Source organism: Vibrio misgurnus, assembly GCF_029635775.1.
Taxonomy (GTDB): Bacteria; Pseudomonadota; Gammaproteobacteria; order Enterobacterales; family Vibrionaceae; genus Vibrio; species Vibrio chanodichtyis.
The window spans coordinates 865,074-922,744 of sequence record NZ_CP113241.1; the positions used below are offsets into that span (position 1 = coordinate 865,074).

Genomic DNA, 57,671 nt, shown 5'->3' on the forward strand with positions numbered 1-57,671 from the left:
GCAATTCCAGTGAACTGAGTGCGGATTTTAACTCGGTACGCTCATCACCTTCAATGCGACGAGAAATACCGCCCGCACGAGGGTTATTCGGCATCAGTACCAGATAGCTACCTGCCAGCGAAATAAAGGTGGTCAGAGCTGCGCCTTTACTACCGCGCTCCTCTTTTTCGATCTGTACGATCACTTCTTGGCCTTCGTTCAAAACATCTTTGATGTTAGGACGACCTTGGTAGCTATAACCGCTAGGGAAGTATTCACGCGCAATTTCTTTAAGAGGGAGGAAACCGTGTCGTTCAGCACCGTAGTCAACAAATGCAGCTTCAAGACTGGGTTCAATACGGGTAATGCGGCCTTTGTAGATATTGGCTTTTTTCGATTCGTGTCCTGGGCTTTCAATATCCAGATCGAACAGACGTTGGCCATCAACCAACGCGACACGCAACTCTTCTTTTTGAGTTGCGTTAATTAGCATTCTCTTCATTTAAAAATCTCATGTTCTTATATAGTTTTGATTCTTGTTTTTGTTGCTGTGTTTCGTTTTCACGGTGCCAGATCCCATGGCTTTTTCGATACAGCCTCCCGGCTGGAGGGGATGCTCTAGGGCACATCAGTATTCACAAGCTAGTAATAGCCTGTAAACCGCAATAAAGGCGGAAAGTACTCAACATGAAAGGCGACGAGTAGAGCAACAAAAAGTCTCAAATTCGGTGTCTTACGCCATGTGCTGCACTCAATTTTTCAACTCACTACTCACTAACTTGCTAGAAATTGAACAGTAAATAACAAAATGCTACCAGTTCAGCTCTTGCAGCTGTGAACTATAGCAGTGACAGCTAAAGTCAGCAATCAGCTTTCCAAGCTAGTGTGAATTATTTGCGGGAGATTAAAAAAGAGTAGGGAATAACCTATTGTCCAATGCTGGAAATAAGCGTGAAAAATGACTTATCACTATCTCTACCAGTAATTTAACGCGCAATAGTTGTGCTAATTTATTGAAGTGGTGCTGCCATCGCGTGAAGATCTAATGAAAATAATTTTTTGTTGCTAAGAAAATGTGATTTTAGCGTGATTCCAGATAGAATAACGCCATGAATGAAATTAGAACTCAAGTCCAGCTCATCGATATTGATGAAGATATGGCAGGTCAGCGCATTGATAATTTTTTGCGCAACCAATTAAAAAGCATCCCTAAAAGCGTAGTTTATCGCATTCTGCGTAAGGGTGAGGTGCGCGTGAATAAAAAGCGCGTTAAAGCGGAATACAAACTGGCCGCCGGCGATGTGGTGCGCGTGCCACCTGTCACGCTAGAAGTGAAAGAGAATCAGCCCACAGCGCCGAATACCAAACTCAATAAAGTGGCAGAATTAGAACACTGCATTGTCTATGAAGATGAACATTTGTTGATCCTCAATAAGCCTTCGGGGACCGCGGTACACGGTGGCAGCGGTTTACATTTTGGTGCGATTGAAGCATTACGTGCTTTACGTCCGCAAGCGCGTTTTCTTGAGCTGGTGCACCGGATTGACCGAGATACCTCGGGAATTTTGCTGGTGGCCAAAAAGCGTTCCGCACTGCGTCATTTACAAGCTCAGTTTCGCGAAAAAACGGTGCAGAAATACTACTATGCACTAGTGATGGGGCGCTGGGATCCGGAGTGCCGGGTCGTAAATGCGCCGTTACTAAAAAATGAAGTCAACAGTATCGTGCGTGTCAATCCAAACGGTAAACCTTCGGAAACGCGATTTCGCATTGTTGAGCAGTTTAGTGAAGCGACCTTAGTGCAAGCGAGTCCCGTAACTGGGCGCACGCACCAAATCCGTGTCCATACCCAATATATGGGGCATCCAATTGCGTGGGATGATCGCTATGGCGATCGCCGTTTTGATGCTTACACGGCCAAGTTTGGGATTGAACGGCTGTTCTTGCATGCGGCGAACATTCAGTTTGTTCATCCAGCCAGCGAGCAGAAGCTAGATATTCACGCGCCATTAACGGCAAACCTTGAGCAAGCGCTAAACCAACTGCGCCAAGCTCAATCATCGCAAGAGCTGTAAGGAATAACCCTAACTCATAAATTGATGCGCGGTATTCACGTGGACTCACAGGGCGATTTATCGCGCTGTGAGTCATCCACGGTTTAAATCACATTAACCCCTTCTTTTTCAAGCAGATTAATCAATTTAATCAGCGGCAGACCAATCAGCGAATTGGGGTCATCACCTTCTAATCGCTCAAACAGGGCAATGCCTAGTCCTTCACTCTTAAAACTGCCAGCACACTCCAGTGGTCGCTCGACCACCACATAGTTGCGGATCATTGATTCAGACAAGGTTCGAAAATGAACCGTAAACGTATCGTAAACCACCTGAATTTTCTGGGTTTGGTTATTAAAAAGGGCGAGTCCAGTATAAAAGGTGATCGCTTTGCCACTTTGTCGTGACAGTTGCTCCACCGCCTTTTCCATGGTTAAGGGTTTGCCGATGATTTGACCGTCAATCACGCACACCTGATCGGAGCCAATCACTAAACTCGGTTCAGGCAAAAAACAGCTGCGTGCTTTGTGTTCGGCTAAACGCATCACCAATTGGATTGGGCTTTCACCGATTAAAGGAGTTTCATTACAATCGGGTTTCGCACTAACAAAAGGTAGCTTGAGTTTGGTCAGAATTTGTTGGCGAAATGGTGAGGTGGAAGCTAAAACTAGTTGGTAATTTTGCATTTTACTTTACAATCATCGCGTGTTTGACAGCAGCATAACGTATCCTAATGCGCTGTTCATAATGCTCTCTGTGGAAAGGGAAAAAAAACTAAGTTTTTTGCCTTTTTCTTTGACTAAACCTGTTTTGGAAGATAATATTCGCGCCCTATGCAAAAGGTAAAAATACCGCGAACGGTTGATCCAGCTAAAGCGGCTCAGAAGAGATTAGATTTTGATGGCATCATCCAAATCAGTCTGTTCAAGCGCTTAGAGGAGTCAGTCGCAGGCGTTAAACGCGACGCTGAAGTTTCATTGTCATTTGAGATTGATGAACAGCAACTCGTTGTTATCTCTGGTAAAGCTAACATCGAAGTTGATTTAGAGTGTCAGCGCTGTAACGAGGTTTTCGCACATGAGTGTGAAGTTGACTTTACTTATACCCCTTATTTAGGGCGTAAAAGTGAAGAAGACGCCCCAGACGAGTATGATTTGGTAGATCTAAACGAGTTTGGTGAGGTTAACCTAGTTCAGTTAGTTGAAGACGAGTTCATCTTAAATTTGCCTCAAGTTGCAATGCATGACGAAGCGGATTGTAGCGTTGATTCAGACAATTTGGTGTTTGGTGAACTTCCAGAAGAAGTTTTGGAAGAGAAACCGAATCCATTCGATGTTTTAAAAAGCTTGAAGAAGTAATTCGCTAAGCATTCTTAACATAGGAGTAGGGTCAATGGCCGTACAACAAAACCGTAAAACACGTTCAAGACGTGGTATGCGTCGTTCACACGATGCGCTAACTGCTGCAGCGCTATCTGTAGACGCAACTTCAGGTGAAACTCACCTACGCCACAATGTAACTGCTGAAGGTTACTACCGTGGTAAAAAGGTTATCAACAAGTAAGGTTGACCTTTGCAAAATTTAACCGTTGCACTTGATGCAATGGGCGGGGACTTCGGTCCACGCGTTACAGTGCCTGCCGCCGTGCAGGCACTGTCACATTTCCCAGAGCTAAAAGTGATCTTAGTGGGTGATCAACATCAGATCGCTCAACAACTCTCCCTACTTGGTTATTCTGCCAATGCTCGTTTAAGTATTGTGCACAGTGACCGAGTTATCTCTAACTCTGAAAAACCTTCGTTGGCATTACGCAATAGTGCTGGTAGTTCCATGGGTATGGCGATTGATCTGGTTGCCGATAACCAGGCGGATGCTTGTGTCAGTGGTGGTAACACCGGTGCCCTGATGGCGCTATCCCGTTTTCGTCTTAAACTGTTACCTGGTATTGATCGTCCGGCGTTGGTTTCTGCTTTACCTACGGTATCCGGCGGTAAAACTTGGATGCTGGATCTCGGTGCCAATGTGTCGAGTGATGCGGATTCTTTGTTCCAATTTGCGGTGATGGGAGCGGCGCTAGCTGAGCAACATTTACGCCACGCACCTAGAGTTGCCATTTTAAATATCGGCGCAGAAGAGATTAAAGGTAATGACCTGGTTAAGCGCTGCGCGGAGATGCTGACCCAAACCCAAGAGATCAATTTCATTGGTTATATTGAGGGCAATCAGCTATTAACCAATAGCGCAGATGTGATAGTGTGCGATGGCTTTGTGGGAAATGTCTGCCTTAAAGCGTGTGAAGGAACAGCGCAACTCTTTATCGATAAGTTAAAAAAATCGCTTTTAGCCTCATCCATAAAGGGTTGGATTGCAAGAAAACTGTTTTCTGAGCTCTTTACTGAATTAAAAACCCTGAACCCCGACCAGTATAACGGCGCAAGTTTGCTAGGATTGCGCGGCATTGTCATTAAGAGTCATGGAAGTGCTGATGTATCCGCTGTTGTCAATGCAATTTGTGAGGCGGTGCATGAGGTGAAACGACAAGTACCCAGCCGTATAAGCGATCGTTTGGAAGCGGTTTTACTCGAGAGGCATTATTAGTCTTCATGTATAGCAAAATTTTAGGTACTGGCAGCTACTTGCCATCTCAGGTGCGTACTAACGCAGATTTAGAGAAAATGGTAGAGACCAGTGATGAGTGGATTGTTGCTCGTACTGGTATCCGCGAACGTCGCATTGCCGCTGACAATGAAACGGTGGCCGATATGGCTTTCTATGCGGCACAAAATGCGATAGCAATGGCCGGTATCGATAAAAATGATATTGATATGATTATCGTTGCCACCACCAGCGCGAGTCACGCTTTCCCCTCCGCTGCTTGTCAAGTGCAAGGTAAGCTGGATATTAAAGGTTGCCCTGCATTTGATTTGGCGGCCGCTTGCTCTGGTTTTATGTACGCGCTCTCGATTGCCGATCAACAGGTTAAATCTGGGGCATGTAAAAATATTTTGGTGATCGGTGCGGATGCACTGTCCAAAACTTGTGATCCGACCGATCGCTCCACGGTTATTTTGTTTGGTGATGGCGCAGGTGCCGTAGTGGTTGGAGCCAGCAATGAGCCAGGTATTCTTTCAACGCATATCCACGCCGATGGTCAATTTGGTGATTTATTGAGCCTTGAAGTGCCTGAACGTGGTGGCAGCAGTGATAAATGGCTGCACATGGCGGGTAACGAAGTATTCAAAGTGGCAGTGACACAACTGTCTAAATTGGTGGTCGATACGCTGCAAGCCAATAACATGGATAAATCAGAGCTGGATTGGTTGGTTCCCCATCAGGCTAACTATCGGATTATCTCGGCGACAGCGAAAAAACTGGCTATGTCATTAGATCAAGTGGTGGTCACGTTAGACCGCCACGGCAATACGTCGGCAGCGACAGTGCCAACGGCATTGGATGAAGCGGTACGTGATGGGCGTATTCAGCGCGGGCAAACTCTATTGCTCGAAGCGTTTGGTGGCGGTTTCACTTGGGGCTCGGCGCTGGTGAAATTCTAAATCCACAATCAATGTTGATTTTAAGGAGTCGTAAGGCTCCTTATCCATTATGAGATAAAGGAAAGAGTTATGAGTAAGTTTGCTATCGTATTCCCAGGTCAGGGCTCGCAAGCGGTTGGGATGCTGGCTGATCTTGCACAGCAATATGAGGTGGTAAAACAGACTTTCGCACAAGCGTCTGAAGTGTTGGGTTACGATCTATGGGCTCTGGTGCAAGATGGACCGATCGAAGATCTCAACCAAACTTTTCACACTCAGCCAGCTCTGCTCGCGGCTTCGGTGGCGATTTGGCGTGTATGGCAACAACTAGAATTACCACAACCGGCGGTATTGGCTGGTCACAGTTTAGGTGAATATTCGGCATTAGTCTGTGCGGGAGTGATCGATTTTAAACAAGCGATCAAGCTGGTTGAGCTGCGTGGACAATTGATGCAACAAGCGGTGCCTGCTGGTACCGGTGCGATGTATGCAATTATTGGCTTAGATGATCAAGCCATTGCCAAAGCTTGTGCTGATGCAGCGCAAGGTGAAGTGGTTTCTCCGGTCAACTTTAACTCACCAGGCCAAGTGGTGATCGCTGGTCAAAAAGATGCGGTAGAGCGTGCCGGTGCTCTGTGTAAAGAAGCGGGTGCTAAGCGTGCGTTGCCACTGCCGGTTTCTGTGCCATCACATTGTGCGCTGATGAAGCCTGCTGCCGATGAATTGGCAAAAACTTTAACAGAGCTTGAATTCAATGCGCCACAAATTCCCGTCATCAATAACGTGGATGTGATTGCCGAAACCGATCCGGCTAAGATTAAGTTGGCACTGGTTCGCCAGCTCTACAGCCCAGTACGTTGGACCGAGTGTGTGGAACAAATCAGCGCTCAGGGTGTCGAAAAACTGCTTGAGATGGGACCAGGTAAGGTATTGACTGGTCTGACTAAACGTATTGTCAAAACCCTTGAAGGAGCTGCGGTGAACGATGTGGCTTCTTTGGATGCGTTAAAATAATAACAGGAATAAAACATGACTCAATTCATGAGCTTAGAAGGCAAGGTCGCCCTAGTAACCGGCGCGAGCCGCGGTATTGGTAAAGCGATTGCTGAATTGTTGGTTGAGCGCGGTGCGCGAGTGATTGGTACTGCGACGAGCGAAAGTGGCGCGCAAGCGATTAGCGACTACTTAGGTGATAATGGCAAAGGCATGGCACTGAACGTGACCAATCTTGAGTCAATCGAAGCGGTAGTGAAAACCATCGCAGATGAGTTTGGTGGCATCGATATTTTGGTTAACAACGCTGGTATCACCCGTGATAACCTGTTAATGCGTATGAAAGAAGAAGAGTGGTCAGACATTATTGATACCAATCTGACTTCGATTTTCCGTCTATCTAAAGCCGTATTGCGTGGCATGATGAAAAAACGCCAAGGCCGCATTATCAATGTCGGTTCGGTTGTGGGTACGATGGGCAACGCAGGTCAAACAAACTATGCTGCAGCGAAAGCGGGTGTGATTGGTTTTACTAAATCGATGGCACGTGAAGTGGCATCGCGTGGCGTAACAGTGAACACTGTGGCTCCGGGGTTTATTGAAACGGATATGACCAAAGCGCTGAATGATGAGCAACGTGCAGCAACCTTAACCCAAGTTCCAGCTGGGCGTTTGGGCGATCCGCGTGAAATAGCATCAGCGGTGGCTTTCTTAGCCTCACCAGAAGCAGCTTACATCACCGGTGAAACACTGCATGTTAACGGTGGCATGTACATGATCTAAACGGCTTGCTTCATGATCCGGTACTGAACTGTCGAGTTGTGAGGCGAATTTAGATGAAAAGTGTCGATAACATGCACGATGTTTATGCATGACTTATATCAAATATGGTGTGAATTTCGGTTAAAGTCGGCTAATTTGTGGTTAGACCAGAAACCTCACACTTGCAACTTTCCCTAGTTCGAATAAACTACGGAATCATCGCATTAGGCGAAATCTGTAAAGGAAAAGAAAAAATGAGCAACATCGAAGAACGCGTAAAGAAAATCATCGTTGAACAGCTAGGTGTAGACGAAGCAGAAGTGAAGCATGAATCTTCTTTCGTTGATGATCTGGGTGCAGATTCTCTTGACACTGTTGAGCTAGTAATGGCTCTGGAAGAGGAATTCGATACTGAAATTCCTGATGAAGAAGCAGAGAAGATCACGACTGTTCAAGCTGCGATCGATTACGTGACCAACAACGCTCAGTAATCTCTCCCCAGGCGGCCTACTGGCCGCCTGAATTTTTATTAGTTCTCAACACCCTCTCATTTCAATTTCAATTCCGGAGAATATGATCGTGTCCAAGCGTCGCGTTGTTGTCACTGGCATGGGTATGTTGTCACCGGTAGGCAACACGGTAGAGTCATCTTGGCAAGCTTTGTTAAACGGCCAAAGCGGTATCGTCAACATTGAGCATTTCGACACTACCAATTTTTCTACTCGTTTCGCAGGGTTAGTCAAAGGCTTTGACTGCGAACAGTACATGTCAAAAAAAGATGCCCGCAAAATGGATTTGTTTATCCAGTATGGTATTGCGGCGGGTATCCAAGCTCTACAAGATTCGGGTTTAGTCGTCACGGAACAAAATGCGACACGCATTGGTGTTGCGATTGGTTCTGGGATCGGTGGTCTTGAACTTATCGAAACGGGTCACCAAGCATTAATTGATAAAGGCCCACGTAAGGTTAGCCCTTTCTTTGTGCCATCGACCATTGTCAACATGATTGCTGGTAATTTGTCGATCATGCGCGGTTTACGTGGCCCTAATATTGCTATTTCAACCGCTTGTACCACTGGCCTACATAATATTGGCCATGCAGCACGCATGATTGCTTACGGCGATGCGGATGCGATGGTCGCAGGTGGCGCTGAAAAAGCCTCTACACCTCTGGGTATGGCTGGTTTCGGTGCAGCAAAAGCACTTTCAACTCGTAACGATGAACCGCAAAAAGCTTCTCGTCCTTGGGACCAAGATCGTGATGGTTTCGTGTTGGGTGACGGTGCGGGTGTGATGGTGCTCGAAGAGTATCAACACGCGAAAGCGCGCGGTGCGAAAATTTACGCCGAAGTGGTTGGTTTTGGGATGTCTGGTGATGCTTATCACATGACTTCACCAAGTGAAGACGGCTCTGGTGGCGCATTGGCGATGGAAGCTGCAATGCGTGATGCGGGTGTGACTGGCGAACAAATTGGCTATGTCAATGCGCACGGTACTTCCACACCGGCAGGCGATGTTGCTGAAGTGAAAGGCATTAAGCGTGCTTTAGGTGAAGCGGGCAGCAAACAAGTGCTGATTTCTTCCACCAAATCGATGACGGGTCATTTGCTTGGGGCGGCTGGTTCTGCTGAAGCAATCATCACAGTAATGTCATTAGTTGATCAAATCGTCCCTCCAACCATCAATCTGGATAATCCAGAGCCTGGTTTGGATGTCGATTTGGTACCGCATGTGGCGCGTAAAGTCGAGAATATGGAATACGCGATGTGTAATTCATTTGGCTTTGGTGGCACTAACGGTAGCTTGATTTTCAAACGCATGTAAAAACTTCACCACTCTTTACTTGAGTTCACACGGCTTGATGCATAGCATTGAGCCGTTTCTTTTTATGGAGTCCGAGCATGTACTGGGTGAATGGAAAGCGAGGTAATGAGCGACCGATTGATGATCGTTCTTTTCAATATGGCGATGGTTGCTTTACCACTCTACTAACTCAGCACGGTCAAGCGCTGCTTTGGCCGCAGCATCAAGCCCGCTTACAAGCTTGCCTTAAAGCGCTACATATTACCGAGCCCGATTGGTCAGCGGTGTGGCAAGGTGTGCAGGCGATGATACGCAGTGATGCGCAAGCAGGGATAAAAATTCATATTAGCCGAGGTACCGGCGGACGTGGTTACAGTCCTACTCAAGTTAGCGAATCCAGTGTTACTATTAGCGCGTTTGCTTTTCCTAGCCATTATGAGCAGTGGCGTAACGCGGGTGTGTCATTAGGCATTTGCCAGCAGCGAATGGGGTTAAATCCGCTGCTGGCTGGACATAAACATAATAATCGTTTGGAGCAGATTTTACTCAAACGTGAAATGGATGTGGCGGGTTGGGATGATGGTGTTTGTTTAGACATCGATGACCAAGTGATTGAAACTACTGCTGCCAATTTATTCTGGTGTAAAGATGGCCAGCTTTATACCCCTAGTTTACACCATGCCGGCGTTGCCGGTGTTGCACGAGGTCAGATACTCAAACTTGCCCAGCAGTTATCGATTCCGCTAGTGATTGACCGGTTTGGTATCGAAAGCTTGTTGGCGGCAGATGAAGTGTTCATTACCAATGCGTTACTGGTGATTGCGCCAGTGACACAGATAGGTGAACACTCGCTGGATATAGGTAGTATGACGCGACGTTTTCAGGAGAGTAGTAATTCGTGATTAAAAAGCTAGTATTGATTTTTGTCGTTCTGATCTGCGCTGCCGTAGGCAGTTATGCTTATTTTGTCAAACAAATGAATAACTATCTTGCGCAGCCTTTGCTGATAGAGCAAGCCCAGTTGGTGACCATAGCTCCTGGGACAAGTTTGAATCGAGAGCTGACAGTGCTCACCGAACAAGCGTGGATCAATGCCAGTTTTGTTGCCGATTGGGTGCGTCGCTTTCATCCTGAGTTATCGCAAATTAAAGCCGGGACATATCAATTACAACCTAACATGAGTCTACAGCAAGCTTTGGCTTTGTTGGTGGCCGGTAAAGAGCATCAATTTGCGGTGACCTTTGTTGAGGGTAGCCGTTTCCAAGAATGGCGTACTATCTTGGCCAATAATCCTTATATTACCCAGCAATTAACGGGGCTTTCGGAGGCGGAAATTGCCAAGGCCTTGGGGTTGCAACATGAAAAATTAGAAGGCTTATTTTTGGCTGAAACTTACCATTTTATTAAAGGTACTAGCGATTTAGACATTCTCAAACGTGCTAATCAAAAGTTAGAGCAGTTTTTGCAGGTGACTTGGGAGCATCGCCAAAAAGGCTTACCGATTCAAACCGCTTATGAAGCTTTGATTTTGGCTTCCATTATCGAAAAAGAGACCTCGATTGCTGATGAACGTGAGCGAATTGCCGCCGTGTTTATCAATCGGCTTAATAAGCGCATGCGGTTACAGACCGATCCTACGGTGATCTACGGTATGGGAGAAGCTTATGATGGCAATATTCGCAAGAAAGATTTACGAGAACGCACTCCATATAATACCTATGTGATCAATGGATTACCGCCAACTCCGATCGCCATGCCCGGTGAGGCTTCGATTTATGCGGCATTAAATCCGGAACAAAGTGATTACCTTTACTTTGTGGCGAGCGGTGAGGGCGGACATAATTTCTCGAAAACACTCGCTGACCATAATCGTGCGGTACGTAATTATCTTAAAAAACTTAGAAAAAAAACATGAACGCAAAATTTATCGTAATCGAAGGGCTTGAGGGCGCTGGAAAGAGTACCGCGATCCAAATGGTAGTGGAAACCTTACAGCAACATGGTATTCAGTCAATCGCCTGCACTCGTGAGCCGGGCGGGACCGTATTAGCCGAAAAGTTACGCGCCTTAGTCAAAGAAGAGCATCCGGGAGAAGTGTTGCAAGACATCACCGAATTGCTGCTCGTGTACGCTGCGCGGGTACAACTGGTGGAAAATGTGATTAAGCCGGCTTTAGCCCAAGGAACTTGGGTGGTTGGCGATCGGCATGATATGTCTTCACAAGCTTATCAAGGTGGTGGACGGCAGATTGCGGCTGCGACAATGCACAGTTTAAAGCAAACCGCACTAGGGGATTTTAAACCCGACTTAACCTTATATCTGGATATTGATCCGAAACTGGGTTTGCAGCGAGCTCGTGGCCGTGGTGAGCTGGATCGGATTGAAAAGATGGATATCGGTTTTTTTGAACGTGCTCGTCAGCGTTATCTTGAACTGGCCGACAGTGATGAGACGGTGGTATTGATTAATGCGGCTCAATCGATTGAACAGGTGACGACCGATATTCGCGTCGCGGTTGAAGCCTGGTTAAGTCAGATTAATCATGTCTAGTCTTACGCCTCTTTACCCTTGGCTTAGCCCTGTGTATCAGTCATGGCATACAACATTGGCAAGCGGACAGTTGGCGAGTGCGACCCTCGTCCAAGCGGCGGAAGGATTAGGTGCAGAAAGCTTGGTTGAGTCTATGGCTCGCAGCATCATTTGCGCCAGTCGTGACTCGCAGCCGTGTGGCTTTTGCCATAGCTGTGCTTTACTGCAGGCGGGTCATCATCCGGATCTGCATTATGTGCGACCTGAAAAGCCGGGTAAGGCGATTTCGGTTGATCAAATCCGGCATATTAATCGGATTGCTCAAGAATCATCGCAGCTCGCGGGTTATCGTTTGATTGTGATCGATCCAGCGGATGCGATGAACGAATCGGCTGCGAATGCGTTGCTGAAAACATTAGAAGAGCCACCTTTACACTGTTTGTTTATCTTAGTCACGTCCCGGATCCAGCAACTGCTACCGACCATTATCAGCCGTTGTCAACGCTGGGTGATCCCAAGCCCTACGCCTGATGTCGTGCAGGAGTGGTTACAAGCTCAGGCGATTGATGCGCCAGGCTATGCGTTGCATCTTTGTTCGGATTCACCACTGAAAACTCAAGCGTTTATGCAGCAAGGCGGGATCGCCAAGTATCGCGAGCTTGAAGCTCTGTTTATTGCGGCCGTTAACGGTGATGTTAATGCCCAATTAAAGTTTATTTCATTGATTAATAATGATTTAAACCAAGGACTTTATTGGGTTTGGTGCTGGCTAACGGATGCGCAAAAAATTCAGTTTGGGGTGCAGCAAAGCGATGCAACGCCACTTAGCGCCGAATTAGCCAACCGCCTGACTTATCATCAGCTTTATACCCAGACCGCGGCATTGCAAGCTCTCATCGATCAGCTGCGCCAATTTACTGGGTTGAATAGTGAACTATTGCTCCTGCAATGGTTTTATCAATGGATTAATGAGGAAATATGTTTGTAGATTCACACTGTCATCTCGACAAATTGGATTACCAAGATTTGCACACGGATGTGAATGATGTGATTACCAAAGCTCGACAAGCCAAAGTTGAGCACTTACTTACGGTAGGCGTTACGCTCGATGCTTTTCCGAATATGTTGGCCATGATTGAGCCCTTTGCTCAAGTATATGCTTCCTGTGGTGTGCATCCTTTAGATGTAGAGAGTGAGTTTTCGCTTGCCACATTCCTGCAGTATGCGCAACACCAGAAAGTGGTGGCGATTGGCGAAACGGGGTTAGATTATCATTATCAGCCACAAACCGCAGAGTTACAGAAATTACGCTTTCGGCAGCAGATCGATGTTGCGGTTGAGCTGAATAAGCCATTGATCATTCATACACGTGATGCCCAACAAGATACGTTACAACTGCTAAAGGCAGGGCGGGCGGAGCGCTGTGGTGGGGTGATCCACTGTTTTACTGAAGATTTGCCGTTTGCTGAAGCGGCGATTGATCTCGGTTTTTATATTTCGATTTCTGGGATTGTCACTTTTCGGCAAGCAACGGCGCTTAAAGAAGTGGTAAAAGCATTGCCTTTAGAACGGCTCTTGATTGAGACCGATTCACCGTATTTATCACCAGTCCCACATCGTGGCAAACAAAATCAGCCAGCGTATGTCGTCGAGGTCGCGGCGTATATCGCTCAGCTTAAAGGGATTTCACTTACCGAAGTCGCTGCAAAAACCAGCGAAAACTTCAGAAATCTTTTTTTGCGATGAGAACTATTGTTGCGTAAAAAATAAACGGTAAATGATTTTTTATCGGTTAAACATTATAACAAATTAAAAAATAGCGAACATTTAGGCTGATTGATGGAAAATGGAGCAAAAATCATCAAATTGTAAATTTGTTGCAAAAAATAACATACAAGGCGATTTTATTTATCCTGTGAAATTAATGCTTTTTTATTTTTTGTTATTAAAAACAATGACATGACTTGTGTTGGTGGTGTTTGGGTGTGAGCGGGTGACTGTGATCCGCCTATTACTTTGAAACTAAATTTCATTCCAAACTAGAAAAATTAACGGCCATCAATATATATTTAGAGCCGGAAAATATAATGCATGAGTGTTACATTTTTCATTCAGTACTGGCATTAAGGCTACGGGGGGCCGTCAGAACTGAACCATTCTAATAACTTTATCAGGAGCATAAATACATGAAAGCTTTCTTTAGTAAACTTTCACAATCAATTATGTTACCCATCGCACTGCTGCCTGCAGCGGGTATTATGTTGGGTATCGGGGGGAGTTTTACCAACCCTACCATGATCGAAGCGTACCAAATCGGTGTGCTGCAAGACGGAACCGTTCTAAATAGTTTCCTACAAGTTATGACTGCGGCGGGTGGTATTGTATTTGCTAACTTGCCAGTCATGTTCGCTTTGGCGATCGCGGTAGGTTTTGCTCGTGCCGAGAAAGGTGCAGCAGCACTGGCGGCGCTGATCTCTTACCTGGTAATGAACGTTGCGATTGCTAAGACTTTGGTTGTGGCCAACATGATCAACTTAGATACCAACACTGTGGTACTGATGGGTAGCGAATATCCAGGGGTACTGGCTGATATGCTGGGTATTTCTAATACACTAAGTATGGGTGTGTTTGGTGGTCTGATCGCTGGTGCGGTAACTGTGGTATTGCACAATAAATACCATGATGCCAAATTACCAGATTACCTAGGTTTCTTCGGTGGTGCTCGTTTCGTACCTATCATCAGCGCATTTGCTGCGCTGTTCTACGGTATTGTTCTGACTTTCATTTGGCCATTCTTTGGTGCTGCATTCGGTGCCATCGGTGCTGCGCTAGGTGAAATGACTGCATCAGGTCACGGTTACATTGCTTCTTTGATCTTCGGTATCATTGAACGTTCTCTGATCCCTGTTGGTCTGCATCACGTTTTCTACTTGCCTCTATGGCAGACTGAGATTGGTGGTACTGCTCAGATCGCTGGTGAGTTGATCAAAGGTACACAGAACATCTTCTTTGCTTCTCTGGCAACCGGTGATTTCTCTCAATTTACTTCAACTAACTTTATGACTGGTAAATTCCCGTTCATGATGTTTGGTCTACCTGCAGCTGCTTATGCAATGTATACCCTAGCAGATGACAACAACAAGAAAGCCGCTGGTGGTCTGTTGTTCTCAGTTGCTCTGACTGCATTCCTGACTGGTATTACTGAGCCAATTGAATTCACTTTCTTGTTCCTAGCTCCAGCGCTGTACTATGCGATCCACGTTCCTCTAGCGGGTCTGTCATTCATGCTGATGGATATGCTGAACGTTAAAGTGGGTATGACTTTCAGTGGCGGTTTCATCGACTTCAGCTTGTTTGGTATTTTGCCAGGTGTAACTGGTGCTGAAAACAACTGGTACTTTATCCCTGTAGTGGGTATTGCTTACGCATTCGTTTACTTCTTTGTCTTCCGCTGGTTCATCGTTAAATTTGATGTGAAAACCCCAGGTCGCAAAGGTAGTGCCGTAGCAGTAGTGTCTAAGCAAGATTACCATGCAGCAAAAGATGGCGCGGCTGGCAGCAATCAAAAAGCGCAAGACATGATTGAAGCTCTGGGTGGTGCAGAAAACATCGTTGATGTTGATGCATGTATCACTCGTCTGCGCATCACAGTAAAAGATGGTGCTCAAGTGAAAGATAACGATTTCTGGACTCAACAGCTTGGTGCTCGTGGTCTGGTTAAAGTTGGTGACACTGGCATTCAAGCCATCTATGGCGCTGAAGCTGCAGGTTACAAAGCTCAAATCAACGCTTTGCTTGGTAAGTAATGAGTATTGGTGACAAATTTAGAAGAACCGGAGCCTTTATCATCGACGTCATGGTGGCGAAGATGTTCACTCAGGTGGTGGTAACGGTTCTGATGGCGATGGTGACAGGGCTCTTTAGTGATAAAACTTCAGGGCTATCGTTAAACGATGCGATGGCTCTGCCAGTTTTGTTATTGATGATGCTGTTAATGTTATTACTGTTTATCGGTGTATATCTTGGTTTCGGTGCGATTTGCTTTAAGCAGATTGGCAAGTCACTGGGTAAATATCTGCTTCGAGTGGACAGTGGTGATTGGATCAAGCCGAAAGATTTGTCGTTATACTTAGCTCGCGAAAAAGAGAAGATAGTGTTTTTCTGCGCCACATTAGGATTGTATGCCGTTTATTCGGCAATTCAGTTCTACATGTATGGTGTTGAACCACTGCATGATACAAGAGCAAAGAAAAACGCTTGAACAATTGATACCCCGAAAGCCCGCAAAAAATGCGGGCTTTTTGTCGTTATCCCTAAACTAGCGTTTTTCGTGGTAGTGATAGGTGATAGCCTATTATCGGTAAATCATCCCCTTAATTATAAGAAGCTTGGTTTGGTGGCTGAACAAAGTTTGCGTGGTATCAAGAGATCTTGAGATCTGGAAAAATATAATGGTTACATTTTTGCTGGCTCCTAATCGTTAGGTTGTCAGGGCATGCCGTTGGCCTTGCTAGTAATTTGATCAGGAGGATAAACATGTTTAAGCACGCTTTTGCAAATTTGCAAAAGGTTGGTAAAGCTCTGATGTTACCCGTATCAGTATTGCCGATTGCTGGTATCTTGTTAGGGGTTGGGGCGGCTAATTTTAGTTGGTTACCAGAGGTGATTTCTCATCTGATGGAACAAGCTGGGGGCTCGGTATTTGGTCAAATGGCACTGTTGTTTGCGGTTGGCGTCGCACTTGGTTTTACTAATAATGATGGTGTGTCCGGTCTGTCAGCGATGGTTGGCTACAGCATCATGGTCGCGACCCTGAATGTGATGGCGACGGCCATGGGGGTTGATAAAATAGACACGGGTGTGTTGGGCGGTATCCTCGCTGGCGGTGTGGCAGCATGGTCTTTCAACCACTTCTATAAAATTCAGTTGCCAGAATACTTAGGTTTTTTTGCTGGTAAACGTGCGGTACCGATCATTACTGGCTTTATCTCAATTGCACTCGGTGTGATGTTGTCATTGATTTGGCCTCCGATTGGGGTGGTGATTGGTTCATTTTCTGATTGGGCGGCTAACCAAAATCCGGTGACCGCATTTGGTCTCTATGGCCTCGTTGAGCGTGCATTGATCCCATTTGGCTTGCATCATATTTGGAACGTACCATTTTTCTATCAAGCGGGTTCTTGTGTTAACGGTGTTGGTGACACGGTCAGTGGGATCATGACTTGTTTCTTGACCGCAGATGAGGCCTCACGTACGGCAGGTAATGGTTTTGGTCAGTTAGCTGGCGGCTATTTGTTTAAAATGTTTGGTCTACCCGCAGCCGCTTTTGCCATTGCCCATTCGGCTAAACCAGAAAATCGTGCCAAAGTTATGGGCATCATGGCCTCTGCTGCGCTGACGTCATTTTTAACCGGGATTACCGAACCGATTGAATTTTCGTTCTTGTTTGTTGCGCCTATCCTGTATGCGATCCATGCGGTATTAGCGGGTTTAGCTTATGTACTAACCAACGCATTCGATGTGGTGCATGGTCATGCGTTCTCGAATGGTTTCATTGATCTGGTTGTGCAATCGCCACGCGCAGATAACGTATGGCTACTCGTTGGGTTAGGTATGGGTTATGCGCTACTGTACTACCTAGTTTTCACATCAGTGATCCGGATATTGAACCTAAAAACGCCAGGGCGTGAAGATGAAAATGTCGACATCGTGATGTCTAGTAGCAATCAACTGGCGGGTGAGCTCGTGGCAGCATTTGGTGGTAAATCCAATATCAGCAGTTTAGATGCGTGTATTACTCGCTTGCGTGTCACTGTGGTCGATACCGCGTTGGTTGATCAAGACCAATTGAAGCAGCTAGGGGCGGCAGGGGTGGTTATGGTGTCTGGTGGTGTACAAGCGATTTTCGGTACTAAGTCGGATAACTTAAAAACGGAAATGGATGATTGGATCCGTACTCACGGCTAATATCATGCTTACTGTAATGAGAAAGGAGACCTTCGGTCTCCTTTGTATTGTGTGATAGTCGGTTCAGTTAGTGAATGTAACCGCAAGCCATAGTGGATCTTGTCTCCCGATTGGTGATGGGAGCCGTTTGGCCAATTTACGATGATTGTTTATCCATCGCTTTTTTGATACAGATGGCAGCCCCACCCCATGTGATGCCGAGACCAAGTATCATCATGATAATTGCACTGAATGTCATTAGTGAACCTCCTTTTGTGATCCTGCATTGATAAGAATTCCGGTCATAAATAGGGCGGCGATAATCGCCCAGCCGAGGGTTAAATCGTAACCGCCATAGCCCTCAGTCAAGAGCTCTTGCAGTTTGGTTGCGACAATAATTGCCAAAATAACCGGTGAAATGAAACGCAAACAGAGATCAAACCAAATTCCCACTTTGAAATCAGAAATACTATTAGCATATTTGCGTACATCGGAAATTTTTAGCAACCAGCTCATTAGGAGCAGCTCGACTAAACAGCTGGCCATGATCCCAACGTTGTTGGCAAAATGGTCAACCAGATCCAGCAGCAACAAACCGCCATTGGTGGCAAATGCCATGGAAACGAGTACTCCGCTACCAATCACGATATTGGCGGCCTTTTTGCGGCTCCAACCGAGTTTGTCAATAATCGCTGAGGTGACCGCTTCCATAATCGAAATATGCGAACTGAGGCCTGCAACCACTAAGGCGAGGAAGAATAAAGGCCCTAGAATATAAGGGATCGGCAGTAAATTGATCGCGGCGGGTAAGGTAACAAAAGCGAGACCAACGCCAGAGGAAACCACCTCGGTGAGCGGTTTGCCTTGCTCTTGCGCCATATAGCCGAGTACCGAAAAGATCATGATACCGGCTAGGATCGAGAAGCCACAGTTGATCAGCACGGTCATAAACGCGTTATTGGTGATATCGGATTTCTCGGGCAGATAACTCGAGTAGGCTAACATAATCGCGAAACCGATACTCAAAGTGAAAAATATCTGCCCGTAAGCCGCCGCCCACACCTTCACATCCCAAATTTTGCTGAAGTCAGGTTGGAACATGTAGTTCACACCATCCAATGCACCGGGTAGGAAAATCATCCGCGCGATGAGCAGCAGTACCATGATAAATAACACCGGCATCATGATTTTAGACGCTCGTTCAATGCCTTTTTTCACACCACCGACAATAGCGGCGTAAGTGATGCTCCAAGCGAGCAGCATAGCAAAGGCTATTTGCCACTGAATACCGCCTAATTGGGTTGGTGAATTATCACCCAGTTTGAGATATTCACTGAAGAAGAAGGCATTGGTATCGGTGCCCCAACTTTGGGTAAATGACATCCCAAAATAGGAAATAGCCCAGCCAATTACCGCAACATAATACACGGCAATCAGTGCCGCAATACCGACTTGAAACCAACCTAGCCACTCAAATTTAGTATGAATTTTGGCGAGGGTTTTCGGTGCAGAACCACGATTTTTTTGTCCCATGCTGAACTCGAGGATCATAAACGGGATCCCCGCAGTGATCATCGCGAAAAGATAAGGAATGAAGAATGCGCCTCCACCATTTTCGTAAGCCATATAAGGGAAACGCCAGATGTTTCCCAGGCCAATCGCTGACCCTACGGCAGCTAACACGAATCCTACTCGGGATCCCCATTGTTCTCGTTTCATAAACAACTCCTTGTCATATCCTAGGGGATGAAACTATTCGTCAGCACTTGCTGAATCTGAGAATGGCAACACCTAAGTCACCGGTACGGTGTTTGTCCGATAAACTTTTGTGCTATCATCCATGATTCCGCAAAAAGTTAGTTATATATATCGATTGCTGAGTGAAAACCTAGAATTTTATTCTTATTTATGCGCTGTGTGTTTGCGAAAACTGAAATAATCAGCTAGGCAATCGTTTGAGACTACCGTGTTATTGATTGAGTGGCAATACAATCGGTTGGTTGGATTTATGTTAAAACAAGGTTGTATTTGTTTTGTATGTCAACTTATAGCGAGCAATATCGGGCAACTTAGTGACGAATCTAGTGAATATGACTGAAGTATCGGCTCATCATCAATACAATTGTCTAAGATTAAACAAAGCGTATTTGTCCAAAAAAACACCACACTCTAGAAGGTATATCCCGTTTTGTGAGTCTGTTAAAACTTGCTTTATAGGCGGATAGTCAGCCCAATTTGCACCGAAGCTTGATTGAGCCAATCGGACTTAAATTTTATGACACAGTTTTCTGAAGATGGCAGAGTACAGTTTGCGCTTGAATCATTGTCAACCATCGAGCCTAGCCAGCGAAGTTGTGCATTGAGCGCAATGTGTGTCGCGATTCTATATTCCAACCCACCAAAGGCACTCGCGGAGAAGCCGTATTTATTATCGGCCCAGCTTACGTCGGTGTAGGTACCGCCAATGCCTAAGCCAAGGAAAGAGGAGAGCTGTGGTGACATCGGGTAGTAAATGCTACTTTGAAAATGCAGCGAATGCAGATGCGCATCTTGATTAGGCAGGGTTTCAACTTGAGTGGGTTGGGCGGAATAAAATAAGCCGACTCGCCCTTTTTCATAGGGCATTTCAAGCGCTATAGCATAGTGAGTCGAACTATCCAGATTATATTTATTACTATTTTGGTCAATAACTTTACCGCCTAATGAATAGCCAATCGAAGGGGTCAACATCCACTCAGCATTGACCAATGATGAAAAAATTAAAAGTAACGCATTGAAAATAAATAAAAATATTTTACGCATATCTAAACCCTAGCCAAGTTTTTGACGATGCTTTTATTGTGATAGTAATGGCAGAATTATGCACAAAAAAACCACAATTCTTGAAGATACTTCACACCGATGCTATTACTTTGCTGGATGATCAAGGAGGTGTTATGGAACAAGATCTGAAATATGCATTAGCAATAGTCGTGATCATTTTTGGCATTTTACTGGGATTTGGAGCAATTACCCTTATCCACTAGCCTAGGTATTTATCGATGAATATCTTGCCGCTAAATTGTGGAGGCGTGGTTTCTGATGCTGGGCCGAAGCTCAACACGCAGCATTTTGCAAAATACATCGGTGGTAAACAGGCTTTGGTTGCTCAAGGTGGTGGCCAGAGAGGAATATTTACCGCTGGTGTATTAGATGCGTTTCTTCTTGCTAATTTTGATCCTTTCCATGAGTTTTATGGCACTTCGGCGGGTGCTATGAATTTGTGCGCCTTTTTATCCGGTCAAGTGGGGTTAAGCAAAGCGTTTATCTTAGAGTTGACCACTCGTAGCGAGTTTTTCCATTTATTGAGCTACGTACGGCGTAGGCAATATATCAATATGCAGTGGGCATTAGATCGGGTGTGTGAATCTCCTTATGGTCTAAATTTGGAGCTTGCTCGTCAAACGTTAGGTCAACGCAAGGCTTATGCCGCCGTGACTGAAGTTGATAACCTAAAAGATGCTTATTTGCCAATGTTGGGCAGCGATTGGCAGCAAGTGCTACTGGCGACTTGTGCGATACCGGGTTTGTACCCAGAACCGGTTACGTTTGCGGGTAAGAGCTACATTGATGGCGGTGTTTCAGCGTCGATTCCGGTGCAAGAAGCTTGGCGTAAACAAGCTCGTTGTATTACCGTGATCCGCACTGAATTTATCCCCGAGCATGATCATACCGCTGTGCCATCTGTGGTTGCTCTCCCAGAGTGGTGGCCCGAGCAGTTGAATTATTTACAACAACGATTACAGCATAAATGGTCAGGATGGCGTCAAGAGTGGCGTGATTTTCTACACCAGCAAAGGCTAAGAGCGAAGCTGCAGCAGGGCGAAAAACATTTCCCTGCACTCAATGGTGGGCGTTGGCTATTCGGTGCCGATGATATTTATCGGTTCAGCCACTTATTTGGCAGTCAATTTGATGCTGGGTTGGCCGATTTATTGATGGTGCATTATCAGACTTATGCATTGACCTGTGAATTTCTTAATCTGCAGCATAATGACACTTTTATTGTTCAAATTATGCCAAGTGAACCGCTGCACGCCAACTCGCTGCTCAGTTCATCACAAGCCTTACTGCATGATTATCAACTGGGTCTTAAAGCTGGCGAGCAATTCTTGACCACATATCATCAGGCAAGCGAATTATGTCGTTGATGGTTTGAATTGTCATTTAGATATTCACTCCGTGTAGTTGCCCCACTAAGGCATATCTTCTACGTCGATTATTGTCGGAATATAAAGCCCAATAATTGGATATAAAACACAAACTTCTAGAGATGTGCGTGATACTTGTCACGCCTATTTGACAAATAGCTTCACAATTACTTCGCAAAGTAAAAAAATTAGTTTGTTGTTGAATTTCGGAGCGCCGCATGTACATGGCTCAACCCGGCCATATTGATCATATCAAGCAGATCAATGCTGGCCGCGTATATAAACTGATCGACCAAAAAGGGCCAATCTCTCGTATTGATTTATCAAAGGAGAGTGAGCTTGCGCCAGCCAGTATCACCAAAATTACCCGCGAATTGATTGATGCCCATTTAATTCATGAAACGACAGTACAAGAAGCCACCAGTCGAGGGCGTCCTGCGGTTGGTTTGCAAACCAATAATTTCGGGTGGCAATTTCTTTCGATGCGTCTTGGCCGAGGCTATTTGACCATTGCGTTGCACGAACTGGGTGGTGAAGTACTGATCGATACCAAAATTGATATTCATGAAATTGATCAAGATGATGTACTTTCCCGTTTATTGTTTGAAATTGAAGAGTTTTTCCAAACTTATGCCACTCAGTTAGATCGGGTAACCAGCATTGCGATTACCCTGCCAGGTTTAGTGAATTCTGAACAAGGCATTGTGCTACAAATGCCGCATTACAATGTGAAAAACTTAGCGTTAGGACCGGCAATTTATAAAGCGACAGGGCTACCGGTGTTTGTTGCCAATGATACCCGGGCTTGGGCGTTAGCTGAGAAATTGTTTGGTCATGCTCAAGATGTTGATAATTCAATATTAATTTCTATTCATCATGGGTTAGGTGCTGGCATTGTGTTGGATGGGCGAGTGTTGCAAGGCCGACATGGCAATATTGGTGATTTAGGGCATATTCAAATTGACCCTAAAGGTAAACCATGTCATTGCGGAAATTATGGCTGCTTAGAAACGGTGGCATCTTCACAAGCGATTCGCGATCAAGTCACAACCCGTATTATGGAAGGGGAAGCGAGTTGCCTGGCTGCCAGTGAAGAAATTTCGATTGAGGATATTTGTGCCGCTGCGGCGGACGGTGACTCACTGGCTGTCGATGTCATTCAACAACTGGGCCGTTATTTAGGCGCTGCGATTGCGATTGTGATTAACCTATTTAACCCAGAAAAAATCTTGATTGGTGGTGTGATTAATCAAGCGAAAGCGATTTTATACCCTTCGATTGAGCAGTGTATTCGTGAGCAGAGTTTGCCGGTTTATCATCAAGATTTGCCATTGGTGGAGTCACGTTTTTATAAACAGGCGACCATGCCTGGTGCGGCATTGATCAAGCAGGCGTTGTATGACGGCCTGTTATTAATGAAAGTGGTAGAAGGTTAACTTAATGATTTTCTTGGTGAGAATATCAGTCTTACTTGGATTTTAAGCGTAAGCTAGCGGTATACTGTTAGCGAACTCTTTATTGAACGGAATTTTGTATGTCAAGCATTTTGAACACGGTCGATCAACGTACGAATCTGGTCGGTGAAAATCGATTGGAGCTGTTACTGTTTAGCCTCAATAGTCGTCAAATCTTTGCGATCAACGTGTTTAAAGTGAAAGAAGTCATCAAAGTTCCACGTTTGACTCGCATGCCTGGATCGCACCCACACATCACCGGAGTTGCCTCACTGCGTGGTGAGCCGGTACCGGTGATCGATTTACGTTCAGCGATTGGTTTTCCTCCCTCTCGAGATCCTGCGGCGGAACAAAACCTGATCATTACCGAATATAACCGTAGTGTGCAGGGTTTTCTGGTTGGGCAGGTGCGCAACATTATTAATACCGCGTGGACTGAAATCCAACCACCGCCCAAATCGGCCGGTAAAGCTAATTATTTGACTGCGATAACTCATATTAAAGAGCACAATCAAATCGTCGAGATTATTGATGTTGAGAAAGTGCTGGCTGAAATTGTGCATTATGATGCCTCGATCTCGGCACAAGTGTTGGATCATGCTTTGCTCGATAATATGGTAGGACGTACGGTGTTAATCGTTGACGACTCTTCAACTGCACGCAATCAAGTAAAAGATACCCTTTCACAGCTTGGTTTGAACATCATCGAATGTCGTGACGGTTTAGAAGCGCTGCATCTTTTGCAAACCTGGTGCGACCAAGGTAAGAATATTTATCAAGAGTTACTGTTGATGATCACCGATGCCGAAATGCCAGGCATGGATGGCTATAAGCTGACCAATGAAGTGCGCAATGATCCGCGCATGCAAGATCTTTATATCACACTGAATACTTCGCTCAGTGGCAGCTTTAATGAAGCGATGGTGCAGAAAGTGGGTTGTAACCGTTTTATTTCTAAATTCCAACCTGATTTGCTGGTACAAGTGGTTCAAGAGCGGCTGAGAGAAGTGTTGGCTTAATATTTTGACTTGTTCTAGACGCAAGGCTCTCACCTGAGCCTTGTGTAAACCGCGATGAATTACCATCATAGTGTTATCACAACCACAGCTGAGCTGTGATGGGTCATAATAAGGCGAGTACAATACCACCTATGGTTGCCGCTGCGGAAAGATATTGCCCTGCGGAGTAGGAGGAGTCCTCGACTTTTTTCATGTTATCTGGGTGATCCATACCTAATGCCCCATAGGTGAAAGATTCCACCTTATCTCCTACCGTCTTATCTTTACTGGTGGGAACGGTACTGCCTCGTTCAAGCTCCTGTAATGCCGCCAACAAGGCTCGACCTTCTTCTGATAAAGTCACTCGGTTCGATTCGACTGATAACGGTGTCGTTGTCGAGTCTGGCTTAATTGGGGCCTGAGAAATTAGATTGGGGTGGGATGGCCGTGTTTGTACGGTTCCTGCGCCTACTGGGTTCATTTCTCTCTCCTAACTCATCACTCAGATAATGTATCGGCGGCAATCGAAAAAACTTGTGCGCTTTTTGTTCGTTACCGATAAAAATAGGCAAGCAAATGCTGTGCCTATTTTTAGACCTGTAGTGATAGAGCCGAGTATTATTGGCAGATGAGATCAGTATTGCGATTTTTCAGCGCTTGGATTGCAGCCGCTTGATGGGCTTTTTGCACATAGCGCACTGGTGGCGTTAGCACCTGCAGTTGATAATCAAGGCTAGTATGGGTGACATCACCGACCGGGGTAATGATCACCACGTTGAGCTCTGGGTTACGACGTAGAATCGAGGCCGCGGTTCCTAATCCCTGTTGAGTATGGAACATACCGGCAATGTGCAATACTTGGCGTTCTGGATGGGCGGCAAGATAGGTAACAATACTTTCGGCCATGGTTTCATCCCAAGTCACTTGCGCAGCATACTGATTTTCGTTTTGAGCCGGATTGCCATGATGCATGGAAGCCATAAAGGTGCGTTTATAAGGCGAATCTTGAGTGTTGATTTCAGCTGCTAGCCACTGGCGCTGCTCTGGGGTTAGCCGCTCAATATACTCAATGCCGATTTGACCAATACAGCGCACGATGGGCTTCGGGGCATTAGCGGCTAGAATGGGCAGTTGTTGGCTTTTGGCCAGTTCGACTAAAGGGCGGTAGTCACTTTCATAATTTGGCCAAGCATTGCTTTGTTGGATCAGGTACTGCTCACCAATTTTACCCGCTAAATACTCATTGAGCACTGGTTGGGCATCACGGGTAAATTGCTCCATCGAAAGTGTCATCGCGTGACCCTGTTCGGCTAATTGTTTAAGCAGATCAGTCTGGAAGCGATGGATACCAGCGTGGGTATGCCATTCTCCTATCAAGATAACATCGGCATTTTTAATCTCAGACGGAAGTTGGTGAATAGAGATCCATTCACCTTGTGGTGTCGCCAGCTGATAATCGTAGAATGTATTGATTGGTGAGGGGGCTGTTGAGCAGCCGGTCAGACTAATAGCAAGAAACAGTGCAGCAATCATGCGCATAAAATGGCCTCCATAAAATGAAGCTTATGGTACTGGAGGCCTCTCATATACGCAATCAATGAGAATTATTATCAGTTATTTTCGTAAATAAACTCGCAGCATAAAATCCGCTTCACACATAAAAGTTTCGCTGTTGCCGACTTGCTGTTTAAATGTCTCACTGGCTCGCCATGCGAAAGGGGTCATTTGCAAAAGATCGGCCGCTTCTGAGCCATTGAGTGTCATTGGGTAGTGCAGTTGGCACTCTTCAACCAGTTCAAACCCATCTAAGGTCTCTGCTTGCTCTGGATGCAAGCGTACTTGGTCATAAATGCCTTGTTTAAATTGGTAGAGATGACGTGCAGCAGGAGTGACGGTGATCACCACGCCACCTTGTTGTACACAGCGCTGTAATTCACTCTCTTTGCAAGGGGCATAGATGCGGATCACAGCTGCAAGGCTTTGATCGGCAAATGGCAGTCGGTGGCTAGAGGCGACGGTAAATTGGCAATCTGGGTAGCGTTTTGCCGCGTAACGGATCGCGACTTTAGAGATATCTAACCCCACCGTTTGCGCCAAATCATCTTGTTGGCGCACAGCATTAGCAAAAAAATCGGTGTAGTAGCCTTCGCCACAACCAATATCCAGCAGGGTTTGTTGATGGCCGGTGAGGTATTTTTGGCACAGCTGCGCGACTTTTTCACGCATCGGCGCGTAGTGGCCGGTTTGTAAAAAACGTCGACGAGCTTGGGTCATCTCTTGGTTATCGCCGGGATCTTTGGAGCGTTTGTGCTGGACGGGCATCAAGTTGACATAGCCCTCTTTCGCGACATCAAACTGATGGCGATTAACACAAGAATAGGCGTTGTGATTTAGCACGAGTGGATGCTCGCAAAGGGGGCATAAAAAGGTCATGGTGGTCTCAAACAACGAAATTGACGGCTAAGTTTAGCGATAGTGGCATCAAATAAAAAGTGACACGCTGGTTTTAGCGCTGCTCAACTTTTACTGACTCGCTGAGGCTCGTAATTAAATCACGGCCTCAGCGAGTCAGTTGACTGGTTAGAAGTTAAAGGCGATCCCGGTTGAGAGGAAAGTGGATTTTTGATCAAAAAAGTTGATCACGTCATTGGTTTCTCGGATACCAGCCATGGCGTTCAGTGATACGTTTTTCCAGCCAAATGGTGCGCGATAAGCGTACAGTGCAAATGCACTCCAGCGTTGAGCATCGCGTGTTGCGGAAAAAATCGGGTGTTCGGTCTGGTAGTCTTCTTGGCCATAGCTGAGAGTCATAAATAATGCTTGCTGGCCGAAAAAATGATTGAGACTGAGTTGGTAATCTAGTGCATTAAAATCAAATGCATCTCCTTCGGCATCGCGTTTGGTATAGCTGACCTGCGGGACTAAAGACCAAGCTCGACTGATTGGTAGCGATACTTCGGCTGACATTTGTTGGTAGATACTGTTGCGATTGAGTAATCCTCTGTCTATAGCGCTCCATTTATCTTCGCTAGCACTCTGCTCTTTATCCACTTGGTAATCTAGATAGGCGTAGCGCAGCGTGAGCGGTAGTGCAAAAGGTGCGGTATAGGCGATACGCCCACCTTGGGCGGTGATATCGGTGGTCGATCTTGCCGCTTGTGTTAGATAAGGATCACGCCAGGTTTCATTAACTCCTGGCAGGGCAGGAAAATATGCCAAGGTGATTTGGCCAAGCTGATCAAATTTATGCGTAATTCCGAGTTCAGCTTGCAGTTGCCCTTCAATCACCTGATCGGAGCTTTGACCAGCAAAAAATTGAGTTTTTCCGGAAGCAAAAGTGTATTGCACATTACCTAAAGGCATGAATCGCATTTTAGATGTGGTGTGTCCCGATTGCTGTAAATTGGGGGTGAGCGCATTATCATCATTGGTATTCATCTGTGATTGAGTGCGTGCGTAAAAGCTATTAAGACTCAATGTGAAGTCCCAGCCTGGCTGATTTCTATCGGAAGAGGCTTGGGCGGTCAGTGACAGAGATAATAAAGGCAGCACACTAAGGTAGGTATAGAGGGGTTTCATTAGATTTCCAAATGATGCGGTACATAATCATTAATTATACCTTGAGCTATGCTAAGCGCTATGTTGAAAACGTAAATTAACGTGTAGGGCTACAACCGAAAAAGGTAACTGATTGAAAGAAAAGCAGTGTACGCGCTTTGGAAGGTTAAGTTCGTTTACAATAGCGTTAATTGCACTGCTTTTTAGGCGTTAGGCGAGTTTTTATTGTGCTGAAATGTGCGTGATTAATTGATAGCTTTGCCCCGGTTGTAAAGTTTTACCTGCGCTTAATGAGGGGGCGTGTAGGGTTGATTCAACACATAAGAAATGTCGATATCCTTCATCGTTCATATCGGCCATTGCTTGTGCACCTTGTAACCAAGGATTCCACACCACAGCACTATTATGGCCTTGATTTTCGATCATCACCTTGCGATTCAGTTGCGAGTCTTGAATAGTGACTAGTGCTTCAGGCTGGGTATAAACGCGATCTATCGCATCAGAGAGAGTCAGTGGCGCATGGCTAGAACAAATCAGGTTGTTTTGCAGGCTATCCATGTAAGTTGGGCCAATACCCGTGGTCTCGGTCTGTTGAATATCACCCACTTGAAGGTAGGAGTGCAGAGCGCCTGAAAATGTCCACGCTTGGTGATCGGTATTGGTAATATGCAGTGTTACTTTGAGGCTTGCTCCGATCTCAACTTGTAGACGCAGCTCAAATTGGTAGGGCCACAGTGCCAAGCTTTCACTCGTCACCGGTAATCCGAGCATTACTATCACACCTTGTTCATTTTCTCTATGCTCGATCAGTTGCCACTCTTGACTGCGGGCAAAACCATGTGCAGGGGCTGCAATGCGGCCAAACCAAGGCCAACAAATTGGGATACCACCGCGTAGCGCAGTTTTGCCATCAAAAATTGCTTGTGGGCTCATCCACAGCAGATCCGCTTGGCCTTGAGGTTGGAAGGAAATCACCTGTCCACCGTGTAACGAAATCGCCGCACTGGCTTTATCGTGCATAATCCGCACAATTTTTATTTGGTCTAGTTCTGCAATCGTAACGCAATCAGAGAGTACCGCAACGGTATTCAAAGCATGTAAATCCATCTTAATTTCCTTAAATCTGCATTTCAGCCGGATCTGAGATTGATATCGCCTTCCTACTTGAAGCGGCAGCGGTGTTCGTTCACTCCAATCACATAGTTTACCCATGCTCATGGGGACTTACTCACTTGTCGCCTAACTGCAACTCCAAGTTGTTGGGGTATAACATCAAGAGGTTCCAATATTGAATGACCAAATCCCAGATACCAAAAAGGCGACCCGAGAGTCGCCTTTTTGTCTAACGAATTTCTTCGCTAATCACCACATTACTTAGAGATGTGTGCGATCAGGTCAAGAACTTTGTTTGAGTAACCGATTTCGTTGTCGTACCAAGATACAACTTTAACGAAGTTATCAGTTAGCGCGATACCTGCTTTAGCATCGAATACAGAAGTTTGAACTTCACCGATGAAGTCTTGAGATACTACTGCATCTTCAGTGTAGCCTAGAACGCCTTTCAGTTCGCCTTCAGAAGCTGCTTTCATTGCTGCACAGATAGCTTCGTAAGATGCACCGTTCTTAAGGTTAACGGTTAGGTCAACTACAGAAACGTTGGCAGTTGGTACGCGGAAAGCCATACCAGTCAGTTTGCCGTTCAGTTCTGGAAGAACAACGCCTACTGCTTTCGCTGCGCCAGTTGAAGATGGGATGATGTTTTGAGAAGCACCACGACCACCGCGCCAGTCTTTCGCTGAAGGACCGTCAACAGTTTTTTGAGTTGCAGTTGTTGCGTGAACTGTAGTCATCAGGCCTGATACGATACCGAAGTTGTCGTTCAGTACTTTAGCGATAGGAGCTAGACAGTTAGTAGTACAAGAAGCGTTAGAAACGATATCTTGACCAGCGTAAGAAGCGTGGTTAACGCCCATTACGAACATTGGAGTCTTGTCTTTTGAAGGACCAGTCAGAACAACTTTCTTCGCACCAGCGGTGATGTGTTTACGAGCTGTTGCGTCGTCTAGGAATAGACCAGTTGCTTCAGCTACTACGTCAACACCGATTGCATCCCATTTCAGATCTTCTGGGTTACGTTCAGCAGTTACACGTACAGTTTTACCGTTAACGATCAGGTTACCGTCTTTAACTTCAACAGTACCGTTGAAACGGCCGTGAGTTGAGTCATATTTCAGCATGTACGCCATGTAATCTACGTCGATCAGGTCGTTAATACCTACAACTTCGATGTCATTGCGCTCTTGCGCTGCACGAAAAACGAAACGACCGATACGGCCAAAACCGTTAATACCAACTTTGATAGTCATTATAGTTGCTCCACAACTTAATTTCTGATTAAAGATAACTGGTAGTAAAATTACAGAATCCAGTTAAAAGCTGCAACAGATAATCGGGCTTAACTTGTTCAAAGTCAAAAAAAGCGCGGCTTTTTTTCACAATTGTTTGCAACTGATGAACTTTTAAACTTAGACCTGCGGGTTATGCCTACCAATTGGTGTTGCGTGTGGCGATATCTCCGTTCACACACATAACAAAATTGTACTTAAAAAGTGTAAAAAGTATGTGCTACATTGCTTGGCTTAGGCAAGTTATTTCACCAAGAAATGGTGATCTAAACGATAAATAATAAGGAAATCAACAGCGTGAAATTTACCTCAGAAAATCAGTGCAAGCCTGATGAATACTGGCGTGAGCAGTTAACCGAGCAGCAGTACCATATCTGCCGTCAGCAGGGAACAGAAGCGCCATTTTCCGGAATTTTGCTGCACAATAAAGAGACCGGTTTTTACCACTGTACTTGTTGTCAGACCGCACTGTTCAGTTCGGAAAATAAGTACGATTCAGGTTGTGGCTGGCCGAGTTTTGATGCACCGCTCAATCCACAAGCGATTCGTTATTTAAAGGATCTTACTCACGCTATGGTACGCACCGAAATCCGCTGTGCTGCCTGTGATAGCCACCTTGGTCATGTGTTTGAAGATGGCCCGAATACGACGGGGTTACGCTTTTGTGTTAATTCGGTGTCGTTAGTTTTCAACAAAAAGTGAATAAAGCGGTGAGTTTAGCACCGCTGATGTTGGTTTTTCCGACAATTCACAGCTCGGCAATGAGCGATTGTTTGTAGCTGCCATTACGCAGCGCTTTGGTGATGGTGTTAGCGATGCGATCCAGTTCAGCAAATTGCTGTGGATTAAACGGGTAGAGCCGTTTCATTTCTGCCGCTGAGGCAACCGCGACTCCAAACTCTTTGCTCACCATTGCCCACACATACGCCTGTTTTGGATTATGCAATGCATGATAATTACTGGCTAACGCTTGCAAGATCTCCACATTACGTGGTTTGCCATTACCCAGTTCTAGCGATCGATGCAACAGTTGCACTGTTTTGGCTTTGTCGCGATCGGTATAAAACGTAGCCAGTGCGTATTGCATTTCGGCGGTTTCGAGCGCGGGTTGGCCTTCGAGCTGCAAAAATGCCCGGCGAGCATGGTTATCACCAATTTGACTCCATAAAAAATAGAGTGCTGCGGGCGAATTGGATTGTCTGAGTTTGGCGACAATCCGCTCTTGATCTTGGGTCGCATTGATCAACGCATTAAAGCGATTCTCTTTGAGTTTGGCTTGGTCAATTACTTGGATCTGCGAAGCGAGCTCAAGGCATTGTTGATAGGTGCTGACCAATTGATATTCTTTGATGATCTTATCATCACTTGGTGATTTCAAAATTTCAAAACGATGCCAAATCAGGTCAGTGCGCGGAATACGGCATTGTCCATCACCGAGATTAAGCTGCTCACAGCGCAGGTTGGGGTTATCAGTACACAGTTTTTCGGTATTGTTACGATTCTCGAAACAGCCATTGAGCAGAGTTAGGCTAGCGACGAGCAGTAGCGGTTTAGTCAAATTCATGATATCGACCTGTGATCAAATACACTGATTTATTGGGTTATGGTTGACGAAACTAAAGCGTCATCTCACCACGCAGTACCTGTTGCATCCGAGTTTTCACCTCTTGATAAGACAGATTTTGGCTGAGCAGATAGTGCAGTTTGGCCAGTGCCGCTTCTGGCGTCATATCATAACCGCTGATCACCCCGGCATCGGCCAGCGCACAACCGGTGGCATAACCACCCATGTTCACTTTGCCTGCGAGACACTGGGTCAGATTGACCACCAATACCCCACGCTCTGAAGCCGCTTTCAACTGAGCCAGCAGTTGTGGGTTTTGTGGTGCATTACCTACGCCAAAGGTGAGTAGAATCATGGCATTCACCGGTTGGAGCAAAGTATTGCGGATCACCTCATGAGAAATACCTGGGTACATGGTGATCACTCCAATCGGTTGTGGCGTGATGGCGTTGACTTTAAATGCGCCGCTGGGTTTTTCATCCACTTTGACATTGGCACTGAGCTCAATATTGATCCCTGCTTCAAGCAATGGTGGCAGGTTTGGTGAACTAAACGCGCTAAAGCCATCGGCGTGTGATTTACGGCTCCGGTTGCCACGCATGAGACGATTGTTAAAAAATAGCGTGACTTCATTGATCGGGTAGTTGGCGGCAATATGCAATGCATTCAGTAGGTTAGCTTGGCCATCAGATCGCAGATCTGCAAGGGGGATCTGTGAGCCTGTTACAATTACTGGCTTCGCTAAATTTTCAAACATAAATGACAGGGCTGAGGCGGTGTAAGCCATGGTATCCGTACCGTGCAGGATCACAAAACCATCATAGTTGTCGTAGTTGGCGGCAATATCGTCGGCGATAATTTGCCAATCGGTCGGGGTCATGTCCGAAGAGTCGATTAACGGATCATACTCATGGATAGTAAACAGTGGCATTTCGGGGCGGTGAAATTCCGGCATCCCAGCGAGCTGTTTTTCCATAAATCCTGCTACAGGTACGTAGCCGTGGTCGGATTTTTTCATGCCAATGGTGCCGCCAGTATAGGCGATATAAATATGTTTTCTGGCCATTGCGAGAAATCACTCAGTGTAGGGAACAGTGCGGCGATTATAGCGAAAACTCTTGCAATAAAAAGAGGCGCTTCGAGTAAAGCGCCTCGCTAGATCAAGGGATGTGACCGAATAGACTATTCAACTTGGCAGGGCAAACAGAACGCATACTGCCCTTTAGGATCATTCAGTTGATTAAGTAAGTGGGTTTGTTGTTGCCACTCACCGAGCAAAGGTTGCAGTGATTTAGGCCACAGAGCGGCAATATCCAAACCCGCATTAATCCGTACTTGACCAAGTAGGTCTTGTAAAAATTGCTGGATAGGGCTCAATGGCTCTTCCACCCAATACAGGTTGTATTGCTCAAGCTTGGCCAGATCGGCGGCGAGGCGCACCGCGTCGTCAAAATCGCCCAACTGATCGATCAAGCCGAGATTTAGCGCATCTTGTGCGGTCCACACTCGGCCTTGAGCAATCTCATCCACGGCTTGGATGCTCAGTCCACGCTTTTCGGCCACCAGCGAAATAAAGCGTTGATAACCATGCTCAATACCCAGTTGAATTGCCTCTTTCGCCCCTTGGGTTAACCCTGTGGTTAAGCCTTGTCCTGCAAATGGCGTTGTACCCACTCCATCGGTATAGATACCAAGCTGGTTAAGCCCTTTTTCAAAGGTGGTGATCACGCTAAAAATACCAATCGAACCGGTAAGGGTAGTGGGTTGGGCGACGATTTTATCGGCGCTCATCGAAATCCAGTACCCGCCTGAGGCGGCAAGGCTTGACATGGAAACCACCACGGGTTTGCCTGCGGCTTGTAGCGCTTCCATCTCATTGCGGATCACTTCGGAGGCAAAAGCACTGCCTCCCGGGCTATCAACGCGTAATACGACCGCTTTGATCTTGTTGTCGTTGCGCGCTTCACGCAGCAATCCAGCGACGGTATCGCCGCCGATGCTGCCACGCGGTTGTGAACCATCCATAATCGCGCCACTGGCGACTACCACGGCGATATCGTTAGCAGCATTATTCTGAGCTGGCTTGATGCTCGCTTGGTATTCGTAGTAGCTGATCGCGTTATAGCTGTCTTTGCCATCACTGCCAAAAGTTTGGCTTAACGCTTGGCGCATTTGCTGACGGGTTGCCAATTCATCGACTAAGCCAACTTGTTGTGACAGCGCGGCTAAATCACCGCCGACCGCTTTCAACTGTGCAACAAACTCATCCATGCTTGGGGTTAGCGCAGTGATCTCAATTTGGCGATTGGTTGCCACGTCATCGAGATAGGCGCTCCATAGCTGAGTTAACCAACGTGAGGCCGATTGACGCGCTTCATCGGACATATCATCACGGATAAAAGGCTCAATCGCGGATTTGTAAGTGCCGACTCGGAAGACATGCGTGGAGACCTCTAATTTCTCCAGCAAGGTTTTGTAATACATCGAGTAAGCACTGTAGCCTTTGAGCAGCACAGCACCATCTGGCGCGAGGTAAATTTTGTCGGCATAGCTGGCGAGGTAATATTGGCTCTGATTGTAAAAATCGCCTACCGCATAGACCGGTTTGCCGGACGATTTAAACTCGTTGATCGCTTTGGCGATGTAGCGCAGTTTGGTCAAATTGGTTTCTGGCATATCGGCCAGTGCCAACACTAATCCTGTGATTTTGGTGTCATTTTTGGCATGGCGTAGGGTTTCAACAATATCAAATAACACGTTTTCACGTGGTAATTCATCGCCAAACGCGCTGCCGGCAAAAGAATCCATCGCTTTAAATTGTGAATTTTGCTCCACAATCGGCCCAGAGAGATTGAGCACTAAAGCGGAGGATTGATTGAGGCTGGGTAGCGGAGCATCGGCTTGGGTATAAATAAAATAAATGATGCCAATGGTCAGTAGGAAAAAAAGATTAGTCAGTGCCAGCCTGATAAAGGTAAGGGTTTTCCAGATCCCTTTTAACAACAAACCAACAAAACGAAATAGTGATTTCATGGTGTCTCCAGACCAATAGAGTGCCCAGCACTCCAAGCTTCAGATGTATAATGCCTATTCACACAATGCAGCACATCCTACGTTATCTGATCAGGGCAAACAACCGTAACCTTACTCGTTGTTTCATTAATGTAAAAATATTTACCCACCACCAAGAGCGAATAGCATTGTCCGGTGATGGGGAGGCGCTTATTGATAAGCTACTACAAAATCACGGTTTTATTACCATGCACAAAGACATGGTCGTTGAGCACTTTATTGAGTGCTTTGCTCAGCACATTTTTCTCAACATCATGCCCAGCTTGCGCCATATCTTCGGCATTGAATGTGTGGTCAACCGGGATCACATCTTGCTTAATGATTGGTCCTTCATCGAGATCATTGGTAACAAAGTGGGCGGTAGCACCAATGATTTTCACTCCGCGCTGGTAAGCTTGCTGATACGGTTTAGCGCCAATGAATGCAGGTAAAAAACTGTGGTGTATATTGATGATTTTATGGTGAAATTGTTCCACAAAAGCTGGGGTGAGTACGCGCATGTACTTAGCGAGCACCAGATAATCCGGTTGATATTGGTTAATCACCGCTAATAATTGCTGCTCGTGCTGCTCTCGAGATAACCCCTCATGGGACACACAGTGATAAGGGATCTCAAAGCGCTCGGTTAAACGCTGTAAGCTATCGTAATTGCCGATCACTGCGGCAATCTCAACATCTAAACTGCCATCGTAGTTTTTGATCAGAATATCGCCCAGACAATGCGCTTCTTTGGTCACCAGAATGACCACTCGCTTACGTGTCGAGTCGATCAGAGTACGTTTAGCGCCTTCTGGCAGTGCGTGATCGAGGTCAGCCAGCAGCGTTGTATCGTTGAAATAACCTTCCAACTCGGTACGCATGAAAAAATGACTGCTGGCATTGTCGACAAATTCATTGTTATGAATGATATTGAGTTGATGCTTGTAACAAATATTGGTGATCTTAGCGATCAGTCCCGGCGCATCAGGGCAATGCGTCAGCAAGGTTTTTCTTTCCATTAATAACTACTTCCATGCAAAAATAAATATCCCCTAGTTACGACTAGAAGCCACATGATGACTTAGCGCAATCTCCTAATGGGGTAGTGCAAATCTTTGATTGTAAAAAACCAATCGGTGCTAGCTGAATGGTGATGCAGCCCGCAATCGCGTACCTATAATTAATCTATTATCAAAATAGATTCAATCGGTTTAGCCAAGCAATACACAGGTTTATCAGCGATTGCATCGTGATTTTCTTATTATTAAGAGTAGTAAGGTGGTGGTATGGATAAAGAACTTCTTGCACGTAAGTTGTATGTTGAGCGAGTTGAAGCGCTGCTTGGCGCTCAGTCACTGAATGAGAATATGTTAGAAGAAATGTGGCAGCATCGTACCTCTCCAGGGGATGCCGCTAAAGCGCTGACCAATAGCCCCATTTCTGCTGGTGAGCGACCCGCTTGGTTGGCTCGTTATCTGCATCGCAACTAATACTTACTGTGTGGTGCGCGTGAGATTGTCATTCGCACCACTGTCAAAAACCTGCCATAATCGCGCCATTTCCGTTGCACACTGAACTGGCATGATTGAAAAAACCTTCTCTCAGCAAGGCGCATTAGGCCAAGCGATCCCTGGCTTTCAACCGCGACAACCACAAGTCGATATGGCCAAAGCAGTGGCCAGCGCGATTGCTCACCAAACTCAATTAGTGGTGGAAGCGGGTACCGGCACCGGTAAAACCTTCGCCTATCTGGTTCCTGCTTTGTTGAGTGGCAAAAAGGTGATCATCAGTACCGGTTCAAAAAACCTGCAAGAGCAACTTTTTCACCGCGATTTACCCTTGATGGTCAGTGCATTAGGCTTTTTTGGCCAAGTGGCGCTGCTGAAAGGGCGAGCCAACTATCTATGTCTTGACCGTTTAAGTCGGCAAATGATCGAAAGTCATACTCCCGAAGCTGATCCGGCACTACTCACTCAGTTGGTCAAAGTGCGCAGTTGGGCATCGAGTACCCAAAGTGGCGATTTAGGTGAATGCGATGATTTGGCCGAAGATAGCCCTGTGATTGCGACGATTACCTCAACCAATGACAATTGTTTAGGTAAAGAGTGTCCGAGTTATCAAGAGTGTTTTGTGTCCAAAGCGCGGCGGCGCGCTATGGAGGCCGATGTAGTGGTGGTTAATCATCACCTCTTTTTGGCCGATCTGGCGATCAAAGAAACCGGATTTGGTGAGTTAATTCCCGAAGCAGAAGTGTTTATTTTCGACGAAGCCCATCAATTGCCGGATATTGCCAGCCAATATTTTGGTCAATCGGTATCGAGTCGCCAAGTGCAAGAACTGGCGAAAGATATTGAACTGGGTTATCGCAGCGAAGCGAAAGATATGCGTCAACTGCAAAAAGTCGCCGATAAGCTGCGCCAAGCGGCGATGGATTTGCGGATCATGCTCGGTGAATCCGGTTTTCGCGGTAACTGGCGTGAAGTGCTGCAAACCCCCAGTGTGGCCAGAGAAATTGCCCGGCTCAATGAAGCGCTGCAATTTGCGTTGGATGTACTCAAATTGGCGTTAGGACGCAGTCAACTGCTTGATACTGCCTTTGAGCGCGCGACACTGATCTTAGGCCGCATTCGCCGCGTGTGCGATGTGTCGATTACCGGATATTCTTACTGGTATGACACTACGCCCCGCCATTTTAGCTTACATATTACCCCGCTTTCGGTAGCAGATAAGTTTCGTGAGCAGATGGCCCTCAAAGCAGGGGCTTGGATATTTACCTCCGCTACGCTGGCGGTTAACGACGATTTTAGCCATTTTACTCAACGCTTAGGATTAACGCCCAGCGCGCACTTTTCACTAGTCAGCCCGTTTGATTATCAAACACAAGCGGTGCTTTGTGTGCCACGTTATCTGCCGGAGCCCAATAGCCCGGGGCTGGCGGATAAACTGGTGCGCATGTTGGCCCCAGTGATTGAACATAACCAAGGACGCTGTTTCTTTTTGTGCACCTCGCACAGCATGATGCGTGAGTTAGGTGAGCGTTTTCGATCTCGTTTAAGCTTGCCAGTGTTAATGCAGGGGGAAACCAGTAAGCAAAAAACCTTGGCTGAATTTATGGACTTGGGTAATGCACTGTTGGTGGCTACGGGCGCGTTCTGGGAAGGGATCGACGTGCGAGGCGATGCGCTCAGTTGTGTTATCATCGACAAACTGCCGTTTACTGCTCCTGATGATCCACTGTTGAAAGCGCGGATTGAAGATTGTCGTTTGCGTGGTGGTGATCCATTTGCGGAGGTACAACTGCCGGAAGCTGTGATCACCCTTAAACAGGGGGTTGGACGTTTGATCCGCGATCAACATGATAAAGGGGCGTTGATCATCTGTGATAATCGGCTGGTGACCCGTGATTATGGTGGGGTGTTCCTCGCCAGTTTACCGCCGATCCCTCGCACACGGGATCTGGACATAGTCACCACTTTTCTACAACAATGAGCGGTGGCTAGCCTTAGCGGTGCATCATCCTTTATCATTCAATCATCAATTTGCTGCTAGGCTAATTCATTACTGCTGCCATTGATGAACCACAACATTAGTCATCACTGCAATTATTTAGAGAGATTCATGAGCGTAAAAATTCTCGCCTTAGATACCGCCACCGAGCGATGTTCTGTTGCCTTATTAGTCGGTAATACGGTTTATTCACGCAGCGAAATCGCGCCACGTGATCACACCAAAAAAGTATTGCCAATGGTGGATGAAGTCCTTAAAGAAGCCGGCATCACACTTGCCGAATTGGATGCTTTGGCGTTTGGTCGTGGTCCAGGTAGCTTTACTGGAGTACGGATCGGCATTGGTATCGCGCAAGGCTTGGCCTTTGGTGCGGATCTGCCGATGATTGGTATTTCAACTTTAGCGGCCATGGCGCAAGCGGCGTATCGCTTACAGGGCATGACTCATGTTGCCAGCGCGATTGATGCGCGGATGGAAGAAGTGTACTGGGGGCGCTATGTGCGTCAAGCCGATGGTAATTGGCAAGGGGTGGAAGCGGAGTGCGTGATTGCTCCAGCGCAGTTAGCCACCACACTGCTACCAGATGAGCAAGTCGTTAACGATGAGCCGATGTGGGGGCAAGCGGGTACGGGTTGGGCCGCTTACCCAATGCTGGAAAGCTTGCCGCTGCAAATGCAAGCTTGTGATGTGCTCTACCCAGATGCGCAAGACATGGTGTATTTGGCTCAGTTTGAATTAGCGCAAGGCAATACGTTCAGTGTTGAACAAGCGAGCCCAGTTTATTTGCGTGATACGGTGGCATGGAAAAAATTGCCTGGCCGCGAATCATTGTAGCATCGTAGCGAGGCACACTGATTGAGTGTTGCTACACTCAGTCAGTGAGCGATAGGAACAGTATGGTTGCAATTAATGGATTACCTTTGCCGCGTTTGCCTAGTACTAACAAAACGGGCAAGGTCGGCAAAAAGGGTCAGGTTAGCCAAAGTGAGAGTGGTAGCCGCGTAGCTTCGACCAGTAAAGTGGCTAACGCGGTGGCAGAGTCGCTCCGCTATGTCGATCCGCTGCAGATTGATCGTGCGCAAGTGCACTATGATTTGCCAGCAGGGCAGGCGAGAAAAGCGCTGGAAGAGTATCTGGATGTGATGAACCAAGCGCGTAAAGAGGAACTTGCTCAGTTACTTGGGGTCGATATTTACATCTAACCATAGGATAAAATCGATGCAAAGAGATGTTATAAAACCACTGATACTGCTCGGCGCACTATTGCTTAGCGCCTGTGTTAGCTTGTCGCCAGAGCTTGGTGATTCCGATGATAAAAGTATTGTGACCCAATATTCGGTTTGGTTGGATCTCGATCCGGCGATGCAGTCTACCGTGCGAATGGGCGGTGTGATCGCGAGTATCAGCAATCAACAAGATCGTACTCGAGTCGAATTGGTCAATCTGCCGATCGATAGCTCAGGCCGACCAGATCTGCAGCAAGATCCACAAGGTCGCTTTGTCGCTTATGTCGCCGGGTTTTTAGACCCGATCACGTTTGCGGAAGGGCGGCTCATGACAGTGTACGGCACCACGGCGGAGCCTGAGCAAGGTAAAGTCGGTGACTATGAGCAGCGTTATCCGGTGATCAGCGTGCAGGGCTATCGCTTGTGGCGGGTTGAAGAGCGAGTACAACTGGATGAGTTTGGCTCTTATATGTTCCCGTGTCGTGGCTTTTATTGTGGGCCGCGTTCGATGCAAGAACGCGAAGGTAAGATCATTCAACAAGTCAAATAAAGCGGGTTGCTCGAACTAAGCGGTCGAATTGGGCTTGTTGATCGAGGTTTGGCCAATGTTTCGGCTGACAAGATGGCCTCTGCTTTCGCTATTTGCTCAACTTATCACCAAAAAACCAAGCGGATTGGTCATTCGCTTGGTGCTTTTATCGCAAATTGTTATAGTGCCGCCTTTCTTGAGTGGGCGGTCAAATCTGGGCCGCGCGCTCTGAACTGGTCAGATCGAGTGCTACATATCGGTAGCAATCTTTATGCGCTCAGCTTTGTGAGTTGATTCTCGCCACTGCACCAGTACCCAATATACGCTAAGTCATTGATCTTCGACCTATGAGGCGCGGCATAGATGATTGGCTTAGTTAACAAAATTTAAACCCGTGCTTGAGGCTTCCGTGCTCAACCACTGCGGCTATGCTGTAATAGCGAAGCATGTTTATGTGACCGCTGTATGACCAATCATAAAAATAGCGTCAGCCAATAACGAGGAGTATTACCGTGGATAAACCCTGGCTTTCATGTTATCCGAAAGACGTTCCGGAAACCATCAACCCTGATCAGTACCTCTCTCTGGTCGAAATGTTTGAGCAATCAGTACAGAAGTACGCCGATCAGCCTGCATTTATGAATATGGGCGCGGTGATGACGTTTCGTAAACTGGAAGAACGCAGCCGAGCTTTTGCCGCCTATTTGCAAAATGAACTGAAGCTCAAACAGGGTGATCGGGTTGCACTGATGATGCCGAACCTGCTGCAGTATCCGGTGGCACTGTTGGGTATTTTACGTGCAGGTATGATCGCGGTGAACGTCAACCCACTGTATACGCCACGTGAGTTAGAGCATCAATTAAATGATGCCGATGCGCGCGCTATCGTGATCGTCTCCAATTTTGCCAATACCTTAGAGCAGATTGTCGCCAAGACCAAGGTTAAGCATGTCGTGTTAACCAGTTTGGGACAAATGCTGCCACGCGCCAAAGGCACGCTAGTTGATTTTGTGGTTAAGTATGTAAAAGGAATGGTGCCGAAATACGATCTGCCTGGTGCGATTTCTATGCGTAAAGCGCTGTATAAAGGCCGTCGCTTACAGTACGTCAAACCGATGATGTCGGGGGATGATATTGCGTTTCTTCAATATACCGGTGGTACAACCGGAGTGGCGAAAGGTGCGGTACTGACTCATCGCAACATGGTCGCTAACGTGCTGCAAGCCAAAGGTGCCTATGGCCCTGTATTGCAAGAAGGGCGCGAGTTGGTGGTGACGGCGCTGCCGCTTTACCATGTATTTGCTCTCACCGTAAACTGTTTGCTGTTTATTGAAATGGGCGGACGCAACTTACTGATCACCAACCCACGTGATATTCCGGGCTTTGTCAAAGAGCTGCAAAAATACCCATTTACCGCAATTACTGGGGTCAATACTCTGTTTAATGCGCTGGTCAATAATGAAGACTTCCACGAGCTGGATTTCAAACACATGAAGCTGGCTGTGGGCGGAGGCATGGCGGTACAGCGTGCTGTTGCGGAACGTTGGAAAAAGACTACCGGTGTTCATTTGCTCGAAGGTTATGGCTTAACTGAGTGTTCACCACTGGTCACCGGTAATCCGTACAATTTGAGTGATTATACTGGCGCGATTGGTTTACCGGTGCCTTCTACTGAAGTACGAATTGTGGATGATGAAGGCAACGTGCTGGCCAACGATCAAGTGGGTGAGCTGCAAGTACGCGGACCACAAGTGATGCAAGGCTACTGGCAACGTCCCGAAGCGACTAAAGAGGTACTCAGTGAGGACGGTTGGTTAGCGACCGGTGATATTGTTAAATTTGATGAGCAAGGCTTGCTCTACTTGGTTGACCGTAAAAAAGACATGATTCTGGTCTCTGGATTTAACGTTTATCCGAATGAAATTGAAGATGTGGTTGCGCTGCACGGCAAAGTGTTGGAAGTCGCCGCGATTGGTCAACCAAATGATGTGGCGGGAGAACTGGTCAAAATTTATGTGGTTAAACGCGATCCTAGCCTGAGCAAAGATGAGTTAATTAGTCATTGCCGCCAATATTTGACCGGTTATAAAGTGCCTAAACAGGTCGAATTCCGCGATGAACTGCCAAAAACTAACGTCGGTAAAATTCTGCGTCGGGTGCTGCGTGAAGAAAATGACGCACAATTATCGGCACAAGCACAGCAAAACGCATAAGCTTGATTGATCCGGTGTGTTTCTAATATCAGAATGCCGGCGGTGATTGCCGGCATTCTGCTTTCAAAAGAGGATGCACTTCTTTTGCACAACAACAGCGAGTTATCTGTGAATTATCAAATTATTACCCAACTTAGCGATTTACAACGCGTTTGCCTTGCCGCGCGTGATGCGGATGTGGTGATGCTGGATACCGAATTTGTCCGCACCCGCACTTTCTTCCCGCAATTGGGGCTGATCCAGATGTTCGATGGCGAAAATTTATCGCTGATTGATCCGCTGGCGATCGCTGAGATGACCCCATTGGTCGAGCTATTACAAGACACTTCGGTGTTAAAAGTGCTGCACGCCTGTGGTGAAGATTTGGAAGTGTTTCAAAATGCGTTTGGTTGCACACCATTCCCGATGGTGGATACCCAAATTATGGCGGCATTTTTAGGTTATGGACTATCGACAGGATTTGCCGCGTTAGTGCAAGATCAACTGCAAGTCGAACTAGATAAAAGTGAATCACGCACCGATTGGTTAGCGCGGCCATTGAGCGAAAAACAGCTGGCTTACGCCGCGGCGGACGTTTTTTATCTATTACCGATGTACGAGCAGTTAGTGGCGCGAGTCACCCAAGCCGGTTGGTGGGATGCTGCATTGCAAGAGAGTGAACAGCAAGTCGCCAAGCGGATAAAAGTCAGCAATCCGGAGCTGGCATATCTAGACATTAAAGCGGCGTGGCAGCTTAAACCGAAAGAGCTCGCTATTCTTAAACCACTCGCCACTTGGCGTTATCAGGAAGCGGTCAAACGTGATTTGGCGCTTAACTTCGTGATTAAAGAAGCCGATTTATTAACTATCGCTCGTTTGGCATTACGCAGCCCGAAACTGATGGAAGAGCAAGGGGTGGATCCTCATGCTATCCGCCGCCATAGCAGCAAAATTATTGCCATGGTTAAAGCTGCGCGTGAGACACCGGCAGAGGCCTATCCGCCAGAAATTGTGCCGATTATGGAATACCCAGGCTACAAGCAACTGTTCAAACGTTTGAAAGATGAAGTGAAAAATGTGTCGCACAGCAGTGGATTAGCCAGCGAATTTTTGGCTTCCAAAAAGCAGCTTAATCAACTGTTGAGCTGGGTATGGAAGCACGATCGCGATCCAGAACGTTTACCCGATTTGATGCAAGGTTGGCGGTTACCGCTGCTTGGTGAAAAACTGAATCAATTGGTGTAATTGACGTTTACCGCGCGCAACATGGTAGCCACTCAGCGCTAAGCCGCTGACTAAACCGGCCAGATGTGCCTCAGTAGCAACTTGCGCGCCAATCAATTCAGTGGTGCTGGCTGAGGCACCAAACCCTAACTCCCAAGCTACTTTTGCGATCACGCCGATCACCAACCATCGACTGCTGGAGCGGCCTGCGAACACTTCGTTAAGTGCGTAGTAGGCAAATAAACCATGCAAGGTGCCAGATAGTCCGACATACCAGTGAATGTTAGACAGCAAGATCAGCGTACCGACAGCGAGGCTGATCAGGGTCATTGGAATAAGCAGTTGGCGGACACAGGGTTTAAATAGTCCGCAGATCAGCCACAACGCAGCAAGGTTCATTGCCCAGTGTGCAAAGTTGGTGTGGGCGAAATTTCCTGTTAGGATGCGCCACCATTGACCTTGTTGAATCGCGCTTAACTGCCACTGGGTCAGCTCATGCAGTGGTGGCCATTGCAGAGTTAAACTTAATAGGCTGATAGCCAATAGCAGCAGGTAAAGATTCACAGCATGTCCCGTTATTGTTCCGAGTGTGGTAAAGCGCGTAAAGCGTGTTTGTGTTCATCGATTGTCGCCTTAGACAGTGCGGTCGAGCTTATCATTCTTCAACATCCTACGGAACAAAAGCGACCACTGGGTAGCGCGCGGATCTTAAGTTTATCGTTGGCGAACTGTCGGCTGTGGGTGGGCGAGGATTTTCGCCAGCATGCAGAGCTAAACCAATTGCTGGCGGAGCCAGAAGTAGATCATTTTGTGCTGTACCCTAGCCATAAGGCGCAAGATTGCACTTTGCTGACGCGAGATCCGCAGCGCAAACAGCGCGTGATCCTACTCGATGGCACTTGGAAAAAAGCCTACAAAATGTGGCAGATAAATACCCAGTTACACCAGTTAGCCAGCTTACGTTTACCTACTGAGTTGATTGGCCAGTATCGGATCCGCAAAGCGCCAAGCGCAACCGCACTCTCCACCGTCGAAGCGGGTTATTATCTGCTGCAGCACTGGGAGCCGGAGCGAGATTTTTCACCGCTACTGAGTGCGTTTCAGCACATGATCCAATATCAGATTGAGCAGATACCCGCAGAGATCTTCGCGCAAAATTATCGCTCGTGACGCTGATGACCAGTGATGACGATGGTGAGTTTCTATTATCGCCCGTTGCCATTTTCTATCGCTCGTTACTGACGGTCCGTTACTGAGCGGGGGCGTCGCGCGTTCAATAATGGCTGTGGGCTGAGAATAATTGCTGATGCAGTCGCTGCGCGTAGGCATCGGTCATCGCGGCGATATAATCGCAGATCACGCGCATGCCTTGCTGCTGTGATTGGGCATGCCGCCATTTTTCTCCGGTGGCTTGTGGTAACAAACGTTCAGGATCGGCACTCAAAGCCTCAAACAGATCCATGATCAGCTGCTGACCTTTGTATTCAAAGCGCTGCACTTGTGGAATTTGGATCACGAATTGGCTGACAAAGTGTTTCAGCACTTCCAGTGCGCTGGCCATGTGTGGCTCAATATAAGCATTAAATGCCAACAGCTCATTATGAAATGGTGCCTCAACCGGCTTGACGCTAATACTGGTTAGCAGCGCATTGACAATCCCGCCAATCGCATCTTTGCGTACATAATGTTTGCCGCAAAACAGCATATCACTGAGCTTGGCAATGTGTGCTTCAAACCAAGCATCACCACATTCCGCTAACTGAGCGGCCGCTGCTTCTTGCCACTGGCTGCGGGTTACCATGCCAAGGACAATCGCATCTTCCAGATCATGTACCCCATAAGCGATGTCATCCGCCAGTTCCATAATCGAACAATCGAGCGATTTAAAGCGGGTTTTACGATGTTGATTCGCCGCGTTTGGCTGATCGCGCATCTGGCCGATCCGTTGGCGATCGCTTGCGGTTAACGGGGCAAATACCCAATCCAAACTTGGCTGATCACACTCATAAATGCCTTTCGCTGGAGCCCAATCTTTAGCTTTCAATTGACGTTGGTGGGCCACTGCGGCCGGAGAGGTTACGGCACGAGTGGCACTCAGTAGCGCAGGATATTTTAGCAGCCCAAGCAGGGTGCGGCGTGAAAGGTTCATGCCGTGGTGTTCGGTATAAGGCTCTAAGCTAGTGACGATGCGAAACGTTTGGGCATTGCCTTCAAAGCCGCCGTGATCACGCATCATATAATTAAGGGCGATTTCACCGCCATGCCCATACGGTGGATGACCAATATCGTGGGCGAGACACAGTGAATCAATCAAGCTGTCAGAGGGAAGTAGCTCGGCAAACTCTGGTTGCTTTAGCTGGATCTGCGCAACAATACCGGTACCGATTTGTGCGGCCTCCAAGGAATGGGTGAGGCGAGTGCGATGGAAGTCATTGAGGTTAGTGCCGTGTACTTGAGTTTTAGCTTGTAAGCGCCGAAAAGCCGCCGAATGCAGAATGCGCGCTCGATCGCGTTGATAAGGCGTGCGGTGATCATCACGGCGAATTTTGTGCTCATCGTTATTACGGGCTAACCATTCTGGGCTCAGGGATACTTGCATCGCATTACTCCTTGCACGAACTTTCTTTTACTTACAATACCTTAACTGACTACGATTTAACTTAGCGTGGCTTAACTGATTTCGTCCAGCGTTAATTCAAAACTCGGTGCGAAGGTGTGTAAAAAGTAAGCCATTTCAGGGCTATGCCGTTCACGTAACGTTACATCGAGACGCTTTTTGGCTTGGGCATATTCATGGTTGCCGGCGCTGAGTTCTTCAAGGCATTTTAAATAAGCACAAATGGCATCCGCTTGTTTGACGATCGCGCTCTCTTGCGGATCCGCGGCATTAGAGATCAGAAATGGCCGAAACTCTGGCTGCAACTCCTCGGGCAGCATGCCTAATAAGCGCTGTTCGGCGGCAGCCTCGATTTTTTTGTATTCTTTAGCAATATCGGGGTTGTAGTACTTAATTGGGGTGGGGAGATCGCCGGTCAGCACTTCGCTGGTATCGTGATACATCGCCAGCAGAGCAATCCGTTCGGGGTTGAGTGATCCGGCAAATTTCTGGTTTTTGATCACCGCCAGTGCATGCGCCACAAACGCGACTTGCAAGCTGTGCTCTGAGATATTTTCACGGGAGATCGAACGCATTAACGGCCAGCGTTGGATCAGTTTCATCCGTGCGAGGTGGGCAAAAAAATGGCTTTCTGGCATAGCGAACACTTCCTTAGTGATGACAAGAGTATGGTAACAAAAACACAGGCTCTGTTCAGTGTACTGATACAGAGCCTGTTTTGCCTACCTAAAACCGAAAGCGCTTAAGTTATCTGCTTGCGGTGGCAACATCGCTTATTGGTGATAGTTGGTAATAAAGCGCTCGAAACGGCCAATCGCAATTTCGAGATCTTCAACGTGTGGCAGGGTGACGATCCTGAAGTGGTCTGGTCGTGGCCAGTTAAAGCCGGAGCCTTGTACCAACAGTACTTTTTCTTGTATTAAGAAATCGAGCACCATTTTTTGATCATCTTTAATCGGGTACATCTTTAGATCAATTTTCGGGAACAGATACATTGCACCTTTTGGCTTAACGCAAGAGATACCCGGGATTTGGTTGATCAGTTCCCAAGCGCGATCGCGCTGTTCTAGCAAACGGCCACCGGGCAATATCAGCTCATTGATACTCTGATAGCCGCCGAGCGCGGTTTGAATCGCGTGTTGCATTGGCACATTGGCACATAACCGCATCGACGACAGCATATCTAAGCCGGCAATGTAGCCTTGCGCGTGCTGTTTGGGGCCGGTCAGAAACATCCAGCCGCCACGAAAACCACATACCCGATACGCTTTTGAGAGTCCATTGAAGGTCACGACCATCACATCGTCGGTTAAGGTTGCCACCGAGGTGTGTACCGCGCCGTCATACAGCACTTTGTCGTAAATTTCATCGGCAAAAATCATCAGCTTATGTTGGCGAGCAATCTCAATGATCTCCAACAGGAAATCACGGCTATACACGGCACCGGTTGGGTTATTGGGGTTGATCAGCACAATGCCGCGAGTTTTTTTGGTGATTTTGCTGCGAATATCATCCAGATCCGGATACCAATCCGCCTGCTCGTCACAGATATAGTGTACGGCGGTACCGCCAGACAAAGCCACTGCCGCAGTCCATAATGGGTAATCTGGTGCCGGGACCAGCATTTCGTCGCCATTATTGAGCAAAGCTTGCATCGCCATCACGATCAGCTCAGAAGCGCCGTTGCCGATGTAGACATCTTCGACATCCAAACTGCGGATGCCTTTCTTCTGGTAGTACTGCACTACGGCTTTACGGGCGGAATAAATGCCCTTTGAATCACAGTAACCTTGTGAAGTGGGTAAGTTGCGGATCACATCGACCAGGATTTCGTCTGGGGCATCGAAACCAAATGGGGCTGGGTTGCCGATATTCAATTTCAGTATTTTCTGCCCCTCTTCTTCCATGCGCTTAGCATGTTTAAGTACTGGTCCCCGAATGTCATAGCAGACATTATCGAGTTTTGACGACATCCCGATATTTTGCATTGTGATTTTCCTGAAAATAATCTGTTCTCTTGTCCAAACTACACTAACTTGCCATTTTTTAGAATAAAAATCTAAGTAGGTCACAATTTAACACGCAACACTAGGTTGACCGGATCACTTGCGCTAGGAAAAGATACCCCATAACCTTGATTTCATAAGGCTCTCTCAATAGAGTAGCCACTGTTTACCGAATCTCCCTCTACGAGGTCGCTTTGTTGCATTTTTATCAGGCCGTTGCTCAATTGATGGAGCAAATCCGAGGCGCGAAGGATCATACTGTTCGTTTCACTCAGCGTTTGGCAGAAAAGCCACCTTTTGCGCTGATTGACTGGCTGGACGCTCAGCCGATTTTCCCTAAATTTTATTGGCAATCGCGTGATACCCGTGAAGAAGTGGTCGCGTTAGGTCAAGTGTATACCTTTACCGATCCCGCTCCGGCTTATGCGATGTTGGGGGAACAACAGCGCGTGTGGGGAGGCCGTTCATTTGATGGCCATACGGCGAAAAATCCTCAGGCGATGGCTGGATTTTTCTTTTTGCCACAAATTGAATTAACCCGCTTGGATTCGCAGTGGTCATTGGCGGTCAATTTGAACCATCAACCACAGCGCACTTTGCATGCGCTGCAAAAACTGCAGCAACAGGTACCGATTTTAGCACCGATCACCGCTCAAGTGCCGACGCTCGAACATACGCCGAATGCCAATCAATGGCAGGCGTTGGTTGAAAAAGCGCTGGCGGGTATTGCCGATCAGCAGTTTAAAAAAGTGGTGTTGGCACGCAAAACCACGCTGAATTTAAGCGCGCCAATTGGCGCTGCACAACTGCTGAAAGCTAGCCATGCGCATAATCACCATAGCTTTCATTTTTTACTGGCAGTGGATCCTGAACACGGCTTTATGGGTTCAACCCCTGAGCGGCTTTATCTGCGCCAAGGGCGCAGTTTACAGACCGAAGCTTTGGCTGGCACCATTGGTCGTGGGGTGGATGCCGAGCAAGATCAGCAACTGGCAGACTGGTTGACTCATGATGGGAAAAACCTCAATGAAAATCAGTTGGTGGTGGAGGATATTATCGCCAGTTTAACGCCCCATGCTGAGCAAATTGCCAGCCAACCTGATGCGCAACTGGTACAACTGCGTAAAGTGCAGCATTTGAAAAAGCACATCGATGTTCAGTTAAAAGCAGGCGTTAACGGCGTACAATTGTTGGCAGCCTTGCAACCGACCGCAGCGGTAGCCGGTCTGCCGCGTGCCAGTGCTTTGGCGTTTATTGCCAATCACGAACCCTTTGCCCGAGGCTGGTATGCCGGCTCAATGGGCTATTTTAGTCATGCTCAAGCTGAATTTTGTGTCGCGATCCGCAGCGCACTGGTGACCGAAAATCAGCTGCAACTTTATGCGGGAGCGGGGATTGTACCTGGCTCGGTCGCGCAGCATGAATGGCAAGAATTAGATAAAAAGCTGGCGACTTTGCTGAGTTTGATCAGCGATCATTTACCGGTGGAGATCGCTTAATGGAGCACGATCAAGCGTTATTGAACCGACTTTGGTGTCGAGTGTTATTAGAAGAGTTAAGCCGCTTAGGCGTGACGCAAGTGTGTATTGCTCCCGGCTCACGTTCAACGCCGCTGACATTGGAAGCCAATGCTCACTCGGCTTTTACTCTGCACACTCATTATGATGAGCGCGGTTTAGGCTTTCTGGCGCTTGGTCTCGCCAAAGCCAGCCAGCAACCGGTAGCGGTGATTGTCACGTCCGGCACGGCGGTGGCCAATCTCCTGCCCGCGCTTGCCGAGTCTAAACTCACTGGCGAGCGTTTAGTGGTACTGACCGCGGATCGCCCGCCGGAACTAGTGAATTGTGGTGCCAATCAAGCGATTGTGCAGTCAGGCATTTTCTCTCAGCACGTTACAGCCGCGCTTGATCTGCTGAGTCCAGCTGTGCACCATCCACTGCCTTGGTTACTGACTTCGATTGATCACGTGCTGGCGCAGCAAGCGCGATTGGGTGGTAGTGTGCATATCAATTGCCCTTTCCCCGAACCGCTCTATTCCAATGGCGATGAAGCGATCTATCAATCTTATTTACACAGCGTGCAGCGTTGGTCCCAACAAGCGCAGCCTTATACGCAGATCCAACTACCAGCGGCGGCCAGTGTGCCGGCCTCGATCGAGGGCTTTCAAGGCAAAGGCGTGGTGATTGTTGGTTCGCTAACCTTAGATGAAGCGCAAGCTGCGCAGCGTTTTGCTAAAGCGCTGGGCTGGCCGCTGCTGTGTGATCCACAATCGGGGATCAGCAGTGAATGGGCTCATTTTGATTTGTGGCTGCAAAATCCTAATGCACGTCAGCAGCTTAATCAGTGTCAATTAGTGGTGCAATTTGGCGCGCGGATCGTCTCGAAACGCTTAAGCCAATGGTTAGCCGCTTGGTGCGCGCAAGGCGCTGGCGAGTATCATTACATCTCCCCACAAATTGCCCGCAATAATCCATACCATGCCATGCAGCAGCAGTGGCAGTGTGACATTCCGGTGTGGGTTGATGCGCTGCTCAGTAAACGGCTGGTCGGACAAAATACCCAGCAAGGCTGGGCCAATGGCTTGATTGATTACGCACGCTCCGTGCGCCAGTTAGCCCAGTTACATTTCTCGGCCTCGGGATTAAGTGAGGTGGCGTTGGCGCTGGATTTAACCGAACGCGCCGTGGATGCAGATCTATTTTTAGGCAATAGCCTGATTGTGCGTTTAGTCGATATGTTAAGTGCGGTCAATCAGCGTCAGGTCTTTTCTAATCGTGGTGCTTCGGGAATTGATGGTTTGGTGGCCACCGCGGCAGGTGTGCAGCGCGCGCGCCAGCAACCTTTGCTTCTGCTGATTGGTGATACCTCACTCTTGTATGATCTCAATTCGTTAGCTTTGCTGCGCCAGCCGCCACAACCGGCGGTGATTGTGGTGACCAATAACGATGGCGGAGCTATTTTTGATCTACTGCCGGTGCCGAGTGAGCAGCGTGCGGCGCTGTATCAAATGCCGCATGGGATGAATTTTGCACATGCAGCGCAGCAGTTTGGCCTGGCTTACCACGCAGCGCAAACCTTGGAACATTACCAAACCTTGGTTGAAGAGCATTTGGCACAAGGCTCGGGTACCCTGTTGATCGAGGTTAAAACGCCGCCACAGCAAGCCTCGCTGCACATTAAGCAACTGAGCGCGCAAATTGATGCTCTGTAGTCGGTTACACTTTGCCAAACCGAGCGCCTCAACTCCGCTCGTGGTGTTGGTACATGGCCTACTCGGTAGTGGTGCCGATTGGCAGCCGCTGTTGGCACATTTAGCGAAGGTGAATTGCGCAGTGCTGACACTGGATTTACCCGGGCATGGCGCTAATCCAGCCCTACACTGTGATAATTTTCACCAAGCGACGGCATTTATCGCACGTACGGTGCAAGCCCAAGTCACCGGTGAAGTGCCGGTGATATTGGTTGGTTATTCACTTGGTGGGCGGCTGATCATGCATGGATTGGCGCAAGGGAGTTTTGCATCGCTCAATTTGTGCGGTGCGATTATCGAAGCCGGTCATTTTGGACTCACCGAGCAGAGCGAAAAAATGGCGCGCTGGCAACATGATCGAAAGTGGGCTGAGCGTTTTACTCAGCAACCGATTGAGCATGTGCTGAGCGATTGGTATCAACAAGCGGTATTTAGTTCACTAAATGCTGCGCAAAGACAAACTTTAATTACCCAGCGCAGTGCTAATCTTGGTGCCTCAGTAGCACATATGTTACTGGCGACAAGTTTGGCCAAGCAGCCTGATTTGTTGCCAGCCTTACAAGCACTCAGCTTGCCAATCCACTATGTGTGTGGTGAGCGTGATAGTAAATTTCAGCGACTCGCCGAGAGTAGCGGGTTAAGTTACAGTCAGGTAGCGCAGGCGGGGCATAATGTCCATCATGAACAGCCGCAAGCGTTGGCTGCGATTATACAAGCGATGATCCACTCAAGCTGCAATTGAGTGATAACCACAATGGGAACCTCCATGGCTAAAACGATAGGTATTTCTGAACAAGAACTCTACGCACCAGTGCTTTGGCAAGATTGCACTGGTGATTATCAAGATATTTATTATCACAAATCACAAGATGGGATTGCCAAAATCACCATCGCTAGACCTCAAGTACGTAATGCGTTTCGTCCCGTGACCGTGAAAGAGATGATCCACGCGCTGAGTGATGCCCGCTATGATGAGCAAGTCGGAGTGATCATTCTCACTGGTTTAGGCGAAGAGGCTTTCTGCTCTGGTGGCGATCAGAAAATCCGTGGCGATTACGGCGGTTACCGTGATGATTCAGGTACTCACCATCTCAACGTGTTGGATTTCCAACGCCAAATCCGCACCTGTCCAAAACCGGTGATTGCCGCCGTTGCGGGTTGGGCGGTCGGTGGCGGCCATGTGCTGCATATGATGTGTGATCTGACCATTGCCGCTGACAACGCTCAATTTGGCCAAACTGGGCCGAAAGTCGGCTCTTTTGATGGTGGCTGGGGTGCATCCTACATGGCACGGATTGTGGGTCAGAAAAAAGCGCGCGAAATCTGGTTCTTATGCCGTTTCTACAATGCACAAGAAGCGTTGGATATGGGGCTGGTCAATACTGTGGTACCTGTGGCTGAGTTGGAAAAAGAAACCGTGCGTTGGTGCCGTGAAGTGCTGCAACATAGCCCAATGGCGCTGCGCTGCTTGAAAGCGGCACTCAATGCCGATTGTGATGGTCAAGCCGGTCTGCAAGAGCTGGCTGGTAACGCGACTATGCTGTTCTATATGACCGAAGAGGGGCAAGAGGGACGTAACGCGTTTAACGAAAAACGCCGCCCAGACTTTAACAAATTCCCCCGTAACCCTTAATCACACAGTGGCATAGTGGTATAGCGGTATCGTGCCACACTGGTATGAGATTATTTGCTCTGTGATTAGACGATAAGCCGAGAGTGCTCAATGGTCAGTAACCCTCGGCTTATTTTGTCGTTTTGGATAAGGAAGCGCTTCGCATGCGTCATGCAACCCTCTATCGTTACCAACTGCCGATGGATAGCGGCGTCATTCTTCGCAATGAGAAATTGACTCAGCGTGAAGGTCTTATTGTTGAACTGTGTGAAAACGGCCGCACAGCTCGTGGTGAAATCGCACCATTACCGGGCTTTAGCCTTGAAACCTTGGCGCAGGCAGAGACTCAAGCGCAAACCCTGCTTGAGTTGTGGGTGGATCGGCAAACTATCGATTGGGATGCGCAGTATCCATCGGTGGCTTGCGGGCTTTCAATGGCGCAATACCAGCTGGATCAAGCGCTGCCGATGCAAGGTAATTATCATGTTGCGCCACTGTGTACTGGCGATCCTGATGAACTGCTGCCCGTACTGAATAATTTGCCGGGGCAGAAAGTCGCTAAAGTTAAAGTTGGGCTGTATGAGCCGATCCGTGACGGTATGTTAGTCAATCTATTTTTGGAATCGATGCCGGATTTAACTCTGCGCTTAGATGCCAATCGAGCTTGGACGCCCGCTAAAGCGCTCAAGTTCGCACAATACATTGCTCCCTCCTTGCGCAGCCGTATCGCGTTTTTGGAAGAGCCGTGTCAGTCACCCAGTGACAGCATTGCCTTTGCGATGGATACCGGGATTGCGATTGCGTGGGATGAAACCTTGCAACAGGCGGTACGGGATGCGGATTTTGTGTTGGATGATCTACTCGGTGCTAAAACGCTGGTGATCAAGCCAACCTTGATTGGCTCGGTGTATCGGGTTGCTGCTTTGGTCACGAAAGCCAACGCGCTGGGTTTGCAAGCGGTGATCAGCTCAAGTTTGGAATCCAGCTTAGGGCTGAACCTATTGGCGCGTTTGGCGCAGCAATTGCTGCCCGATCAAGTGCCCGGGCTCGATACGATTGGACTATTCCGAGCTCAATTAGAAACCCCTTGGCCCGATAGCCAATTGCCGGTGGTGGCACTACAAGATCAAGCAGTGGTATGGCGCGCGCAATCAACCCAGTAAATCACCTGTGGCAAGCATGGCTTGAGCGCGATCCACAACAGCTTGCGCTTGAGCATGCTGAGCATGCGTTGTCATGGCAAATGTTGGATAGACAGGTTGGGCATTATGCCAATGCGCTGCGTGAGCAAGGCGTGCAACCGGGAGCGGTGGTGACGCTGGTTGGCAAAAATCATCTGCACAGCGTGCTATGGTTTTTAGCTTGTACGCAAGTTGGTGCATTATGTGCTTTTCTCGCCCCGCAGCCTTTGGCTCGTTTACAGCAAAAATTATCCACCCTCTATGCTGAGCAAAGTGTCAAACATCTTTGGTTGGCTCCTTCTTGCGCGCTGAGTGCTGAAGAGCTGAAACCGCTTGCGCCTTATCTACTTAGTTTGCCCGATCCGCAGTGTGGATCCGTGCATGGAGAGCCAGCCTCTCGCCCATTCAGTGCCGCAACCTTGGCGACCTTAATTTTCACCTCTGGCTCGACAGGTGTTGCTAAAGCGGTAGCGCATACTCATCAACAGCATCTTGCTTCCGCACAGGGTTTATTGGCGGATTTTGCCTTTAGCCAAGCGGATAATTGGTTGTTAAGCTTACCTTTGTACCATATCTCAGGCGTGGCGATTATTTATCGCTGGCTAGCGGTAGGGGCCAGGCTCAAGATCGGCACCGGCGATCTTGAGCGCGATATGCTTGGGGTGACTCACGCTTCATTAGTGCCCACGCAATTAAAACGTTTGTTAGACCGGGGACAGCCGCTCGATTTGCAGCGGGTGCTACTCGGTGGCAGTCATATTCCGTTAGCGTTAGCGGAGGCTGCAGCCCAGCGTGGTATTGATACTTGGCTTGGTTATGGTATGACCGAAGCGGCCTCGACCGTGACCGCGAAACGTGTTGATGGCGTGATGGGCAATGGTCAGCTATTGGCTGGGCGTGAGCTGCGTATAATCAATGGGCGAATTTTTATCGCAGGGCAGACGCTGGCTGCTGGCTACTATCAGCAAGGAGATCTGCGGCCACTGACCGATCGACAAGGTTGGTTTGATAGTCAAGATCTTGGACATTGGCAGGAAAATAACCTGGTGATTGATGGCCGCGCGGACAATTTGTTTATCTCCGGTGGCGAGAATATTCACTGTGAAGAGATTGAAGCGGTGTTAATTCAGCACCCACAAGTGCAAGTAGCGATTGTAGTGCCAGTTCAAGATGATGAATATGGTGCGCGTCCGGTAGCGGTGGTACGCACTGAACAAGCTTGGGGTCAAGCACAAGGTGATGCTTGCTGCCACGGTAAACTCGAAAAATTCAAATGGCCTATTGGGTACTTTTCGCTGCCTGATGCGTTGCTAGATGGCGGCATTAAAGTTTCACGCGCCGCCGTTAAAGCGTGGTTAGCGGTAGAGCAGCCTAATCTGACGATACTGTAAGTGGGCACTATTAGCTCATTAAGGGAGAACCATCTGCGTTAATACAATGTAGCTATGGTAGTGCATATGATGTTCGCCGATCGGATAAATTTTTATGCTAGGGGGCTAGCGTGATGGCGAGAAAATGGTGACGTACAGGGAAGTAACTAGCGATGCAGATACTATTTTTGATTGGATTGATTGTATTAAATGGCCTGTTTGCCATGTCAGAAATTGCTTTGGTCGCAGCAAAGACCAATCGATTGAAACGGTTAGCGGAAAAACATCCAGCGGCTAAAATTGCCCTTGATCTTAAACACACGCCAACCCGTTTTTTATCAACTATTCAAATTGGTATCACGGCGATTGGTTTATTGAGTGGCATTGTTGGAGAAGCGGTATTATCGGTGCCTTTAGCACAACAGATGGTGCTCTGGGGCATACAGGCAGATCAAGCTAATGTATTTTCTACCACAATCGTGATCATTGGGATGACTTATTTTGCGATTGTGGTTGGAGAGCTGGTTCCCAAACGTTTTGCTCAATCTCAGGCGGAAAATATTGCCGTATTAGTAGCATGGCCGATTTATTGGCTGTCAAAATTAACCCGTCCATTTGTGATATTGCTCTCTTGGTCGACAGAAGTTGTGTTGAAATTGCTCGGACAAAAACATCAACATGACATTGTTACCGAAGATGATATCCATGCCATTGTGCGTGAAGGTTCTGAGTCGGGAGTGATAGAGCAAGGTGAGCAGGAGATGATACGTAATATTCTGCAGTTAGATGATCGCTTGGTCAGTTCAATGATGACGCCACGAGGTAAGATTGCCTTCATCGATATTGATCAACCAGTCGATCAGCTCACTCACAGTCTCCGCTCGATCAAACACAGTACCTTTCCAATATGCCAAGGCAATATCGACCAAATTGTCGGCACGCTGTCAGCTAAAGTCTTATTAAAACAAGCCGATCAATTGAGTGCACAAGTCGTCTTGAGCTTATGCCAAACGCCGGTATATATTCCTGAATCTATGCGTGGCCTTCGTTTGCTAAGCTATTTCCGCGAGTCTGGTATCGAAATGGCGTTTATTGTCGATGAATATGGTGATATTCAAGGCTTGGTGACTCTGCACGATATTTTGGAAGCGATTGCTGGTGAATTATCCAATGATCCCACTTACCGATGGGCTACGCCGCAAGAAAATGGATGGATATTTGATGGATTGATTCCGATCAGTGAATTAAAAAATCGGCTCGATTTAGTGCACATTGAGGGCGAAGATAAAGGACTACATACCCTCAATGGCTTACTTACTTGGCATTTGGGACGTTTGCCTGAACAAGGTGAGATGATTGATTGTCAACAATGGCGCTTTGAAGTGCTTATGGTCGAAGATAACCGAGTGCTGAGTGTTAAAGCTACGTCACTGGAAACTTAACGCCAATCGCCGCGTAACTCGGCAACCTGTTGTTGCATCTTCGCGGCAGTTGCTTGCTGCGGTGCTACTGGTTCTCCCACTTCAATTTCTAAGCGTGCGCGGAAGCGACGCGGCACGCCTTGGCAGGCTCGGCCTTTATAACGGCTGAAATAGCTTCCCCATAACCCTTTGATGGCTAACGGGATCACTGGCGCTGGGCTGCGTTGCGCGATCAGATCTAAACCGCGCATAAAGGGGCGAATTTCGCCATCTGCGCTTAAATGGCCTTCTGGAAAAATGCACACCAACTGGCCAGCAGTGAGCGCCTGTTCAATTTGATTGAAAGCGCGTCGCAATGAAGCACGATTATTGGCTGAAATAGGGATCACCCCGGCGCGGTTTAAAAACCGTTTGAGGAGTGGCCAATTCGCGTACTCTTCTTGCATCACAAAGCGGATTAAGCGTGGACAAGCGGCACTCAACAGCAGGGCATCTAAATAACTGACATGGTTACATACCAACAGCGCGCCACCTTGCTCGGGGATCAGCTGCATATTTTTATAACGTACGCGATACAGAACATGCGAGGCAATCCACAGCAAAAAGCGCACACTAATAATCGGTAGTTGGCGCAACATGGCCAATGCCACCACGCTATTGGCTACGGCAAGTAAAGCAAACAGTTGTGGAATCGTCAGTGCCAATATCGAAAGGCAG

The 57,671-nt window shown here is 47.4% G+C and carries 57 protein-coding genes (2 of these 57 cut by a window edge); 37 read left to right on the forward strand and 20 right to left on the reverse strand.

The annotated features are described in order from the left end of the window. Window positions 1–481: the start of a ribonuclease E gene (rne, locus tag OOK74_RS04130; RefSeq protein ID WP_278183155.1), read on the reverse strand. The gene continues 2,582 nt to the left of window position 1, outside the view; 481 of the gene's 3,063 nt are visible here — the first part of the coding sequence; it begins with the start codon at window positions 479–481; its stop codon lies off the left edge, out of view. 607 nt (window positions 482–1,088) lie between these two features. Between rne and rluC the strand changes: the two genes are divergently transcribed. Further along, on the forward strand, window positions 1,089–2,054 hold the full coding sequence (gene rluC, locus OOK74_RS04135; protein WP_278183156.1) for a 23S rRNA pseudouridine(955/2504/2580) synthase RluC: 966 nt from the start codon (window positions 1,089–1,091) through the stop codon (window positions 2,052–2,054). Between the two features lie 83 nt (window positions 2,055–2,137). Here rluC and OOK74_RS04140 read toward each other — a convergent pair whose 3' ends face one another. Beyond that, entirely contained in the window at window positions 2,138–2,719 is a 582-nt protein-coding gene (locus OOK74_RS04140; RefSeq protein WP_278183157.1) for a Maf family protein, read from the reverse strand. Between the two features lie 147 nt (window positions 2,720–2,866). Between OOK74_RS04140 and yceD the strand changes: the two genes are divergently transcribed. From yceD to ptsG, 16 genes are all read left to right on the forward strand, one after another. Continuing rightward, the gene (gene yceD / locus OOK74_RS04145; RefSeq protein WP_166013295.1) at window positions 2,867–3,391 is read left to right on the forward strand and encodes a 23S rRNA accumulation protein YceD; all 525 of its coding nucleotides are present in this window, start codon (window positions 2,867–2,869) and stop codon (window positions 3,389–3,391) included. Between the two features lie 34 nt (window positions 3,392–3,425). Next, complete coding sequence (gene rpmF / locus OOK74_RS04150; protein WP_000290732.1) at window positions 3,426–3,596, forward strand: 50S ribosomal protein L32; 171 nt, start codon at window positions 3,426–3,428, stop codon at window positions 3,594–3,596. A gap of 9 nt (window positions 3,597–3,605) precedes the next feature. Further along, complete coding sequence (gene plsX, locus OOK74_RS04155; protein ID WP_274722282.1) at window positions 3,606–4,631, forward strand: phosphate acyltransferase PlsX; 1,026 nt, start codon at window positions 3,606–3,608, stop codon at window positions 4,629–4,631. Window positions 4,632–4,636: 5 nt separating this feature from the next. Continuing rightward, window positions 4,637–5,587 (forward strand): beta-ketoacyl-ACP synthase III, encoded by a 951-nt coding sequence (locus tag OOK74_RS04160; RefSeq protein WP_274722283.1) that lies wholly within the window; start codon window positions 4,637–4,639, stop codon window positions 5,585–5,587. A gap of 69 nt (window positions 5,588–5,656) precedes the next feature. Then, window positions 5,657–6,580 (forward strand): ACP S-malonyltransferase, encoded by a 924-nt coding sequence (gene fabD, locus OOK74_RS04165; RefSeq protein WP_278183158.1) that lies wholly within the window; start codon window positions 5,657–5,659, stop codon window positions 6,578–6,580. Window positions 6,581–6,607: 27 nt separating this feature from the next. Beyond that, on the forward strand, window positions 6,608–7,342 hold the full coding sequence (gene fabG / locus OOK74_RS04170) for a 3-oxoacyl-ACP reductase FabG (protein ID WP_274722332.1): 735 nt from the start codon (window positions 6,608–6,610) through the stop codon (window positions 7,340–7,342). Between the two features lie 233 nt (window positions 7,343–7,575). After that, the gene (acpP, locus tag OOK74_RS04175) at window positions 7,576–7,812 is read left to right on the forward strand and encodes an acyl carrier protein (protein ID WP_166013291.1); all 237 of its coding nucleotides are present in this window, start codon (window positions 7,576–7,578) and stop codon (window positions 7,810–7,812) included. A gap of 88 nt (window positions 7,813–7,900) precedes the next feature. Beyond that, entirely contained in the window at window positions 7,901–9,145 is a 1,245-nt protein-coding gene (gene fabF / locus OOK74_RS04180; protein WP_274722333.1) for a beta-ketoacyl-ACP synthase II, read from the forward strand. A gap of 77 nt (window positions 9,146–9,222) precedes the next feature. After that, entirely contained in the window at window positions 9,223–10,026 is an 804-nt protein-coding gene (gene pabC, locus OOK74_RS04185) for an aminodeoxychorismate lyase (RefSeq protein ID WP_274722285.1), read from the forward strand. After that, window positions 10,023–11,039 (forward strand): endolytic transglycosylase MltG, encoded by a 1,017-nt coding sequence (gene mltG, locus OOK74_RS04190; protein WP_277206667.1) that lies wholly within the window; start codon window positions 10,023–10,025, stop codon window positions 11,037–11,039. The genes pabC and mltG overlap by 4 nt, the downstream gene beginning before the upstream one ends. Then, complete coding sequence (gene tmk / locus OOK74_RS04195) at window positions 11,036–11,674, forward strand: dTMP kinase (RefSeq protein ID WP_278183159.1); 639 nt, start codon at window positions 11,036–11,038, stop codon at window positions 11,672–11,674. The genes mltG and tmk overlap by 4 nt, the downstream gene beginning before the upstream one ends. Then, complete coding sequence (locus tag OOK74_RS04200; RefSeq protein ID WP_274722289.1) at window positions 11,667–12,641, forward strand: DNA polymerase III subunit delta'; 975 nt, start codon at window positions 11,667–11,669, stop codon at window positions 12,639–12,641. Before tmk ends, OOK74_RS04200 begins: the two co-directional genes overlap by 8 nt. Further along, window positions 12,632–13,399 carry a TatD family hydrolase gene (locus OOK74_RS04205; RefSeq protein ID WP_278183160.1) on the forward strand — a complete coding sequence of 256 codons (768 nt, stop codon included), beginning with the start codon at window positions 12,632–12,634 and terminating at the stop codon, window positions 13,397–13,399. Before OOK74_RS04200 ends, OOK74_RS04205 begins: the two co-directional genes overlap by 10 nt. Window positions 13,400–13,839: 440 nt before the next feature. Beyond that, window positions 13,840–15,459 (forward strand): PTS transporter subunit EIIC, encoded by a 1,620-nt coding sequence (locus OOK74_RS04210; RefSeq protein WP_274722291.1) that lies wholly within the window; start codon window positions 13,840–13,842, stop codon window positions 15,457–15,459. After that, window positions 15,459–15,914, forward strand: a complete 456-nt coding sequence (locus OOK74_RS04215; protein ID WP_274722292.1) for a hypothetical protein — start codon at window positions 15,459–15,461, stop codon at window positions 15,912–15,914. Before OOK74_RS04210 ends, OOK74_RS04215 begins: the two co-directional genes overlap by 1 nt. A gap of 275 nt (window positions 15,915–16,189) precedes the next feature. Continuing rightward, a complete protein-coding gene (ptsG, locus tag OOK74_RS04220) occupies window positions 16,190–17,620 on the forward strand; it encodes a PTS glucose transporter subunit IIBC (protein ID WP_278183161.1) in 1,431 nt (476 codons plus the stop codon). A 136-nt stretch (window positions 17,621–17,756) separates the two neighbouring features. On the opposite strand, the gene OOK74_RS04225 is transcribed toward ptsG, so the two are convergent. The 3 genes from OOK74_RS04225 to OOK74_RS04235 form a co-directional block, all read right to left on the reverse strand. Beyond that, the gene (locus tag OOK74_RS04225; protein ID WP_166013282.1) at window positions 17,757–17,858 is read right to left on the reverse strand and encodes a MetS family NSS transporter small subunit; all 102 of its coding nucleotides are present in this window, start codon (window positions 17,856–17,858) and stop codon (window positions 17,757–17,759) included. Continuing rightward, a complete protein-coding gene (locus OOK74_RS04230; protein ID WP_278183162.1) occupies window positions 17,858–19,318 on the reverse strand; it encodes a sodium-dependent transporter in 1,461 nt (486 codons plus the stop codon). The genes OOK74_RS04225 and OOK74_RS04230 overlap by 1 nt, the downstream gene beginning before the upstream one ends. Window positions 19,319–19,810: 492 nt before the next feature. After that, a complete protein-coding gene (locus OOK74_RS04235) occupies window positions 19,811–20,401 on the reverse strand; it encodes a porin family protein (RefSeq protein WP_274722295.1) in 591 nt (196 codons plus the stop codon). Between the two features lie 47 nt (window positions 20,402–20,448). Between OOK74_RS04235 and cydH the strand changes: the two genes are divergently transcribed. From cydH to OOK74_RS04255, 4 genes are all read left to right on the forward strand, one after another. Next, on the forward strand, window positions 20,449–20,625 hold the full coding sequence (gene cydH, locus OOK74_RS04240; protein ID WP_274722296.1) for a cytochrome bd-I oxidase subunit CydH: 177 nt from the start codon (window positions 20,449–20,451) through the stop codon (window positions 20,623–20,625). 15 nt (window positions 20,626–20,640) lie between these two features. Continuing rightward, window positions 20,641–21,789: a patatin-like phospholipase family protein gene (locus OOK74_RS04245; RefSeq protein WP_278183163.1), complete on the forward strand. Its 1,149-nt coding sequence runs from the start codon at window positions 20,641–20,643 to the stop codon at window positions 21,787–21,789. A 218-nt stretch (window positions 21,790–22,007) separates the two neighbouring features. Beyond that, on the forward strand, window positions 22,008–23,225 hold the full coding sequence (gene mlc, locus OOK74_RS04250) for a sugar metabolism global transcriptional regulator Mlc (protein ID WP_274722298.1): 1,218 nt from the start codon (window positions 22,008–22,010) through the stop codon (window positions 23,223–23,225). Window positions 23,226–23,323: 98 nt separating this feature from the next. Continuing rightward, a complete protein-coding gene (locus OOK74_RS04255; protein WP_166013276.1) occupies window positions 23,324–24,262 on the forward strand; it encodes a chemotaxis protein CheV in 939 nt (312 codons plus the stop codon). A gap of 103 nt (window positions 24,263–24,365) precedes the next feature. Here the strand turns inward: OOK74_RS04255 and OOK74_RS04260 are convergent, their stop codons facing one another. The 6 genes from OOK74_RS04260 to gap form a co-directional block, all read right to left on the reverse strand. Then, the gene (locus OOK74_RS04260; RefSeq protein WP_274722299.1) at window positions 24,366–24,722 is read right to left on the reverse strand and encodes a hypothetical protein; all 357 of its coding nucleotides are present in this window, start codon (window positions 24,720–24,722) and stop codon (window positions 24,366–24,368) included. Between the two features lie 137 nt (window positions 24,723–24,859). Then, entirely contained in the window at window positions 24,860–25,780 is a 921-nt protein-coding gene (locus OOK74_RS04265; RefSeq protein WP_274722300.1) for a ChaN family lipoprotein, read from the reverse strand. 75 nt (window positions 25,781–25,855) lie between these two features. After that, on the reverse strand, window positions 25,856–26,674 hold the full coding sequence (gene rlmA / locus OOK74_RS04270; RefSeq protein ID WP_274722301.1) for a 23S rRNA (guanine(745)-N(1))-methyltransferase: 819 nt from the start codon (window positions 26,672–26,674) through the stop codon (window positions 25,856–25,858). A 147-nt stretch (window positions 26,675–26,821) separates the two neighbouring features. After that, entirely contained in the window at window positions 26,822–27,820 is a 999-nt protein-coding gene (locus OOK74_RS04275; protein ID WP_274722302.1) for a DUF2860 domain-containing protein, read from the reverse strand. 201 nt (window positions 27,821–28,021) lie between these two features. Next, on the reverse strand, window positions 28,022–28,906 hold the full coding sequence (locus tag OOK74_RS04280; RefSeq protein WP_274722303.1) for a D-hexose-6-phosphate mutarotase: 885 nt from the start codon (window positions 28,904–28,906) through the stop codon (window positions 28,022–28,024). Window positions 28,907–29,169: 263 nt separating this feature from the next. Next, window positions 29,170–30,165: a type I glyceraldehyde-3-phosphate dehydrogenase gene (gene gap, locus OOK74_RS04285; RefSeq protein ID WP_166013271.1), complete on the reverse strand. Its 996-nt coding sequence runs from the start codon at window positions 30,163–30,165 to the stop codon at window positions 29,170–29,172. Between the two features lie 336 nt (window positions 30,166–30,501). Between gap and msrB the strand changes: the two genes are divergently transcribed. After that, the gene (gene msrB, locus OOK74_RS04290) at window positions 30,502–30,906 is read left to right on the forward strand and encodes a peptide-methionine (R)-S-oxide reductase MsrB (RefSeq protein WP_274722304.1); all 405 of its coding nucleotides are present in this window, start codon (window positions 30,502–30,504) and stop codon (window positions 30,904–30,906) included. Between the two features lie 46 nt (window positions 30,907–30,952). On the opposite strand, the gene OOK74_RS04295 is transcribed toward msrB, so the two are convergent. The 4 genes from OOK74_RS04295 to purU form a co-directional block, all read right to left on the reverse strand. Beyond that, on the reverse strand, window positions 30,953–31,768 hold the full coding sequence (locus tag OOK74_RS04295; RefSeq protein ID WP_274722305.1) for a DUF2989 domain-containing protein: 816 nt from the start codon (window positions 31,766–31,768) through the stop codon (window positions 30,953–30,955). A gap of 52 nt (window positions 31,769–31,820) precedes the next feature. Then, the gene (gene ansA, locus OOK74_RS04300; protein ID WP_274722306.1) at window positions 31,821–32,834 is read right to left on the reverse strand and encodes an asparaginase; all 1,014 of its coding nucleotides are present in this window, start codon (window positions 32,832–32,834) and stop codon (window positions 31,821–31,823) included. Between the two features lie 116 nt (window positions 32,835–32,950). After that, window positions 32,951–34,801 carry a signal peptide peptidase SppA gene (gene sppA / locus OOK74_RS04305; protein ID WP_278183164.1) on the reverse strand — a complete coding sequence of 617 codons (1,851 nt, stop codon included), beginning with the start codon at window positions 34,799–34,801 and terminating at the stop codon, window positions 32,951–32,953. Between the two features lie 203 nt (window positions 34,802–35,004). Next, window positions 35,005–35,838, reverse strand: coding sequence for a formyltetrahydrofolate deformylase (gene purU, locus OOK74_RS04310; RefSeq protein ID WP_274722308.1), 834 nt, complete (start codon window positions 35,836–35,838; stop codon window positions 35,005–35,007). A 267-nt stretch (window positions 35,839–36,105) separates the two neighbouring features. Here purU and OOK74_RS04315 point away from each other — a divergent pair, with 267 nt between their 5' ends. From OOK74_RS04315 to rnd, 7 genes are all read left to right on the forward strand, one after another. Further along, entirely contained in the window at window positions 36,106–36,309 is a 204-nt protein-coding gene (locus OOK74_RS04315) for a hypothetical protein (protein WP_166013265.1), read from the forward strand. Window positions 36,310–36,400: 91 nt separating this feature from the next. Continuing rightward, window positions 36,401–38,308: a DNA repair helicase YoaA gene (gene yoaA / locus OOK74_RS04320; protein WP_278183165.1), complete on the forward strand. Its 1,908-nt coding sequence runs from the start codon at window positions 36,401–36,403 to the stop codon at window positions 38,306–38,308. A 129-nt stretch (window positions 38,309–38,437) separates the two neighbouring features. Beyond that, window positions 38,438–39,160 carry a tRNA (adenosine(37)-N6)-threonylcarbamoyltransferase complex dimerization subunit type 1 TsaB gene (tsaB, locus tag OOK74_RS04325; protein WP_278183166.1) on the forward strand — a complete coding sequence of 241 codons (723 nt, stop codon included), beginning with the start codon at window positions 38,438–38,440 and terminating at the stop codon, window positions 39,158–39,160. Window positions 39,161–39,222: 62 nt separating this feature from the next. Continuing rightward, window positions 39,223–39,528, forward strand: a complete 306-nt coding sequence (locus OOK74_RS04330; protein WP_278183167.1) for a chromosome partitioning protein ParA — start codon at window positions 39,223–39,225, stop codon at window positions 39,526–39,528. A 16-nt stretch (window positions 39,529–39,544) separates the two neighbouring features. Beyond that, window positions 39,545–40,102, forward strand: a complete 558-nt coding sequence (locus OOK74_RS04335) for a Slp family lipoprotein (RefSeq protein ID WP_278183168.1) — start codon at window positions 39,545–39,547, stop codon at window positions 40,100–40,102. A 491-nt stretch (window positions 40,103–40,593) separates the two neighbouring features. Further along, window positions 40,594–42,294 (forward strand): long-chain-fatty-acid--CoA ligase FadD, encoded by a 1,701-nt coding sequence (gene fadD, locus OOK74_RS04340; RefSeq protein ID WP_274722313.1) that lies wholly within the window; start codon window positions 40,594–40,596, stop codon window positions 42,292–42,294. A 108-nt stretch (window positions 42,295–42,402) separates the two neighbouring features. After that, window positions 42,403–43,518 carry a ribonuclease D gene (gene rnd, locus OOK74_RS04345; RefSeq protein ID WP_278183169.1) on the forward strand — a complete coding sequence of 372 codons (1,116 nt, stop codon included), beginning with the start codon at window positions 42,403–42,405 and terminating at the stop codon, window positions 43,516–43,518. Here rnd and rrtA read toward each other — a convergent pair. After that, window positions 43,480–44,061, reverse strand: coding sequence for a rhombosortase (gene rrtA, locus OOK74_RS04350; RefSeq protein WP_278183170.1), 582 nt, complete (start codon window positions 44,059–44,061; stop codon window positions 43,480–43,482). The genes rnd and rrtA overlap by 39 nt on opposite strands. Before the next feature lie 3 nt (window positions 44,062–44,064). Between rrtA and OOK74_RS04355 the strand changes: the two genes are divergently transcribed. Next, window positions 44,065–44,667 (forward strand): tRNA-uridine aminocarboxypropyltransferase, encoded by a 603-nt coding sequence (locus OOK74_RS04355; RefSeq protein ID WP_278183171.1) that lies wholly within the window; start codon window positions 44,065–44,067, stop codon window positions 44,665–44,667. Window positions 44,668–44,770: 103 nt separating this feature from the next. Here the strand turns inward: OOK74_RS04355 and OOK74_RS04360 are convergent, their stop codons facing one another. The 3 genes from OOK74_RS04360 to OOK74_RS04370 form a co-directional block, all read right to left on the reverse strand. Then, window positions 44,771–46,096 carry an anti-phage deoxyguanosine triphosphatase gene (locus OOK74_RS04360; protein WP_278183172.1) on the reverse strand — a complete coding sequence of 442 codons (1,326 nt, stop codon included), beginning with the start codon at window positions 46,094–46,096 and terminating at the stop codon, window positions 44,771–44,773. Window positions 46,097–46,167: 71 nt separating this feature from the next. Next, window positions 46,168–46,752, reverse strand: a complete 585-nt coding sequence (gene yfbR / locus OOK74_RS04365; RefSeq protein ID WP_274722318.1) for a 5'-deoxynucleotidase — start codon at window positions 46,750–46,752, stop codon at window positions 46,168–46,170. Window positions 46,753–46,887: 135 nt separating this feature from the next. Next, the gene (locus OOK74_RS04370) at window positions 46,888–48,102 is read right to left on the reverse strand and encodes a pyridoxal phosphate-dependent aminotransferase (RefSeq protein WP_278183173.1); all 1,215 of its coding nucleotides are present in this window, start codon (window positions 48,100–48,102) and stop codon (window positions 46,888–46,890) included. A gap of 212 nt (window positions 48,103–48,314) precedes the next feature. On the opposite strand from OOK74_RS04370, the gene OOK74_RS04375 reads away from it, so the two are divergent. The 7 genes from OOK74_RS04375 to OOK74_RS04405 all read left to right on the forward strand — a co-directional run bounded on the left by OOK74_RS04375 (window position 48,315) and on the right by OOK74_RS04405 (window position 56,975). Continuing rightward, window positions 48,315–49,619 carry an isochorismate synthase gene (locus tag OOK74_RS04375; RefSeq protein WP_278183174.1) on the forward strand — a complete coding sequence of 435 codons (1,305 nt, stop codon included), beginning with the start codon at window positions 48,315–48,317 and terminating at the stop codon, window positions 49,617–49,619. Continuing rightward, entirely contained in the window at window positions 49,619–51,331 is a 1,713-nt protein-coding gene (gene menD, locus OOK74_RS04380) for a 2-succinyl-5-enolpyruvyl-6-hydroxy-3-cyclohexene-1-carboxylic-acid synthase (protein WP_278183175.1), read from the forward strand. The genes OOK74_RS04375 and menD overlap by 1 nt, the downstream gene beginning before the upstream one ends. Next, complete coding sequence (gene menH, locus OOK74_RS04385) at window positions 51,321–52,112, forward strand: 2-succinyl-6-hydroxy-2,4-cyclohexadiene-1-carboxylate synthase (protein ID WP_278183176.1); 792 nt, start codon at window positions 51,321–51,323, stop codon at window positions 52,110–52,112. Before menD ends, menH begins: the two co-directional genes overlap by 11 nt. Before the next feature lie 24 nt (window positions 52,113–52,136). Continuing rightward, window positions 52,137–53,003, forward strand: coding sequence for a 1,4-dihydroxy-2-naphthoyl-CoA synthase (gene menB, locus OOK74_RS04390; RefSeq protein ID WP_166013251.1), 867 nt, complete (start codon window positions 52,137–52,139; stop codon window positions 53,001–53,003). A gap of 143 nt (window positions 53,004–53,146) precedes the next feature. Further along, window positions 53,147–54,145 (forward strand): o-succinylbenzoate synthase, encoded by a 999-nt coding sequence (menC, locus tag OOK74_RS04395; RefSeq protein ID WP_278183177.1) that lies wholly within the window; start codon window positions 53,147–53,149, stop codon window positions 54,143–54,145. Continuing rightward, a complete protein-coding gene (menE, locus tag OOK74_RS04400; RefSeq protein WP_278183178.1) occupies window positions 54,121–55,554 on the forward strand; it encodes an o-succinylbenzoate--CoA ligase in 1,434 nt (477 codons plus the stop codon). Before menC ends, menE begins: the two co-directional genes overlap by 25 nt. Window positions 55,555–55,706: 152 nt before the next feature. Continuing rightward, window positions 55,707–56,975: a hemolysin family protein gene (locus OOK74_RS04405; RefSeq protein ID WP_278183179.1), complete on the forward strand. Its 1,269-nt coding sequence runs from the start codon at window positions 55,707–55,709 to the stop codon at window positions 56,973–56,975. On the opposite strand, the gene OOK74_RS04410 is transcribed toward OOK74_RS04405, so the two are convergent. Continuing rightward, window positions 56,972–57,671, reverse strand: partial view of an MFS transporter gene (locus tag OOK74_RS04410; RefSeq protein ID WP_278183180.1) — the 3' portion only. It continues 1,172 nt past the right edge of the window; the window shows 700 of its 1,872 coding nt (coding positions 1,173–1,872); its start codon lies beyond the right edge, outside the window; its stop codon occupies window positions 56,972–56,974. The two genes, OOK74_RS04405 and OOK74_RS04410, sit on opposite strands and share 4 nt — an antisense overlap.

What these genes read in the sequence shown, in the direction of transcription:
- rluC (WP_278183156.1), top strand. Translation starts at nt 1,089, where the DNA reads ATGAATGAAATTAGAACTCAAGTCCAGCTCATCGATATTGATGAAGAT.
- OOK74_RS04140 (WP_278183157.1), bottom strand. Translation starts at nt 2,719, where the DNA reads ATGCAAAATTACCAACTAGTTTTAGCTTCCACCTCACCATTTCGCCAA.
- yceD (WP_166013295.1), top strand. Translation starts at nt 2,867, where the DNA reads ATGCAAAAGGTAAAAATACCGCGAACGGTTGATCCAGCTAAAGCGGCT.
- rpmF (WP_000290732.1), top strand. Translation starts at nt 3,426, where the DNA reads ATGGCCGTACAACAAAACCGTAAAACACGTTCAAGACGTGGTATGCGT.
- OOK74_RS04160 (WP_274722283.1), top strand. Translation starts at nt 4,637, where the DNA reads ATGTATAGCAAAATTTTAGGTACTGGCAGCTACTTGCCATCTCAGGTG.
- fabD (WP_278183158.1), top strand. Translation starts at nt 5,657, where the DNA reads ATGAGTAAGTTTGCTATCGTATTCCCAGGTCAGGGCTCGCAAGCGGTT.
- fabG (WP_274722332.1), top strand. Translation starts at nt 6,608, where the DNA reads ATGAGCTTAGAAGGCAAGGTCGCCCTAGTAACCGGCGCGAGCCGCGGT.
- acpP (WP_166013291.1), top strand. Translation starts at nt 7,576, where the DNA reads ATGAGCAACATCGAAGAACGCGTAAAGAAAATCATCGTTGAACAGCTA.
- pabC (WP_274722285.1), top strand. Translation starts at nt 9,223, where the DNA reads ATGTACTGGGTGAATGGAAAGCGAGGTAATGAGCGACCGATTGATGAT.
- tmk (WP_278183159.1), top strand. Translation starts at nt 11,036, where the DNA reads ATGAACGCAAAATTTATCGTAATCGAAGGGCTTGAGGGCGCTGGAAAG.
- OOK74_RS04200 (WP_274722289.1), top strand. Translation starts at nt 11,667, where the DNA reads ATGTCTAGTCTTACGCCTCTTTACCCTTGGCTTAGCCCTGTGTATCAG.
- OOK74_RS04205 (WP_278183160.1), top strand. Translation starts at nt 12,632, where the DNA reads ATGTTTGTAGATTCACACTGTCATCTCGACAAATTGGATTACCAAGAT.
- OOK74_RS04210 (WP_274722291.1), top strand. Translation starts at nt 13,840, where the DNA reads ATGAAAGCTTTCTTTAGTAAACTTTCACAATCAATTATGTTACCCATC.
- OOK74_RS04215 (WP_274722292.1), top strand. Translation starts at nt 15,459, where the DNA reads ATGAGTATTGGTGACAAATTTAGAAGAACCGGAGCCTTTATCATCGAC.
- ptsG (WP_278183161.1), top strand. Translation starts at nt 16,190, where the DNA reads ATGTTTAAGCACGCTTTTGCAAATTTGCAAAAGGTTGGTAAAGCTCTG.
- OOK74_RS04225 (WP_166013282.1), bottom strand. Translation starts at nt 17,858, where the DNA reads ATGACATTCAGTGCAATTATCATGATGATACTTGGTCTCGGCATCACA.
- OOK74_RS04230 (WP_278183162.1), bottom strand. Translation starts at nt 19,318, where the DNA reads ATGAAACGAGAACAATGGGGATCCCGAGTAGGATTCGTGTTAGCTGCC.
- OOK74_RS04235 (WP_274722295.1), bottom strand. Translation starts at nt 20,401, where the DNA reads ATGCGTAAAATATTTTTATTTATTTTCAATGCGTTACTTTTAATTTTT.
- cydH (WP_274722296.1), top strand. Translation starts at nt 20,449, where the DNA reads ATGGCAGAATTATGCACAAAAAAACCACAATTCTTGAAGATACTTCAC.
- OOK74_RS04245 (WP_278183163.1), top strand. Translation starts at nt 20,641, where the DNA reads ATGAATATCTTGCCGCTAAATTGTGGAGGCGTGGTTTCTGATGCTGGG.
- mlc (WP_274722298.1), top strand. Translation starts at nt 22,008, where the DNA reads ATGTACATGGCTCAACCCGGCCATATTGATCATATCAAGCAGATCAAT.
- OOK74_RS04255 (WP_166013276.1), top strand. Translation starts at nt 23,324, where the DNA reads ATGTCAAGCATTTTGAACACGGTCGATCAACGTACGAATCTGGTCGGT.
- OOK74_RS04260 (WP_274722299.1), bottom strand. Translation starts at nt 24,722, where the DNA reads ATGAACCCAGTAGGCGCAGGAACCGTACAAACACGGCCATCCCACCCC.
- OOK74_RS04265 (WP_274722300.1), bottom strand. Translation starts at nt 25,780, where the DNA reads ATGCGCATGATTGCTGCACTGTTTCTTGCTATTAGTCTGACCGGCTGC.
- rlmA (WP_274722301.1), bottom strand. Translation starts at nt 26,674, where the DNA reads ATGACCTTTTTATGCCCCCTTTGCGAGCATCCACTCGTGCTAAATCAC.
- OOK74_RS04275 (WP_274722302.1), bottom strand. Translation starts at nt 27,820, where the DNA reads ATGAAACCCCTCTATACCTACCTTAGTGTGCTGCCTTTATTATCTCTG.
- OOK74_RS04280 (WP_274722303.1), bottom strand. Translation starts at nt 28,906, where the DNA reads ATGGATTTACATGCTTTGAATACCGTTGCGGTACTCTCTGATTGCGTT.
- gap (WP_166013271.1), bottom strand. Translation starts at nt 30,165, where the DNA reads ATGACTATCAAAGTTGGTATTAACGGTTTTGGCCGTATCGGTCGTTTC.
- OOK74_RS04295 (WP_274722305.1), bottom strand. Translation starts at nt 31,768, where the DNA reads ATGAATTTGACTAAACCGCTACTGCTCGTCGCTAGCCTAACTCTGCTC.
- ansA (WP_274722306.1), bottom strand. Translation starts at nt 32,834, where the DNA reads ATGGCCAGAAAACATATTTATATCGCCTATACTGGCGGCACCATTGGC.
- sppA (WP_278183164.1), bottom strand. Translation starts at nt 34,801, where the DNA reads ATGAAATCACTATTTCGTTTTGTTGGTTTGTTGTTAAAAGGGATCTGG.
- purU (WP_274722308.1), bottom strand. Translation starts at nt 35,838, where the DNA reads ATGGAAAGAAAAACCTTGCTGACGCATTGCCCTGATGCGCCGGGACTG.
- OOK74_RS04315 (WP_166013265.1), top strand. Translation starts at nt 36,106, where the DNA reads ATGGATAAAGAACTTCTTGCACGTAAGTTGTATGTTGAGCGAGTTGAA.
- yoaA (WP_278183165.1), top strand. Translation starts at nt 36,401, where the DNA reads ATGATTGAAAAAACCTTCTCTCAGCAAGGCGCATTAGGCCAAGCGATC.
- tsaB (WP_278183166.1), top strand. Translation starts at nt 38,438, where the DNA reads ATGAGCGTAAAAATTCTCGCCTTAGATACCGCCACCGAGCGATGTTCT.
- OOK74_RS04330 (WP_278183167.1), top strand. Translation starts at nt 39,223, where the DNA reads ATGGTTGCAATTAATGGATTACCTTTGCCGCGTTTGCCTAGTACTAAC.
- OOK74_RS04335 (WP_278183168.1), top strand. Translation starts at nt 39,545, where the DNA reads ATGCAAAGAGATGTTATAAAACCACTGATACTGCTCGGCGCACTATTG.
- OOK74_RS04355 (WP_278183171.1), top strand. Translation starts at nt 44,065, where the DNA reads ATGTCCCGTTATTGTTCCGAGTGTGGTAAAGCGCGTAAAGCGTGTTTG.
- OOK74_RS04360 (WP_278183172.1), bottom strand. Translation starts at nt 46,096, where the DNA reads ATGCAAGTATCCCTGAGCCCAGAATGGTTAGCCCGTAATAACGATGAG.
- yfbR (WP_274722318.1), bottom strand. Translation starts at nt 46,752, where the DNA reads ATGCCAGAAAGCCATTTTTTTGCCCACCTCGCACGGATGAAACTGATC.
- OOK74_RS04370 (WP_278183173.1), bottom strand. Translation starts at nt 48,102, where the DNA reads ATGCAAAATATCGGGATGTCGTCAAAACTCGATAATGTCTGCTATGAC.
- menD (WP_278183175.1), top strand. Translation starts at nt 49,619, where the DNA reads ATGGAGCACGATCAAGCGTTATTGAACCGACTTTGGTGTCGAGTGTTA.
- menH (WP_278183176.1), top strand. Translation starts at nt 51,321, where the DNA reads ATGCTCTGTAGTCGGTTACACTTTGCCAAACCGAGCGCCTCAACTCCG.
- menB (WP_166013251.1), top strand. Translation starts at nt 52,137, where the DNA reads ATGGCTAAAACGATAGGTATTTCTGAACAAGAACTCTACGCACCAGTG.
- menC (WP_278183177.1), top strand. Translation starts at nt 53,147, where the DNA reads ATGCGTCATGCAACCCTCTATCGTTACCAACTGCCGATGGATAGCGGC.
- menE (WP_278183178.1), top strand. Translation starts at nt 54,121, where the DNA reads ATGGCGCGCGCAATCAACCCAGTAAATCACCTGTGGCAAGCATGGCTT.
- OOK74_RS04405 (WP_278183179.1), top strand. Translation starts at nt 55,707, where the DNA reads ATGCAGATACTATTTTTGATTGGATTGATTGTATTAAATGGCCTGTTT.